Raw genomic sequence first — 57,671 nt, 5'->3', positions numbered from 1 at the left:
TGGTCACTTGACCTTCTTACTAGGTATCTCAGTCAGCATCGCGTTGATTGTGTTAGCCGTCCTTGATTTTGCTTATCAAAAATTTGATTTCGAGAAATCGATTCGGATGAGTAAACAAGATTTAAAGGATGAGCATAAGAATACAGAAGGCGATCCGCAAATCAAAGGGAAAATCAAACAGCAGCAACGCGAGATGGCGATGCGACGAATGATGCAAGAAATACCGAATGCTGACGTCGTCATTACGAATCCGACGCATTATGCGGTGGCGATTCAATATGATGACGGCAAACATGCAGCACCGATTGTCGTCGCAAAGGGAGTGGATGCTGTCGCATTCCGGATTCGGGAGAAGGCGACAGCAGCCGAGATTCCGATTATCGAAAATAGACCGCTCGCACGAGCATTATTCGCAAAATCAGAAATAGGGATGGCAGTGGATGAATCATTTTATCAGGCACTCGCTGAAACACTTGCCTTTGTCTATCAAATGAAACAAGCGAAATGAAAGGATGAAGCATCATGACCATTTCAACAAGAGATTTAACCGTCCTGCTAGGCGTCATTATGATCGTCTTCATGCTCGTCATTCCACTGCCAGGATTTTTACTCGATTTTTTAATCATCATTAATATCTTAATCGCATTGATGGTCCTTCTTGTCGCGATGAATGCCAAGGAAGCCCTTGAATTTTCTGTATTTCCGACGTTGTTACTGATCGTCACCTTGTTTCGATTGGCACTGAATGTCTCGACGACCCGCGCGATTCTTTCGAACGGGAACGGTGGAGAAGTCATTGAAGCATTCGGAAGTTTTGTTGTTGGCGGGAACGCCCTCGTTGGATTCGTCGTCTTCCTGATTCTCGTCTTGATTCAGTTCCTCGTCATCACAAAAGGATCGGAGCGGGTATCGGAAGTATCGGCACGTTTTACGCTCGACGCAATGCCGGGGAAACAGATGGCGATTGACGCCGATTTGAATTCAGGCATGATTGATGAATTACAGGCACGGACACGCCGACAAAAAATTCAATCGGAAGCCGATTTTTATGGGGCGATGGATGGTGCTTCAAAATTCGTCAAAGGAGACGCGATTGCCGGAATCATCATCGTCATCATCAATTTGATTTTCGGAATGATCATCGGAGTCGTCCAACAAGGTCTACCAATGATGGAGTCAATTAGTCTGTACACGTTACTGACGGTCGGAGACGGTTTGGTCAGTCAAATTCCTGCCCTCTTGATTTCAGTCGCGACCGGAATCATCGTCACGCGTTCGACTTCGGACGGTAACCTGGGAGAAGACATCATCGGTCAGCTTTCCCGGACGCCGTTGCTCGTCATGATCGGAGCAGGTGCGATTTTCTTACTTGGTTTGTTTACAGCAATTCCAGATTACGTGACGATTCCTGTCGCTGGAGGCGCGGCGTTTTTCGCCTGGCAGTTGACCCGGACGCCCAAAACAACAAAAGAAGAAGTGGCAGTCGAAGAGGCACCGTCAGAAAATCTCCGGTCGAGCGAGTCGGTCATTTCGTTGTTAAACGTCGATACAATCGAATTTGAATTCGGTTACGGATTGATTCCACTTGCTGACGAAGCGCAGGGCGGCGACTTGCTCGACCGTGTCGTCATGATCCGCCGACAGTTGGCACTTGAACTTGGGTTCGTCTTACCCACCGTACGAATACGAGATCATCTTCAACTCCCGCCGAACCATTACCGGATTAAGATTCGTGGCAGTGAGATGGCGACCGGTGAATTGTTACTTGACCATTACTTAGCGATGAGCCCTGGTGTCGATGATCCCGAGATTCAAGGGATTGAGACCGTAGAACCCGCCTTTGGCATGCCGGCACTCTGGATTGATGAACGGACGAGAAGTCGGGCGGAAATGTCCGGGTATACGGTCGTCGATCCCCCATCCGTCGTCGCGACACACTTGACGGAACTGCTTAAGAAACATGCAGCTGATTTATTGGGACGAGAAGAAACTAAACAGTTAGTCGATCATCTGAAAGAAACCCATCCGATTTTAGTCGACGAAGTGACACCACAACTCTTATCGATCGGTGAACTACAAAAAGTATTCGTTCAGTTGTTAAAAGAAAAAATTTCAATCCGGAACTTGCCGCTGATTTTTGAAACGTTGGCCGATTATGCAACAGTTACGAAAGACAGCGATCTGTTAGCGGAATACGTACGTCAGGCATTGGCACGACAAATCACAGAACAAGTGTTACAAGGTGAAGTGCTTCATGTCGTGACCGTATCAAGCGAGATGGAACTCGATATTCAATCGGCGATCCAAAAAACCGAGTTTGGTAACTACTTGGCGCTTGATCCTGACAAAGCAACACGATTCATCGAGTCCTTAAACGAGTTGACGACAGAATTCGAGCGTTATGGTGCTCAACCAATCATTTTAGCCTCACCGAGTATTCGGATGTTCGTTCGTCAATTGACGGAACGTTATTTCCCGGATGTACCTGTTCTGTCCTATAACGAGTTAATTCCGACAATCGAAGTCAAGAGTATTGGGGTGATCTAACAAATGATGGTAAAACGAATTATTGCGAATTCTGTCAGCGAAGCGATGGAACTAGTGAAACAAGATTTAGGGGAAGAAGCAATCATCTTAAATACCCGGCAGATCAAAGTCGGTGGGGTGTTTGGTTTATTTACACAAAAAAAAGTGGAACTTGTCGCGTCAGTGGAAGAACATCCTGTCGCTCCATCAAAAAAACAACCGTTTGCGAATCCTGAACCCGTGTCGGTCCCGCCAACTGCTCGTCTCCATGGCGGAGTCAATTCGGGAATGACGGAACAGGTCATTCCGACCGTCGTTTCCTTTGCGTCACGGCGCTTACCAGAAGCACTAGGACGATATGAAGTCTTGTTAGCGGAACCTGCTTTACAACGATGTGCGGAAGAGTTACATGACTTGATGTTGTCGACGTATTATAAAACGAATGATGTGACGCAGGTCGAACAAGGACTCGTTGAAGCAGTTGAAAAGGAAATTCAAGTTACGACAGCCACATCCCGTTTTGTCATGCTGACAGGACCAACCGGCGTCGGAAAGACGACGACGATCGCAAAACTCGCTGCCTATTACCGGTTAACGAAACAACAAACGGTCGGATTGATCACGACGGATACATACCGGATTTCGGCAATCGAACAATTACGTACTTACGCGGATATCATCGATATTCCACTACGCGTTGCATATGATTTAGAAGAATTCGAACAAGCTAAAACCGAACTCGCTGACTGTGACATCATTTTGATCGATACGGCGGGACGCAACTTCCTCGATGCCGGATATGTTGAACAGCTAAAAGCACGACATGATTTTTCCGATACCGATGTCTTCCTCGTCCTCAGCTTAACGTCGAAGTATCGTGACTTGGAACAAATCCGGCAACGTTTTGATCAAGTACCACTTAGTGGTTTTATCTTTACGAAAGCCGATGAGACAACTGAATTATGGTCGATTTATGGACTGACGATGGAAACACGAATCCCTGTGTTTTGTCTGACGACAGGTCAAGAAGTACCTGAAGACATCATCTGGCCGACAAGTCCAGAAATCTCCCGAATGATTGTAGAAAGAGGGTTACGATGATGCGAGAAGATCAGGCACGGGCGTTACGTTCAAAGGTAGCAGTTCGAGAGACTAAAACGATTGCCATCGTCAGTGGAAAAGGTGGCGTTGGAAAAACGAACGTGGCTGTCAATTTAGGAGTAGCACTATCGTTACAAGCTAAAAAAGTATTGATCATTGATTTAGATATCGGAATGGCGAACGTCGGAGTGTTATTGGGGAAGTCTTCTAAAACATCTTTGATGGATTGTGTCAAACAGCGTGAATCCTTGGCGCAAGCCGTCGTCGAAGCGACGCCTGAGTTACATTTCATTCATGGTGGGAGCGGATTCACGGAATTGATGGATCTGACCGATCATGATGTGCAATTCATGATGAGCGAGTTCCGGTTTTTTTACGAGTATGATTTCGTGTTACTCGATTTAGGTGCTGGTGCGACACATCAAACATTCGATTTCATCAGCAGTGCAGATGAGGCCTGGTTAGTCGTGACGCCAGAGCCGACGTCGATCATGGATGGCTATGCGTTCGTAAAGCTCGCCCATCATCATGCAAATGAACTTCCGATTGCCGTTGTCGTCAATCGGGCGATGAATGGTCAAGAAGCACTGGAGACATTCGATCGTTTACAACAGGTCAGTCAGAATTTTTTAGAGAAGTCGTTACGCTTCGTTGGTTTCTTGCCAGACGATCCAACCGTCATGAAGGCGGTCAAGGCACAGCGTCCATTTTATCTGTTTGACCGGACGAGTGATGTCAGTTGGCGACTCGATCATATTACGACAGCACTGACGGGACTTCAGGTACACGAACAGAAATTTTTAGACCGGTTACTGAGTCGTTTGACAAAACGGCGTAATCGCGTCCGCTAATCATGAAGGAGGACATGTTCCATGGATTTAAATGAATATTTAGGATTGTTTCTGGACGAGTCAATCGAACATCTGCAAGCCATCAACTCGAGTCTTTTGATTTTTGAACAGCGTCTGGATGATGAAGCCGTCATCGATCAGATTTTCCGTTCTGCCCATACATTAAAGGGAATGTCCGGTACGATGGGATACGATGCGATTGCCGATTTAACACATGAGATGGAAAGTGCGCTTGATCTTGTGCGTTCGAAAACACAGCCGGCGACACCCGATTTGATTGACGTCTTGTTTGTGGCCGCTGAACAACTCGAAACGATGGTCGAAGATATCAGTCAAGGGGGAACCGGGAAGCTTGATGTGGCGACGACGGTCGTCCGTTTAAAACAGTTTATTCAAAAAGATGGTGAAACCGACAAAGTAGCAGCGAATCCTGTTGTGTCGGTCATCAAAAACTTTGAATGCGACGTTTACTCGGAATCCGTTGTCCGTCAATCGATGGCTTCCGGTTATCAAGCGTATGTCATTACGGTTGAACTGTCAGCCGATGTGATTTTAAAGGCCGCACGTGTCTACATGGTCTTTGATCGTTTACAAAATCTGGGTGATGTCATTTTGTCAAACCCAACTTCTGATGAACTCGAGCAAGAACAGTTCGAGACAAGTTTTGATGTCTTGTTCGTGACGATGAAGTCGGAACAAGAAATTCAGGAGGGGATCAAAGCCGTATCTGAAGTTGCACAGGTTTTGATTCAACCATTCGAAGTACCCGTCGAGCCGGTTGCTGCAGCAGCGACGTTGCTTGAACCAACCGATAATCCGCTGAATAAAAAGCCAGTCGAAACAGTTGATGCTTCAGGAGAAGCTCAAACCCCGATTGCGGCAAAAACGATCCGTGTCAATCTAGAACGGATTGATCGATTGATGAACTTATTCGAAGAATTCATCATCGATCGTGGTCGTCTAGAGCGGATCGCGGCAGAAGTTGGTTCCTCTGATTTGACAGAGACGGTGGAACGGATTAAACGGGGGACAAATGAATTACAGTCATTGGTCCTGACATTACGGATGATGCCGATTGAACAAGTCTTCAACCGCTTTCCACGGATGGTTCGTTCGGTTTCGAAGGATGTCGGAAAAAACATCAAATTGCACATCACCGGGGCTGAGACAGAACTCGACCGGACGGTCATCGACGAGATTGGTGACCCGCTCGTCCACTTGATCCGGAATGCCGTTGATCACGGGATTGAAAGTAAGACAGACCGGATCCTAGCTGGAAAAGCCGTCGAAGGAAATCTGTCACTGCGTGCCTATCATTCTGGAAACCGGGTGTTCATCGAGATTGAAGATGACGGGGCTGGAATCAATCATGAACGCGTGACGAAAATTGCGCTTGAGAAAGGTTTGCTGACGGAAGAAGAGGCAGCTTTACTGACACCGGAAGAAGCAGCCATGTTGTTATTTGCCCCAGGATTTTCAACGGCGGAGACGGTAACCGATTTATCAGGACGTGGTGTCGGACTCGATGTCGTTAAATCAAAAATCGAATCCCTTGGTGGGGAAGTATTCGTCGAGACGAAACGTGGAGAAGGAACAATCTTTAGAATCAGCTTACCGCTGACGCTGTCGATTATTTCGGCTATGCTCGTTAAACTCGGTCAAGAAACGTACGCCATCCCATTGACGGCGATCATCGAAACAACGTCACTCAAACAAGAAGCGATCTTACAAGCGCACCGCGAAAAGGTCTTTGATTTCCGGGGACAACTTGTTCCGTTGATTTCATTGAACCAGGTATATGGTTTGCCGCAAGTAGAAGCAGATGCCTATTCTGTTGTCGTCGTAAGAAGTGGCGAAAAATTAGCCGGATTGATCGTCTCTGAATTGATCGGGCAACAAGAAATCGTCATGAAACCACTAGGCAGCTATCTCGAAGGGATCCGTGCGATTTCCGGTGCGACGATTCTAGGTGACGGTCAAGTGGCGTTAATCATCGATAGCAATGCATTGTTACGAAAGTGAGGGAATGAAGAATGGAACAAAAATGGGTTGTCTTTCAATTAGAAGAAAATGCATACGGAATTGATGTTCAATCTGTTCGTTCAATCGAACGTGTCATCCCGATTACACGGATTCCAAATGCCGCCTCTTATGTCAAAGGTGTGATTAATTTACGAGGTGTCGTGACACCCGTGATTGATTTACGGACACGTTTAGGGTTTGATTCGATTGAGGAAACAGAAGAAACACGAATCATCATTGCGACACTCGAACACGGAGATGCTGGTTTTATCGTCGATCGTGCAAATGAAGTCGTGGAAGCGACAGATGTCCGGATTGAACCATTGACGGATCAAAAACAAGAGGAGACGACGTATTTGACTGCGATTGCGAAAGGCGAAGAGCAGTTGTTCTCCTTGTTAGAACCAAATCGATTGTTTGAAGAGATCATCCATGCTTAATCGGATGGAACAAGATGTCTTTCGAGAAATCGGTAATATCGGAGCGGCCCATGCGGCGACGGCATTATCGACTCTTCTTGGACAACCGGTCGAAATCGAAGTACCGTCAGCAGACTTAGAGTCATTCTCAACAATCGTTGAGCGGGTAGGTGGCGCTGAAGCCTATACGGCGGGAGCACTCCTTCGTTTTTCTGGTGACATCAAGGCGTGTCTTCTGTTTTTAATGCCACTCGAAGATGCTGAAAAGCTAGTGTCGCAGTTACTACAACAGCCATTCCGGTTTTTTTCCGATGAACATGCGATGGGAGTGTCGGCCTGGGAAGAGATCGGGAACATCTTGATCGGCGCCTACGCCCGTTCGATTTCCGATTGGCTCGATCTATCCGTCCATGTGACAGTCCCGGCATCTGCTTTTGATATGGTCGGAGCGATTTTAGAAGTTGCCTTACTAGAGTCGACAAAATTTGGTAACATGGCAGTATACATCGATACACGGTTATCCAGTTCAGGAAACGATTTGAACGGTCATTTATTGTTGTTACCTGAAGAGGGTGCCTTTACCACTGTTTTTCAACGATTGGGTGTGGATATCGATGGATGAAGTCGTTCGGATTGGAATTGCAGAATATGCAGTTAGCCAAAAACCGATCATTCTTCGGACAGCCGGTTTAGGGTCTTGTGTCGGTGTGATCATTTACGATCAAGAACGTGGACTTTCCAGCATGGCGCATGTCATGTTACCTGACTCGGCGATCAGCCGAAACATTGCGCTTGAGATCGGAAAATTTGCGGATACAGCGGTTGTGGAGCTGGCACGTTCTCTTCGGCATAAAGGCGCCATCCGTCTACGAGCGAAAATTGCCGGTGGCGCACAGATGTTCCAGTTTAAATACGAACACGAATCAATGCGGATTGGTGAACGAAATATTGCAGCTGTAAGATTAGCTTTACGAAAAGCGAACGTCCCACTCGTTGCGGAAGACGTCGGTGGAACAAACGGTCGAACGATCGAATTCCATTCGCATTCTGGCCGATTAGTCATTCGGACAGTTAACGTCGGAACGCTGGAAATCTAGAGGAGGAATGGTCATGCGTGAGGAATTACAACAACTTTGGGATCAATGGCTATCGACGCGTGATGTAGCGGTAGCTGACCGGTTACTGCTGAATTATGAACCTCTTGTTCAATACCACGTTCAACGTCTCAGTGCGACACTTCCGAAAAGTGTCGATCGCGATGAATTAAAAAGTCTGGGTATGATGGGACTTTACGATGCCTTACAAAAATTTGATCAAAATCATAACAATAAATTCGACACGTATGCCGCGTTCCGGATTCGTGGAGCCATTCTTGATGGACTCCGAAAAATTGACTGGTTGCCACGTTCTTTACGGGAAAAATCAAAACGGGTCGAAGCGGCGGTCGAGATTTTAGAACAAAGCCTTCAACGGACACCGACGATTGATGAAGTGTCATCGATTGTCGAAATGAGTCCAGAAGAAGTAAAGACGGCGCTAGCAGAAAGCTACTTTGCCAATATTCTATCAATCGACGAAGCGGTCACGCTTCAGGACGAAGGAAAAGCGATGGCGGTTTCTTATCTTGATCCGGATGCTGCAACACCCGAAGATACGTTACTGATGCGTGAGTTGATTTCGAAGCTAGCAGAAGAAGTGGAACAGTTATCAGAAAAGGAACAGTATGTCGTGTCGCTGTTTTACTTTGAGGAACTGACGTTGACGGAAATCGGCGAAGTTCTGAATCTATCGACGTCACGCATTTCGCAAATACATTCAAAAGCACTCAAAAAACTGAAACAAGCGTTAGGAAGTGCGTATCTTTCTGATCGTGTCGCGATGTGAAAGGATTTATGATGACACTCTTTTATATTTTACTTGCTGCACTCATCTGTTATGGTTTGTTACTGTTATTTAAGCAACAGGCGCTACTTAAAGACCGGATTACGAATCTCGAGCGCCAAAAGCAAGAGACAGAAGAAATCTTGTTGCAGTTCATGCAACAGGTCAATGAGCTGACAGGAGCTGACGGTACGTCAGCTTCTTCAACACCTGAGCAAACGGGACGAACGGTTTCGCCGGAGACATCCGAACGCCTGGTGTTCCCGGTGCAAGAAGAATTGCAACCAGAACCCGTCGTTCGTGTACAAGAAGAACCCGTTTTCGATGTGAAACAACAACTCGAAAACGGTGCGGACTTAGATCAGTTAGCCCGTTCTTTAAATCGGGGAGCGGGAGAGGTCGCCTTGATCGCCAAACTTTCCAAGAAAACGAAGGTTGCCCGACGTTAAACTTTATGCTATATTAGTCTACGGTGTTAATTACGCACGCATGTATCGCCAGCTGCGGTGCCTTTAATAGGTTAGCTGGGACAACGATCATCGCGGAGGACATCCAAAACCCAAAAGGAGGAATTCATCATGGCAGTAATCTCGATGAAACAATTGTTAGAAGCTGGTGTACACTTCGGTCACCAAACACGCCGTTGGAACCCAAAAATGGCAAAATACATCTTCACAGAACGTAACGGAATCTACATCATTGACCTACAAAAAACGGTTAAAAAAGTAGACGAAGCGTACAACTTCATCCGTGAAGTAGCGTCTGAAGGCGGAAACGTTCTTTTCGTTGGTACGAAAAAACAAGCTCAAGACACTGTGAAAGAAGAAGCGATCCGTGCGGGTCAATACTTCATCAACGAACGTTGGTTGGGTGGAACACTCACGAACTTCTCAACAATCAAAAAACGGATTAACCGTTTAAAACAACTCGAAAAAATGGAAGAGAACGGTACGTTCGAAGTTCTTCCTAAAAAAGAAGTCATCATTCTTAAAAAAGAAATGACACGTCTTGAGAAATTCCTCGGCGGTATCAAAGATATGCCAGGCGTTCCAGATGCACTCTTCATCGTTGACCCACGCAAAGAGCGTATCGCGATTGCAGAAGCACATAAACTCAACATCCCAATCGTTGCGATCGTTGATACAAACTGTGATCCAGACGAAATCGACTACGTCATCCCAGCAAACGACGATGCGATCCGTGCAGTCAAATTGCTTACTGGTAAAATGGCTGACGCAATCCTCGAAGTTAAACAAGGCGAAGATAACGTAGCACCTGAAACTACTGAAGAAGTAGTAGCAGACGCTGAGTAATTCGTGATGCCAGGTGATAAAGGGAATTGACCTTTTATCACCTTTTTTTTGAAAATAAGGACGTTATAAGGAGGAATATCGAATGGCTATTACAGCAGCTATGGTAAAAGAACTTCGTGAAAAAACTGGTGCAGGGATGCTTGACTGCAAAAAAGCACTTGTCGAAGCAGACGGGGACATGAACGCAGCAATCGATTTCTTGCGTGAAAAAGGAATCGCGAAAGCAGCAGCTAAAGGCGACCGAATTGCAGCAGAAGGTTTGACAGCTGTCGCAGTCAACGGCAACAAAGCAGCACTCGTTGAAATCAACTCAGAAACAGACTTCGTTGCAAAAAACGAACGTTTCCAATCGCTCGTTCAAAATATTGCGGACGCAGTACTCCGTAACGGATCTGAAACGGCTGAAGCGGCACTTGCTTCTGAATACGAAGCGGGTAAAACAATCGAAACATACATCTCTGAAGAAGCATCGACAATCGGAGAAAAAATCTCTCTTCGTCGCGTAGCCCTCTTCGCTAAAGAAGACAACGCAGCATTCGGTTCTTACCTCCACATGGGTGGTCGTATCGGTTCTGTCGTCATCGTCGAAGGCACAACGGATGAAGCTGTCGCAAAAGACATCGCTATGCACATCGCTGCAGCGCGTCCACTTTACGTTGACCGTTCTTCAGTTACAGAAGAAGAAAAAGCGCGTGAAGAAAAAGTCTTGACGGAGCAAGCACTCAACGAAGGCAAACCTGCTAACATCGTTGAAAAAATGATTGTTGGACGCATGAACAAATTCTTCGAAGAAATTTGCCTCGTCGACCAGACGTTTGTTAAAGACCCAGACTTCAAAGTCGGTAAATATGTAGAATCAAAAGGCGGAAAAGTCGTCTCATTCGTACGCTTCGAAGTTGGAGAAGGTATGGAGAAACGTGAAGAAAACTTCGCTGAAGAAGTTATGAATCAACTTAAAAAATAAGAATCAGGATTTCCTGAGGACAAGAGAAGGAACACGTATGCTTCAATCCACTTTCGTGTGGAAGTGGGTCGTGTTCCTTTTTTACGGAATTTAGCAAGGGGGACATAGTCATGCAACCGAAATATAACCGGATTGTGTTAAAATTGAGCGGAGAAGCGCTCGCAGGAGATCAAGGGTTCGGAATCCATCCTGGTATTGTCAATTCAATTTCCAATCAGATCAAGGAATTGGTTGAATTGAACGTAGAAGTCGCTGTTGTCGTCGGCGCAGGGAATATCTGGCGCGGTAAAACAGGAGCAGAGCTTGGAATGGACCGGGCAAACGCGGATTATATGGGAATGCTTGCGACCGTCATGAACTCGCTCGCTTTACAAGATAGTTTGGAGTCGGTTGGCGTTGAAACACGTGTCCAAACGTCGATTGAAATGCGACAAGTTGCTGAACCGTACATCCGTCGTCGGGCGATGCGTCATCTTGAAAAAGGACGCGTTGTCATCTTTGCAGCCGGAACAGGGAATCCCTATTTCTCAACAGATACGACGGCAGCGCTTCGGGCGGCTGAAATTGAGGCAGACGTCATCTTGATGGCGAAAAACAATGTCGACGGCGTCTACTCGGCTGATCCGAACATCGATCCGGAAGCGAAGAAGTTCGAAACGTTATCTTACTTGGATGTCTTAAAAGATGGTCTTCAAGTCATGGATTCAACGGCGACGTCGCTTTGCATGGATAATGATATCCCGCTCATCGTCTTCTCGTTAATGGAAGAAGGAAACATCAAACGCGTTGTCATCGGTGATGAAATCGGGACACTCGTAAGGGGGAAATAATATGTCACAAGCAATCATGAAACAAGCAGAAGAACGGATGGAAAAAGCCCATCTGTCACTAAAAAAAGAGCTCGCGACGTTACGAGCAGGACGAGCAAACGTAGCGATCCTGGATCCCGTCCAAGTGGAGTATTACGGCTCACCTACACCATTGAACCAAGTGGCAAACGTCAACACGCCAGAAGCACGCTTGATTTTGATTACACCATGGGATAAGTCGATGGTGACTGAAATTGAAAAAGCAATCCAGCGGGCCGACTTGGGATTAGCTCCTTCTTCGGATGGAACAGTCATTCGGTTAGCCATTCCACCACTGACAGAAGACCGTCGGAAAGAACTCGTGAAACTTGTCAAAAAGTACACGGAAGAAGGAAAAGTGGCCCTTCGAAACATTCGTCGTGACACAAATGAACAATTGAAAAAGCAAGAAAAAGACGGAGCGTTGACTGAAGATGATCTTCGGGGATACACAGAAGACGTTCAGACGTTAACAGATAAATTCGTTAAGTTGCTTGATCAAACAGCGACGGATAAAGAACAAGAAATCATGGAAGTATGACGCGATACGTCGTCATGTTGGGGACTCTTTGTCACACGAAGAGTCCCTTTCTTCTTAAACTGAACGAGGGGAGGAAGAAATAAATGTTTCAATGGTTAAATCAGACCAAAGAAGTGATTGAACAACAAGTTCCTGAACACATTGCGATTATTATGGATGGAAACGGGCGTTGGGCAAAAAAACGAGGCCTTCCCCGCATCATGGGTCATCGCGAAGGCATGAAGTCCGTGCGAGAAGTCGTTCGTACCGCAAATGAATTAGGTGTTAAAAGTTTGACGCTATATGCCTTCTCAACTGAGAATTGGACACGTCCTGAAGAAGAAGTCAGTTTCTTGATGAAGCTACCGGCACAATTTTTAGAGTCAGATTTAAAAGACCTCAAGGAACGTAACGTCAAGGTCGAAGTAGCAGGTGAAATTTCACGCCTTCCGATTTATACACGAGAAGCGGTCCAACAAGCTAAAGCAGATACGGTCGATAATACAGGACTCCGATTGATTTTTGCCCTCAACTACGGAGGGCGGGATGAGATTGTACAAGTCATGCAAAAAATCGCTGAAAAAGTACAGGCTGGTTTGTTGCTTCCTGAAATGATTACGAATGACGTCATCGAACAAGAATTGATGACAGGATCGATGACAGATGTCGATCTCGTCATTCGAACGAGCGGTGAGCAACGCCTCTCGAACTTCTTATTGTGGCAGGCTGCCTATGCAGAATTTTATTTTACAGATGTCTTGTGGCCCGAGTTTCGGCGTGACCAGTTCCTCGAGGCGATTGAAGACTATAATCAACGGACACGCCGTTTTGGCGGAGTCTGACTAAACGAGGATACAGCTTATGAAAACACGAATCATTACGGGAATATGGGCAGGTGCCATCTTTTTAGGATTACTTTATCTAGGAGGACTCCCATTCCTTACATTTATGGCAGCTTTGACAGTGATTGGCTATACCGAACTGATCAAGATGCGACAGCTTTCGTTTAAATCGTTACCTGTTTTATTATTTGGCGCAGGAGCATTACTCCCATTTGTCGGTCTGTATGAGCAAGCGGAAAACCATTCGCTTTCACTTGGATTGTCTCCGTTAGCATGGGGCATGTTGATTGTGTTGATCAGTTTGTTTTGGACAGTATTTTCAAAAAACGTATTTACGTTTGATGATGTAGCCTTTCTTTTATTGACGGCGGTCTATGTCGGAGTCGGTTTTGCATCGTTTACGTATATCCGTCTCCTCGAGAACGGGCTGATCGTATCGTTGTTGATCATCTTGCTGATTTGGTTTACCGATTCTGGTGCCTACTTCGTCGGAAAAAGTCTAGGTAAAACGAAATTATGGCCAGCCATCAGTCCGAATAAAACGGTCGAAGGCGCAGTGGGTGGTATCGTTCTGGCGCTTATGTTAGGGGTGCTTTTTGAGTGGATCCATCCGACGGTCGGATTCGGAAAAGTCTTATTGTTGGCACTGATCGTTGCGGTCGTCGGTCAACTCGGAGATTTAGTCCAGTCGGCATACAAACGTCATTATGGGGTAAAAGATTCTGGTGCATTGTTACCTGGACATGGTGGAATTCTTGATCGATTTGATAGCATGATCATCGTGTTTAGTGTATTGATCGTACTTGGTATATTCGGTTAAGGGGGAAGAACGATGAAAAACGTCAGTATTATTGGTGGGACAGGTTCAATTGGGACACAAACATTAGATGTCATTGCCGCCAATCCCGATCGTTTTCAATTGGTCAGTTTTGCATTCGGTAAAAACGTTGAAGTCGCGTCACCATGGTTGAATCGATTGCGCCCAGCGTTAGTCGCAGTGCTGGATGAATCAGTTAAAATGGAGCTCGAGACGATGTTAACGTATACACCAACAATCGTTGTCGAAGAAGATGGATTGATTGCCGTTGCGACAGCGGAAGAAGCCGATATCGTCATTACGGCCGTTGTCGGAGCAGTCGGTCTTCGTCCGACCCTTGCCGCGATTGAAGCAGGAAAATCAATTGGACTGGCCAACAAAGAAACACTTGTCACGGCAGGGCACTTAGTGATGAAAAAAGCACGGGAAAAAGGAGTCGTGATTCTACCGGTCGACAGTGAACATGCGGCCATTTTTCAGTGCTTGAACGGGGAACGACGTGAAGATGTCCGTCAAATCATCTTGACCGCATCGGGCGGAAGTTTCCGAGACCAGACACGGGAAGAGTTGGCGAACGTGACCGTGGAACAGGCGCTGAACCATCCCAATTGGTCGATGGGGGCTAAAATTACGATTGATTCCGCGACGATGATGAACAAAGGGTTTGAAGTGATCGAGGCCCATTGGTTATTTGATGTATCGTATGAGGAAATCGATGTCGTCATCCACCGGGAGTCGATCATCCATTCGATGGTTGAATTTAATGATGGTGCGGTCATGGCGCAACTCGGGATGCCGGATATGCGTGAACCGATTCAATATGCCCTTACATATCCGTCCCGCCTTGAAATTCAAGGGGGAGAACGGTTAAACTTAAAACAAATCGGACGCCTGAATTTTGCTGAGGCTTCGTTTGATCGGTATCCCTTGCTTCGTCTTGCCTTTGAAGCAGGACGTGCTGGTGGATCGATGCCTTCAGTACTCAATGCTGCGAACGAACAAGCCGTGGACCGCTTTTTAAAAGGGGAAATCAGCTTTTTAGAAATCGAAGCGAGCGTCGAGGCGGCTCTTCAAGCACACGAGAAAGTCGAAGATCCGTCTTTAGAACAAATCCTTGAGGCGGACCGTTGGGCACGTGCGTTTGTCGCGTCACTCTCACTCGCTAACTAAGGATGGGATAGCAATGACGACCTTTATATCAATCGTATTGATGTTCGGTGTACTTGTTGCCGTACATGAATGGGGTCATCTCGTAATGGCGAAACGCGCCGGCATTCTCTGTCGGGAATTCGCCATCGGATTTGGATCAAAAATCTTTTCTTTTTTCAAAAATGAGACCTTGTACACGGTCCGTTTGTTGCCGATTGGCGGATATGTCAAGATGGCGGGGGAAGAGCCGGAATTCGTCGAAGTTAAGCCAGGTCAAACGATTGGTTTAGCACTTCATGAGGGGATCGTCGAAACGATTTATCTCGATCCTGCTCGTCCAGAGACGGATCAAGTCGTGACAGTTGAAAAAATCGATTTGTTGCACAAGCTAGAAATCGTCGCCTTACAAGATGAAGTGTCGACACGTTATCCTGTCTCGAAGACGGCATTTCTCGTCGAGGGACAAACGAATACGCAAATTGCGCCTTATGATCGGACGTTTGGATCAAAATCGGTGTTTAAACGGGTCTTAGCGATTGCAGCAGGTCCGGCGATGAACTTTGTGCTCGCTTTCGTCATTTTATTTGGACTCGCTTTATACAATGGTTCACCTACAGGCGAAAGTGTGATTGGGACGGTCCAAAAAGGATCACCTGCTGATCAAGCAGGGCTTGTCGAAGGAGACCGAATTCTGTCTGTCAACGGAGACCCAACCGGAAAATGGACGGATTTACGTGCCGGTTTCCAAGATCAAGCAGGAAAAGAAACGACGGTTGTATACGAACGGGATGGACAAGAACAAACAACGACGATTACACCAAAGATCCAACAACAAGGGGATCAAAAAGTTGGAATCATCGGTGTGACGAATGAAACGGAAAAATCGTTCGGAACGGCGTTGCAAACCGGTGTATCTGAAACATGGCGGATGTCGACGTTGATCGTCGGAGCGGTCGGAGACTTAGTGACCGGTGCCGTGGGTGTTGATCAATTGTCAGGACCGGTCGGTATCGTTAAAATGACCGATCAGGTTGCTGATAGTGGGTTTTCGATGTTATTGACATGGACAGCGTTACTTTCTGTTAACTTAGCCGTGTTCAACTTGTTGCCGTTACCGGCTTTAGATGGTGGACGCTTATTGTTCCTGTTCTTAGAGGCTGTGCGCGGAAAGCCTGTTGATCCACAAAAAGAAGGATTGGTTCATTTTGTTGGATTTGCCTTGTTGATGCTGCTGATGTTAGTCGTCACATGGAACGATATCCAGAAATTCTTTTAAATTATTAGTCAAAGGGGTTCACGACTCAAATGAAACAATCGAAACTATTTATGCCAACTTTGCGTGAAGTACCATCCGATGCAGAAGCCGTCAGTCATCAACTGCTGTTACGTGCGGGATTCATGCGCCAAAATGCAGCTGGAATCTATTCTTATCTTCCGCTTGCTAAACGTGTCCTCTCTAAAATTGAGACGATTGTCCGTCAAGAGATGGAAGCAGCTGGTGCGCAAGAACTATTGATGCCGGCCATTCAACCGGCAGAACTTTGGGAAGAAACAGGACGATGGGATATTTATGGTCCAGAACTGATGCGTCTGACGGATCGTCATGACCGCCGGTTTGCGCTTGGTGCCACGCACGAGGAATTGATTACCTCAATCGTTCGAGATGAGTTGAACTCGTATAAAAAATTACCAGTCAACCTGTTCCAGATTCAAATGAAATACCGCGATGAGCGTCGACCACGCTTCGGATTACTCCGTGGGCGCGAATTCATCATGAAAGATGCGTACTCTTTCCATGCAACACAAGAGAGTTTAGAAGAAGAATATCAAAACATGTTTGAAGCCTATACAAAGATCTTCACACGTGTTGGGCTCGAATTCCGTCCGGTCGTCGCAGACTCTGGCGCAATCGGCGGTAGCGGGACACACGAATTCCATGCGTTAGCCGCAATCGGGGAAGATACAATTGTTTATTCCGATCAATCAGACTATGCTGCCAACTTAGAGATGGCAGAATCAGTGGATCAGTACGCGAAACAAGAGAAATCACCGGCGGCGTTAGAAGAAGTACACACAGGTGATGCAAAAACGATTGAAGCCGTCAGTGCGGTGCTTGGATTACCGGAACAGGAGTCGATCAAAACCGTTGTCTTCAAAACGGAACAAGGTCTCGTCATGGCGCTCGTTCGCGGCGACCATGAAGTCAACGATATCAAACTGAAAAATTATCTCGGTGCCCTTGATATCATGATGGCAACGGATGAAGAAATCGAACAGGCCCTTCACTCGACACCAGGAACACTGGGACCGATTGGCGCCGAGATGAAAATCGTTGCGGATTACGCGATCCGTGCTCTGACGAATGTGGTCTGTGGTGCCAATAAAGCAGAAACACACTATATTCATGTGGATCCGAGTCGCGATTTCGAGGCAGAGTATACGGACTTACGATTTGTCGAAGAAGGAGACGTGTCGCCAGATGGAGCCGGACACGTCAAGTTTGCTCGAGGAATTGAAGTCGGACAAGTCTTTAAGCTCGGGACACGTTACTCAGAAGGCATGAACGCAACGTTCCTGGATGAGGGTGGAAAAGCACAACCGTTAATCATGGGTTGTTACGGGATTGGCGTTTCCCGGACGATGTCTGCTGTCGTCGAACAACATTATGACGAGCGAGGAATCGTTTGGCCTAAAGCGATCGCACCGTTTGATGTTCATTTGATTGCAGTCAATGGTAAAAATGCGGATCAAATGCAGGTCGCGGAAACCGTGTATCAAGAGTTGACGGCTGCTGGGTTCTCCGTTCTCTTCGACGATCGTAAGGAACGGGCTGGCGTGAAGTTTGCCGATGCAGACTTGATTGGTTTACCGGTCCGGATCAACGTCGGTAAAAAAGCACCGGAAGGTATCGTCGAACTGAAAGCACGTCGTGGCGGTGAAGCAGAAGAAATTCAGCAAACAAATCTTCTTGAGGCTGTTCGTTCGCTTTATGAAGGTTTACAATAAACAATGGGAACGGTCACTTTTCGTAAAGTGACTGTTTTCTTGTCTCACACCCATTCGCCCCTTGGGCAATCTGCAAGAGGAGGAGGAGTGGCTGTCATGGTGTGGAGCTATAACGACAGCACAAATGCGAGTGGATACACAACAACGCATGTCGCTCTTGATGAGCGATCTAGAATTACCGACCGGCATCGTGGAAGAATTTTTTACCGATGCCTCTCTTGAAAAATTACGGGTTCAGAAGGCGACTTCGACATGGACCTTCCATATCCAAATTGCACGTGTCTTACCCCAAAACGTCTATCAGATGTTTTATAGCCGTTTGAAAAGTCGTTACCAACAGTTTGCGGAAGTGAAGTTGTTTTTAGAGTCAAAAGAGCGGCCTGACAACAAACTATTTATTGATTATTGGCCGTATATCGTTGAAGACTTGGCCGATGCCTCGTCGGCGATGCGGAGCCATCTCAGTCGGGTGTTGCCTGAGTACCGCGACAATAAACTATTCATCCCGGTTCGGAGTGAACCAGAAGCCGGGTTCTTAAAAAATGATTTATGTGGCGAGATGCAACTGTTGTACGGTGCGTACGGGTTTCCGAAGTTCCTTTGTGAGCCCGTCGTCCAAATGGATCAGACACAACAAGAACAGTTGCGCAATCAAGTGAAGCAAGAAGATATCGAAGAAGCCAAGCGGATGCTTGAATTACAATTCAAACGTGAACAGTCACGGGATGATGACGAGGGTCCGGTCGATATTCGTATCGGAAAACCGATTCAAGACGAAGTTGTTCCGATCAAGACGATTCAAGATGAGGAACGACGGATTGCGATTCGTGGTCTCGTCTTTGCGGCTGAAAGCCGTGAACTCCGAAGTGGAAAAACCATCTTTACCTTTAAGCTGACCGACTACACGGATTCATTAGTCGTCAAAATGTTTGCACGGGACGAAACGGACGTCAAGATCTTGTCGGCCATTAAAAAAGGTATGTGGATTCAAGTCGCAGGTCGTGTAGAATTTGATACGTTCTTGCGTGATTTGTGTATGATGATTGCTCAACTGTCCGAAGTGAAAATGGAGTTGCCTGCTGATCCATGGGCGGGCGAGAAGCGTGTCGAACTACATGCGCATTCTCAAATGAGTCAGATGGATGCCGTCATGAATGTCACGAAATATGTCGAACGTGCGGCAACCTGGGGACATCCTGCTGTCGCCATCACGGACCATGCCGGTGCTCAAAGTTTTCCGGATGCCTATTATGCCGGTAAAAAAAATGATATCAAGATTTTGTACGGAATTGAAGCGAACGTCGTCAATGATGGGGTGCAAGTCGCGTATCATCCGGTCGATCAGGAATTAGAGAAAGCGACGTTCGTCGTGTTTGACGTCGAGACGACCGGCCTTTCTGCGATGTACAACAAAATCATCGAGCTCGCGGCGGTCAAAATTTACGATGGGGATATCATTGATAAGTTCGAAGCGTTTGCGGACCCGAAACATCTGTTGTCAGCGACGACAATCGATTTGACCGGCATCACAGATGAGATGGTCCGGGGCAAACCGGATCCGGAACAAGTCGTCAAAGAGTTCATGGACTGGGCGGGGGAGTCAATTCTCGTTGCCCACAATGCCTCATTTGATATTGGTTTCTTAAATGCGACGTTACGTTCTGGTAGTCATGAAGAGTCCGTCTTACCTGTCATCGATACGCTCGAACTGGCACGTGTCTTGATGCCAAGCCTGAAAAATCACCGCTTAAATACGTTAGCCAAACGGTTTGACATTGAATTGACGCAACATCACCGGGCGATTTATGATGCGGAAGCGACCGGGTATTTGATGCTGAAGTTGCTTCAGATGGCGGATGAGATGTTTAACATGAAAACCCACCTCTCGCTGAACCGGGAAATGGGGAAGGATATTTCACGGGCTCGTCCGTACCATGCAACGGTCTATGCCAAAAACCGAACCGGGCTTAAAAACCTCTATCGTCTGATTTCACTGGCGCATACGAAACACGTCCACCGGGTCGTCCGCACTCCTCGTTCACAACTTGTTGCTCATCGCGACGGATTGATCATCGGTTCTGCTTGTGACAATGGAGAAGTATTTGATGCAGCACTCAACAAATCAGATGACGATTTAGCGAAGGTGATGCGTTTTTATGATTTTATCGAAATACAGCCTCCAGCAATGTATGGACATCTGATTGAACGGGAAATCGTTCAAAATGAGTTGGAATTACGTGAATTCATTAAAAAAGTCATTCGCGTGGCAGAAGAAAATGACATCTTACCGGTCGCGACAGGGAATGTCCATTACTTGGACAAACATGATGCGACGTACCGGGAAGTGTTGATTCGGACGCAAGGTGGTGCCAACATGTTGAACATGCGGAAGCAGTTACCACCTGCCCATTTCCGGACGACACAAGAAATGATGCAGGACTTTAAATTTTTAGGACCGGAACTTTCGGAACGACTGGTCATTACGAACAGTCAACAGATCGCGGACTGGTTTGAAAACATTGATATCATTCCGAAAGATTTATTTACACCGAAAATCGAGGGGGCAGACGAGGAAGTCCGGACACTCTCTTACAACATGGCACATCAGATTTATGGAGAAGTGTTGCCGGAAATCGTCGAAGCACGACTCGAAAAAGAATTGAAGTCGATCATCGGTCACGGCTTTGCCGTCATCTATCTGATTTCTCATAAACTGGTTAAGAAATCACTCGATGATGGGTATCTCGTCGGGTCCCGTGGATCGGTTGGGTCCAGTCTGGTCGCGACGATGACGGAGATTACGGAAGTCAATCCACTACCGCCGCATTATGTCTGTCCGAACTGTAAGGAATCAGAATTCTTTGATGATGGATCTGTCGGTTCAGGATTTGATTTACCAGATAAATCGTGTAAGACGTGTGACATTCCGTTAACAAAAGACGGACATGATATTCCGTTTGAGACGTTCCTTGGATTTAAAGGCGATAAAGTACCTGATATTGATTTAAACTTTAGCGGGGAATACCAACCGAAAGCTCACGCATACACAAAAGTCTTGTTCGGGGCTGACTACGTCTACCGAGCAGGAACAATCGGAACGATTGCTGAGAAAACCGCCTATGGTTACGTCAAAGGGTATCAATCAGAAAATGACTTGAATTACCGGAACGCGGAAGTCGATCGGCTCGTCAGTGGTGTGACCGGTGTCAAACGGACGACAGGACAACATCCGGGTGGGATCATTGTCGTGCCGGATTATATGGACATTTATGATATCAGTCCGATTCAATTTCCGGCTGATGATATGGGGTCTGAGTGGAAAACGACCCACTTTGATTTCCACTCGATTCATGACAACTTACTAAAACTCGATATCCTCGGTCATGACGATCCGACGATGATTCGGATGTTACAAGACTTGTCCGGACGAGATCCCAAAACGATTCCTGTCGATGATGCAGAAGTCATGAAAATCTTTAGTTCGACAGAATCGATTGGTGTGACGCCGGAACAGATCGACTCGAAGACAGGAACGCTTGGGATTCCGGAGTTTGGGACGAAATTCGTCCGACAGATGCTCGAAGAAACCAAACCGACGACATTCTCAGAACTTGTTCAGATTTCTGGTCTGTCGCACGGGACCGATGTCTGGCTCGGGAACGCCAGTGAATTGATTTATAATGGAACGTGTGAGCTGAAGGACGTCATCGGTTGTCGAGATGATATCATGGTCTACCTGATTTATGCCGGTCTGGAACCGTCGCTCGCCTTCAAAATCATGGAGTCCGTCCGAAAAGGGAAAGGTCTTTCGATTGAGATGGAAGAAGCGATGATTGAGAACAACGTCCCACTGTGGTACATCGACTCGTGTAAAAAAATCAAATACATGTTCCCGAAAGCGCACGCCGCGGCCTATGTCCTAATGGCAGTGCGGATCGCTTATTATAAAGTGCATCATCCGATGTATTACTATGCATCTTATTTCACGGTCCGTGCGGGTGATTTTGATATCGGAGCGATGAATAAAGGATCGGCTGCTATTCGAAAGGTATTACAAGACATTAAAGATAAAGGTTTTGAAGCAACGGCGAAGGATAAAGGGCTCTATACGGTGCTTGAGATTGCCCTCGAAATGATTGAACGTGGTTTTACATTCAATAAAGTCGACTTATACAAATCCAGTGCGACAGAGTTCTTAATCGATGGGGACACGTTGTTGCCACCGTTCGACGCCGTGACCGGTCTTGGGACGAATGCGGCGAAACAAATCGTCGAAGCCCGAAAAGGGGGAGAGTTCCTATCGAAAGAAGATCTGCAAAAACGAGCGAAATTATCGAAGACGATTATTGAAACGCTGGATAATCTCGGTTGTCTAGAAGGTCTTCCGGATGAGAACCAACTCTCGTTATTTGACCTCTAAAGCCTTGCGGATGCTTGCTTAAGACGGTGCATTATGCTATATTGAGTGAGGAAATGTTTTTTATACTACGACTTGGAAGGAGTAGGGGGACCTGCTCCTTTCTTGTTTGTTTTTTGAAGGAGGATGAAGATGACGAACGTAACTGAGAAGGTCGAACTGCTCGCAAAACCGATCGTAGAACGAGAGGGGATGGAGCTTGTCGACGTCGAATTCGTCAAAGAGGGGGCGGATTGGTTCCTACGTGTCTCCATCGATAAGGAAGGTGGCGTTGACCTGGAAGATTGTGTCAACATCAATGAAAAGTTGTCGGAAGCGTTGAACCAAGACGATCCGATTGATGAACCCTACTATTTAGATGTTGCCAGTCCAGGTGCTGAACGACCACTTAAAAAAACTGAGGATTTCGAAAAGGCGATTGGAAAACATGTCTATATCAAGACCCATGACCCGGTCAAGGATGCCACAGAATTCGAAGGGACTTTACTGACGTATTCGGATGAGCTACTTGAAATCGAAGTTCGTGTGAAGACACGCAAATTGAAAATTGAAATACCGGTGAACAAGATCGCGATGGCGCGGCTTGCGGTAGTGTTCTAAGGAAAGGAAGAGAACGATGGGACCACAGTTACTCGAAGCAATCGAACAAATCGCAAAAGAAAAAGAGATTGATAAAAATATCATCATCGATGCGTTAGAACAAGCATTGATTTCCGCTTACCGTCGCAACTTTGGAAAAGAGTCGGAGGCAGTTAAGGTTGAGTTTGACCAAAAAACAGGAGATATTCGTGTTTTTGCCCTCAAAGAAGTGGTCGAACGGTTAACACAACCGGAAGAACAACTGTCACTCGAGGAAGCACACGAAATCGATCCAACCTATGAACTCGGGGATTTCCATAAGGTCGAGGTCACGCCTGGTGATTTTGGTCGTGTTGCTGCTCAGACGGCAAAACAAATCGTGACACAAAAGATGCGAGAAGCAGAACGGGAACGGATTTATAATCACTTTGCTGACCGCGAAGATGAGATCATGACGGGGATGGTCGAACGTCAGGACGCCCGTAATCTCTACGTCAACCTCGAGGGAATCGAAGCGGTCTTGACGACACATGAACAGATGCCAAACGAACGATTTGGAATCCGGGAATACATCAAAGTCTATGTCACGAAAGTCGATCCGATGGTCAAAGGATCAGGCGCTTCGATCCTTGTTTCGCGGACACATCCAGGGTTGCTGAAACGTCTCTTTGAAATTGAAGTACCCGAAATCGCGAGTGGTGAAGTCGAAGTGAAGTCAGTCGCACGTGAAGCGGGTGACCGTTCGAAGATTGCCGTTGCTTCCGATGAAATTGATCCAGTTGGTGCATGTGTGGGTCAAAAAGGAGCACGTGTTCAGCGTATCGTCAACGAGTTGAACGGTGAGAAAATCGATATCGTCCGTTATTCCGATGATCCAAAAGAATATGTAGCGAACGCCTTAAGCCCAGCGCAAGTCGTGGCGGTATATGTCAATGAACCAGCGAAAGCAACGATTGTTGTCGTTCCTGACTTCCAATTGTCACTCGCCATCGGGAAACGTGGTCAAAATGCCCGTCTCGCAGCGAAATTGACAGGTTGGAAGATTGATATCAAGAGTGAATCCGAAGCAGAGTCAATGGGGCTGAAAGATGTCTTCTTGAAAGCAGAGCCTGTAACAGAAGCAGTTGACATGGAAACGGTCCAAGTCGAAGGCGAGGAATAATTCGTGCAAAAAAAGGTACCATTACGTAAATGTGTCATCACACAAGAAATGCGTCCTAAAAAAGAACTAATTCGGGTCGTTCGAACACCTGATAGTGAGGTTGTCGTCGATCTTAATGGTAAAATGAATGGGCGAGGAGCCTATTTGACAAAGGACGTCACTGTCATTGCGACAGCAAAAAAGAAACGCACACTCGATCATCATCTGAAAGTCAAAACGACGGATGCGTTATATGATCAATTGCTTGCGATCGCGGGAGGTACACATGAGTAAATGGGAATCGCTCCTTGGTCTCGCGAACCGAGCGCGGAAAGTGACGACTGGAGAAGAACTCGTACTGAAAGAAGTACGGGGAGGACAAGCCAAACTTGTCCTCTTAGCAGCAGATGCGGGGGCTGCCACGCGTAAGAAAGTAACAGATAAGTGTACAAGTTATCGTGTCCCGTATATCGAAGTTGCGGACCGAAATATCCTTGGGCATGCACTTGGAAAAGATGCGCGTGTCGTCGTGTCAGTCAACGAAGCCGGATTTGCGAAAAAGCTAACTGAACTCCTCTCGAACGATTAACTGGAGGTGGATCTTTTGGGTAAACGTGTATACGAATTCGCGAAAGAACAGAACGTAACGAGTAAGCAGGTCATCGCCCAGCTCGAAAAGCTGGAAAAACCAGTCAAGAACCATATGGCGGTCTTAGATGAACAGACAGTACAGCAACTCGACAAAGTATTTAATCCCGAGAAACATCGGGTCCAAAAAACGGAGGCTCCAAAACAAGTGAAATCAGACAATAAACCGAACAGACCAGGAACAACTAACAAACCAGCAGGGAACCAATCACGCAATACGAAAGGCGGACGTCCAGAATTCGGTAACCGCAACAACCGTGGTGGCAAACGCCGTCCGCAGAAAAAGGCAGAACCACGTAAATTAGAAGTAGCAGACCCGAATTCAAAATCAAGTCAACGAAAAGCGGCACGTCGTGCGCAAGAAGAAGCAATGGCAAACGTCGTTCAATACGCTGACAACTTAACAGTGGGTGAACTTGCTGAAAAAATGGACAAAAAACCAAACGAACTCATCATGAAATTGATGGGAATGGGTGTCATGGCGACAATCAACCAGGATCTCGATGATGAGACGGTCGAATTGTTAGCATCTGACTTCGGTTTTGAAGTCGAGAAGACAGTCCAAGTCGATGAGACGGAATTTGATGCATATGAGTTGAACTTAGAAGATTATACGTTGTCAGAGCGTCCACCGGTCGTTACGATCATGGGACACGTCGACCACGGTAAAACAACATTGCTTGACTCGATTCGGAACACAAAAGTTACTGCAGGTGAAGCCGGCGGAATCACGCAACATATCGGTGCTTACCAAGTTGAAATCGATGGAAAGAAAATCACATTCCTCGATACACCAGGTCACGCCGCCTTTACGACAATGCGTGCGCGTGGTGCAGATGTCACGGATATCGCGATCATCGTCGTCGCAGCAGATGACGGTGTCATGCCGCAAACAGAAGAAGCCATCAGTCATGCGAAGGCAGCTGGTGTTCCGATCATCGTTGCTGTCAACAAGATGGACAAAGAAGGCGCAAATCCGGACCGTGTCAAACAAGAGTTGACAGAGTTTGGTCTTGTCGCAGAGGATTGGGGCGGCGATACGATTTTCGTACCGGTTTCAGCTTTAAAAGGTGACGGAATCGACGAATTGTTAGAAATGATTCTTCTTGTTTCAGAAGTCCAAGAATATCAGTCAACACCAGAGATGCATGGTCGTGGTACAGTCATCGAGGCTAAACTCGATAAAGGTCGTGGACCTGTTGCGACGTTACTCGTGCAACACGGAACACTTCGTGTCGGAGACCCGATTGTTGTCGGTCATACGTTCGGTCGGATCCGGGCAATGGTGAGCGATATCGGTCGTCGTGTCAAAGAAGTGGGACCATCGACGCCAATCGAAATCACAGGGTTAAACGATGTGCCAAAAGCGGGTGATCAATTCATCGCCTTTGAAGATGAGAAAAAAGCGCGTCAAATCGGTGAAGCACGTTATCAACGTGAAATCGAGGCGCAACGTCGTGACTCGGCAAAAGTCAGTCTCGAAGATCTTTTTGATCGCATCAAAGAGGGTGAAGTCAAGGACCTCAACATCATCATCAAGGGGGATGTTCAAGGTTCAGTCGAGGCTCTTGCTGGTTCACTCAAGAAAATCGATGTCGAAGGCGTTAAAATCAACATCGTTCACTCCGGTGTCGGTGCGATTACCGAAGGAGACGTCATCCTTGCTTCAGCAGCAAACGCCATCATCATCGGTTTCAACGTTCGTCCGGATGGTAATGCAAAATCAATGGCCGATCAAGAGAAAGTCGAGATTCGTCTTCACCGGATCATCTACAATGCCATTGAAGAAATTGAACAAGCGATGAAAGGATTACTTGATCCAGAATTCATCGAGAAAATCATCGGTCAAGCAGAAGTGCGCGACGTCATCAAAGTTTCGAAAGTCGGAACGATTGCTGGTGGTTATGTCACGGAAGGTAAGTTGACACGTGCAGCAGGCGTTCGTGTAGTTCGTGACAGCATCGTTATTTTCGAAGGGAAGCTCGATACGTTACGTCGTTTCAAAGACGATGTGAAAGAAGTCGCAACAGGTTACGAATGTGGAATCAAGATTGAACGTTACGATGATATCAAGGTTGATGACGTCATCGAAGCATTCGTCATGGAAGAAGTAAAACGGAAGTAACAGAACGGATCAGAATCCGAACTGGAGGGATTACAAATGAGTGTACGCTCGAATCGTGTAGCAGAACAAGTACGGAAAGAAATTACGCAAATGTTGATTAAAGATGTCAACGATCCACGTGTCAAGCCGATCACCGTCACAGGTGTCGAGGTGACAGGGGACTTGCAACAAGCAACGATCTTTTATTCAGTGCTCGGAGATGAAACGGTGCGGGAAGAAGCACGGGTCGGACTTGAAAAATCAAAAGGGTTCATGCGCAAAGAAATCGGATCACGGATCCGTTTACGTAAGACACCTGAACTGTTATTTGAGATTGACACATCAGTCGAGTACGGATCACGGATTGACGAGTTGCTCCGGAACTTGAACAAGGATTAACAAGACAAGGGCAGCCACAGGTGTGGTTGCCCTTTTTGAGGAGGAATTTTAATGGAACCCATCGGAGTATTACCGTTAGATAAACCGGCAGGCATGACAAGCCACGACTGTGTCTTTCGACTGCGTCGCCTTTTTCAAACTAAAAAAGTGGGACATACGGGTACACTTGATCCAGAAGTGACGGGAGTCTTACCCATTTGTTTAGGCCGAGCGACGAAGCTTGCGCGTTTCATTACGGATGAAGGAAAAACATATGCGGCAGAAGTGACGATTGGTTACGCGACGACGACAGAAGATGCACACGGGGAGACAGTGCACGAGACACCTGTCATATCGGATTCGATTTCTGATCAAATGATTGATGAAGTGTTGGAACAATTGACGGGGCAGATTCAGCAGACACCCCCTTATTATTCTGCCGTCAAAGTGAACGGAAAAAAACTATACGAATATGCGCGAAAAGGAATTGAAGTGGAACGACCGACACGGATCGTCCAAATCGATGCGTTGGAGCGGACTTCTGAAGTGACATTTGAGGACGGTCTCTGTCGTTTTCGGATTGAGATTGCGTGTGGAAAAGGTACCTACATTCGAACGTTGGCAGTAGAGATCGGTGAACGCTTAGGATACGCTGCACATATGAGTGATCTGCGCCGAACAAGCTCGGGTGCGATGTCTGAAGTGGATGCAGTCACGCTAGCGACGTTAGAAGCGTGTGAGACGATCGAAGAGCGGATGCAGTATGTCCTACCGATTGAACAGGTGATCCAAAAATGGCCACGTCTGACTGTCGACGCTGAAACGGCAGCCCGTGTATTAAACGGTGCCAAGCTGCCAAGCATTCCGGTCGAATTTGAACGATTTACTGTCTATAATGAAGAAGGCGTCCCTTTAGCGATCTATCGGCTTGATCCTGAAATCAGTATGGGACGTGTTGAAGTCATGTTACAAATCGATTAAGATCGGAGAGATCAGGAATGGACATCATTCACTTAACATATCCAGAACGACCGGTAGAAGATCCAGCCGTCATCGCACTTGGATTTTTTGATGGCGTACATCTTGGACACCAACGTGTCTTACAAGTAGCACTGGAAAAAGGACGTCAATTGAACGTACCAGTAGCTGTCATGACGTTTGATCCTCATCCGAAACAGGTGCTTGGACAGGGAACAGAACAGGTTCGCTATATTACACCGCTTGACCGGAAACTGGAGAAGATGGCGCAACTTGGAATTGATCGGGTCTATGTCATCGAATTTACCATTACGTTTTCTGAATTATCCCCACAAGATTTTGTCGATCATTATTTGATTGCGGCAGGAGCCTGCCATATCGTAGCAGGTTTTGATTATTCGTACGGTCGATTTGGTGTAGGGAAAATGGAGACGCTCGATTTTCATAGTCGGGGACGATTTGATCATACGACGGTCTCCGAACATCAAGCGGACAAGGAAAAGGTGAGTTCGACCCGGATTCGGCATTTGTTAGCGAGCGGGGCTGTCTCGGAGGCGGCTACGTTATTAGGTGAGCCATACCAAACGAAAGGGATCGTCATCCATGGTGATGCCCGTGGTAGGCAGATTGGTTTTCCGACAGCGAACATCCGACCTGAATTTTCGTATGTCATTCCGAAATTAGGGGTATATGCGACGTTTGTCCATTTAGAAGATGGGCGGAAATATCCGGCGATGACGAATATCGGACGGCGTCCGACATTTTATGAAACAGGGGACGTCAGCATCGAAACCCACCTCTTACAGTTCGATGAAGATTTATACGGACAAGAACTGAAGCTGGAGTGGATGGCGTACTTACGAGACGAACGTGCATTTGACGGCATCGATAGTTTGAAGACACAGCTGGCACAGGATAAAATCAATGCATTACAGGCATTAACCGTTTGACAGACCGGCAGTGGTTCGTTATGATGAGTCAGTACGAATACGTACAGCCGGTTGGCTTGGCATCAGGTCTCACCATCCGATGCTCGGCAATACGGTCATTCAAAAGATGGAGGTGGAGTGACAATGGCACTCACTAAAGAACGTAAAAATGAAATTATCGAAGCTTATGCTACGAAACAAGGCGATACTGGTTCGCCGGAAGTACAAGTTGCTGTTTTAACTGAACAGATCACAACTTTAAACGATCACTTACGTACACACAAAAAGGATCACCACTCACGTCGTGGTCTCTTGAAAATGGTTGGTCGTCGCCGTAACTTGCTCACATACCTTCGTAACAAGGATGTTTCACGTTACCGTTCATTGATCGAGCGTCTTGGTCTTCGTCGCTAATCTGAACAGATCAACAAGAAGTAGGAGCATCGTCTCCTGCTTCTTTTTTTTGCCGATTCATGGACATTTGACGCAAGAACATCCATAATTAGATTTGAATGAAAAAACGGATAGAAGTGAGAGGGGATTTGTGCATGTCACAAACAAAACAGACGTTTTCGACCGAACTCGGTGGACGTCCTTTAACAATTGAAATCGGTCAACTGGCCAAACAAGCGAACGGAGCAGCTTTGATCCGTTATGGTGAGACAGCAGTTCTTGCGACGGTCGTTGCGTCAAAACAACCAAAAGACTTGGATTTCTTCCCATTAACAGTGAACTATGAAGAAAAATTATATGCAGCAGGTAAGATTCCTGGTGGTTTCTTAAAACGTGAAGGACGTCCAGGTGAAAACGCGATTTTGACGTCACGTTTGATCGACCGTCCGATTCGTCCATTGTTCCCAGACGGTTTCCGTCATGACATTCAAGTTGCGACGACGGTCTTATCGTCAGACGAAGATAACTCACCGGAAGTAGCCGCGATGATCGGGGCATCGATTGCCCTGTCGATTTCAGACATTCCATTTGATGGTCCGATTGCAGGTGTCACGATTGGTCGTGTCGATGGTGCATTCATCATCAATCCGTCATTAAGTCAAGCGGCTGCAAGTGATATCGACCTTCAAGTAGCAGGAACAAAACACGCGGTCAACATGGTTGAAGCGGGTGCAAAAGAAGTATCGGAAGAAGCGATGCTCGAAGCGATCCTCCTCGGACATGATGTCATCAAGACATTGATTGCGTTCCAAGAAGAAATCGTCGCAGCAGTCGGCAAAGAAAAATTCGCCTATACGGTGTCTTCATTTGACGAGACGCTTGTCTCTCGCCTGAAAACAGAAGCACTTGCAGAAGTGACGGCAGCGGTTCAAGTCGAAGAAAAACAAGCACGTGATCTCGCGATCAACGAAGTCATTTCGAAATACATCGATCAGTATGCAGCAGATGATTCCATCACGGAAGCACAATTAGCAGAAGTTTCAGGTGTCTTGAATAAATTCGTCAAAACAGAAGTCCGTCGATTGATCACAGAAGATAAAGTCCGTCCAGATGGACGAGGACTTGCTGAGATTCGTCCACTCGATTCAGAAATCGGATTGTTGCCACGTGCACACGGTTCAGGTCTGTTCACACGTGGTCAAACACAAGTCTTGTCTGTCGCAACACTAGGTGTCGCAGGCGATGCTCAAATCATCGATGGTCTCGGGGTGAAAGCTGAAAAACGATTCATGCATCATTACAACTTCCCACCGTTCTCAGTCGGAGAAGCACGTCCGATGCGTGCACCGGGCCGCCGGGAAATCGGACACGGAGCTCTTGGTGAGCGCGCTTTGTTACCTGTTTTACCGTCAGAAACAGATTTCCCGTATACGATCCGCCTGGTATCAGAAGTACTTGAATCAAACGGATCGTCTTCACAGGCATCGATCTGTGGATCGATTCTTGCGATGATGGATGCCGGTGTCCCTCTTAAAGCACCAGTTGCAGGTATCGCGATGGGCTTGATCAAAGAAGGCGAAAACTACTCCATCTTAACCGATATCCAAGGAATGGAAGACCATCTCGGCGATATGGACTTTAAAGTGGCTGGTACAAAAGATGGTGTTACCGCTCTTCAAATGGATATGAAGATTGGTGGTATCACGCGTCAAATCCTTGAAGAGGCACTAGAACAAGCACGTCTCGGTCGTTTACACATCTTGGAACACATGAATTCAGTGATTGCTGAACCACGTGTCGAGTTGTCTAAATATGCACCAAAAATCGTCACACTCAAAATCAATCCGGATAAAATCCGTGATGTGATTGGACCCGGCGGTAAAGTCATCAATAGCATCATCGATGAGACAGGGGTTAAGATCGATATCGATCAAGACGGAACCGTCTTCATCGCATCAACGGATCAAGACGGCATCAATCGTGCGCGTCAGTTGATTGAAGACATCGTTCGTGAAGTCGTCATCGGTGAAGAATTTGACGGAACGGTTCGCCGCGTCGAAAAATTCGGAGCGTTCGTCGAATTGTTTAAAGGAAAAGATGCCCTTGTGCATATCTCGGAACTAGCGCTTGAGCGTGTCGGCCAAACCGAAGATGTCGTCAAACTAGGCGACAAATTGAAAGTCCGCGTCACGGAAGTTGATGACAAAGGTCGTGTCAATGCTTCGCATAAAGTACTTCTTGTTGAAGGTATGAATGCTGAAGATCGTGCCGCATATGATGAAAAGAAAAAAACAGAGCGTGACAACCGCCCGCCGCGTCGGGATACTGGATCTCGCCCACCACGTGACGGACAACGTCCACCACGTCGTAACTAATGAAAACAAGGTGGCTCAACGGTGCGGAACGTGCATCGAGAGCCACCTTGTTTCATATTTGAAGGAGGAATAGACCATGGTCGAACAACTTACATTAGCAAATGGCGTTCGTATCGTCAGTGAACGGATCCCGAATACACGGAGTGTCGCAACCGGTATCTTCATTAAAGCCGGCTCACGAACGGAAACAAAAGAAGAACACGGCATCAGCCATTTAATCGAACATATGATGTTTAAAGGGACAAACCAGCTATCGGCAAAAGAAATCGCCGTTTATTTTGATCGCTTGGGTGGTAATATAAATGCATTCACGAGTAAGGATCAGACGTGTTATTACGTCAAGACGTTAGATGAACATGCGGTTGCGGCATTTGATGTCTTAGCAGACATGTTTTTAGAGTCGACATTCGACGAAGAAGAACTCGAAAAAGAAAAGCGGGTCGTGATTGAAGAAATAAAAATGTATGAAGATACCCCTGATGATTTGGTGCATGAATTGTTAGCGATTGCTGCTTATGGGGAGGACGTCATGGCACGACCGATTCTTGGAACAGAAGAAAGTGTCAAAAGCCTCAGCCGTCAAATGATTTTGGATTATGTCAAGGAGGCCTATGCGCCTGACCAAATCGTCATCTCAATCGCCGGTCATGTAACGGACGAACTGATCGCACAGGTCAAAACACGTTTTAGTCGCATCGAACCAAGTGAGACGACACGACAAATCCAAGAGCCGGCATTACAAAGTGAGTCCTTACGTAAGGAAAAAGATACGGAACAGGTCCATGTCTGTTATAATTTCCGTGCGATTCATTCCGCCGACGATCGGTTACCGACTTTAGCATTGTTGAATAATGCGTTTGGGGCAACGATGTCGAGCCGCCTGTTCCAATCGATTCGGGAAGATCGGGGATTAGCGTATTCTGTCTTTTCGTACTATACGACGTTTGATGACCATGGGACCTTTACGATTTATGTCGGAACATCAAAAGAGACGCTTGAAGAAGTGGAAACCGTCCTCGCGTCTGAAATCCATCACTTGCTCGCACATGGTTTGACGGTAAAAGAACTTGAGGATGGGATTGAACAATTAAAAGGTTCGTTGATTTTAGGAAATGAGAGTACATCGAGTCATATGAACCGTAATGCTCGGAACGAACTCCATTTAGGAACACATCCGACTTTAGAAGAAGTGTTAGAAGAAGTAGAACGGATTACACCGGAAAACGTGCAGGAAATGATTGCCCATATCTTTAGTGAACCACCGGCAAAAGCTTACATCCTACCGGAAATTGATGAGTGAGACCTTGAAACCAAGCGGGGCTTCCCCTACACTGAAATAGCATGTAACTGAAAAACAAGTTGTTGAGAAAGAAGGAATACCCTTGAACTTAGCTGAATTAATCGAAGTCATTCAGACTCAAAAAACCGAGCGGATGGTAGAGGCGGACGTGACCGCGTTAACAACCGATTCACGAGATGTGAAGCCAGGTACGTTGTTTGTCGCAATCAAAGGATATACAGTGGATGGACACGATTATGCACAACAAGCCGAAGCGCAGGGGGCCGTCGCAATCGTCTCAGAACGCCTGCTCGATGTGACAATTCCTGTTATTCTTGTCCGAAGTACGACACGAGCGATGGCAGAACTTGCCGGTAAATTTTATGATTATCCTTCAGAAAAAATGCGGATGATTGGCATCACCGGAACAAACGGAAAAACGACGACGACGACCATCGTTCGTGATGTTCTGGCGCAATTAGGACGGAAAACGGGCATCATCGGAACGGTCGAAGTGAAAATCGGGGATCGGGTCGTCCCGAGCCGCAATACGACACCACAAAGTTCAGAATTGCAGGCTTTTTTCCATCAGATGCAGCAAGAGGGTGTTGAAGACGTCATCATGGAAGTGTCCTCCCATGGGTTGGAACTGGGACGTGTGACGGGAACAGACTTCGATGTGGCCGGTTTCACGAATCTGACACACGATCATCTGGATTTCCATAAGACGTTTGAAAATTATGCGCGAGCAAAAGGATTACTGTTTGCCCAACTCGGTCAACGGTTATCGGATAAAAAAGTAGCCGTCTTGAATGCAGATGATGAAACCAGTCATTTGTTTGAAATGATGACGGGGGCTCGTGTCATGACGTATGGGATTGAGCAGCCCGCAGACTTGCAAGCGAAAAACATTACACAAACGCTACAGGAAACGACGTTCACGATGGTCTATCAGGAACAAGCCGTCGAATTGACAGTGCAATTCATCGGTCGATTCAACGTCTATAACTTATTACTCGCAACAGGAATTCTCCTTTCGATCGGCTACAGTCTCCCTGAGATTTCGAATGCGATCACTCAGATCCAGCCGGCTAAAGGACGGATGCAACGGTTACCGATTGACGGTTACAACATCTATGTCGATTATGCGCATACCCCTGATGGAATCGAACAATGCCTCAAGGCGTTAGTGGACGTTCCGAAAGAAAACATCATCTTTTTGATTGGTACGGGTGGCAATCGAGATGTGACGAAACGACCGATGATGGGACAACTGGCTTCGACTTACGCAGGAACGGTCGTCATTACGACGGATGATCCTCGTTTTGAATCGTATGAGTCGATTACATCCGGTATCGCATCCGGTATGCTCCACGATCAATTCGTTGAAATCGGAGACCGGGAAGAAGCCGTTCGCTACGCAGCGAGTCTCGCTCGACCGGACAACATCGTCATCCTGGCAGGAAAAGGGCATGAAAAATATCAAATCATTGGGGAGGAAAAAACACCCCTCGACGAAGAACAACTCGTCAAAGAGATGATACGCCAATTGGAGGAAAAGAAGTGACTTACCAACAACTAGACATCGAACAGAAGCAGTTTGAAGACTTTGTAAAAACACACCCTAAAGGAGATTTGTTGCAATTACCCGCCTGGGGATCCGTTAAAGCGGCAACCGGTTGGACACATGAGCGGATCGCTGTCGGAACGGCAGACGGACAACTTGTGGGCGTCGCACTGTTATTATTTAAAAAAGTTCCGAAGTTGCCGTTTACGTTATGTTACGCACCACGCGGCTTTGTCGTCGATTATAGCGATCAGGAAGCGCTCACGGCATTACGGGATGTTGCGATCCGGGTCGCCAAGCAACGGAAGGCGATTGCGATCAAACTGGATCCAAACGTCGATCGGACAGAGGATCCGACATTAGTACAAGAGATGCATTCACTTGGTTTTAAACACAATGGATTTGGAGGCGGGTTTGATTATGCGCAACCCCGCTTTACGATGGAAACGAGTCTCGAAGGAACAGAAAAAGAGATTTTTGATCGATTCCATTCGAAGTTCCGTTATAACGTTCGTTTAGCGGAGCGAAAAGGAATCATCTGTTATGAAGCTTCGCGCGATGAATTAAAAACCTTTGCGAAACTGATGGTCGAAACGGGGGAACGTGATGGTTTCTCCATCCGTGGTCTCGATTATTTTGAAAACTTATATGACCATCTGCATCCGACGGGCGATGCGGCACTATTTTTGACGAAACTGGACGTCGTCCGGGCCCTCGAAAATACGGAAGCGGCATTACTTCAAGCCGATAAAGAATTAACAAAGATTCATCGACAACTGGAAAAAGAGACGGTTGAGAAAAAAATCACGAGTCTAAACAACCGGTTAGAACAGACGACGGCTCAGATTGAAAAAGCAGAGAAGTCCAAGACGGAATTATTGACGATTGCTGCAAAACATCCTGATGGCGTGATTTTGTCTGGTGGATTATTGACACTTGCGGGTCGCCGGTCATATTACCTCTATGGGGCTTCGTCAAACGAATATCGGGAATTCATGCCGAATCATCTGATGCAGTGGACGATGATGCGTCATGCGAAGGCACATGGGGCTCTATCGTACGACTTTGGTGGTGTGAGTGGCTCGACAGATCCAGATGATCATTATGCAGGGTTGTACGCCTTTAAATCAGGGTGGGGGAGCGAAATGATTGAAAAGGTCGGTGAGTTTGATTACGTCTTAAACAAACCGTTATACGTGTTACTTGAAACAGGATTGCCGATCCTTCAAAAAATTCGGAAGAAGTTACGCCGTTAATGAAGCGGGGAACACTATTCGTCTGGATCTTGTTCCTGCTCGCTACGTTTGCGATTGGGTTATTTCTTGCTGCTTCGACCAATCGAATGCCAAGTATTCTGATCGATCAGCCGGAACTCGGGATTGAAAGTTGTCCACGAGATCGGGCAGGGGAAGATCGCCTCATTAACGCGAGTGCTAAAAACTTAAAGGGGCTGCATCCAGCCGTTCGGGCAGGAGCAGAGGACTTGATTCGGGTAAGTCATTCTTGTTACAACATCGACATCCGGATTACCCAAGGATATCGGACAAACAAACAGCAGGATGTGTTGTATGAACAAGGAAGATCCCGTGCGGGGGACGTTGTCACAAACGCGCGTGGTGGAGAATCGATGCACAATTATGGTCTTGCGATTGATTTTGTCCAGATGGTTGATGGAGACATCTCTTATGACCTGGAGTATGACGGGAACCAGTCCGGAAAAAGTGACTGGCGTGAAGTAGCAGCGGTCGGGAAAGCGCTTGGTTTTGAGTGGGGTGGCGATTGGAAACGATTCGTCGATTATCCGCATTTTGAGATGACATTCGGATACTCTCTTGACGAACTTCAAGACGATGAACGACCGAGTAGACAAGAAAAAGCCAATCGGACGGAAGAAATCGAGACACTTTTAAACCCATAAACAGACATCGTGTGGACCTGTTGATTGGTCACACGATGTTTTTTTTCGTTTTAATGGTGACTGTTGTTGGCAGAATGGCAAAGTTCGGCTAGAATAGTGATAGTGATAAGTGGACGGCTCACGAAAAGTGAATACAAATAGGAGGTCATATTGTGTCAAAGAAAAAGACGGAAAAAGTAAGCGTCTTTGCTCTTGGTGGAGCCGGTGAAATCGGTAAGAACATGTACGTCGTCGAACTCGACGAGGACATCTTCGTAATCGATGCCGGATTAATGTTCCCAGGAGACGAGATGCTTGGAATCGACAAAGTCATTCCAGACATCAGTTATTTAAAAGAAAACAAAGAACGCATTCAAGGGATTTTCATTACCCACGGTCATGAAGACCATATCGGTGCGCTCAGTTACGTCTTACGTGACTTAAAAGTACCGGTCTACGGGACACGTTTGACACTTGGGTTGATTGAAATCAAATTAAAAGAAGCCGGTTTATTGAAGAAGGCAGATCTTCGTCCAATTGATGCCAAGACGAAATTAACCGTAGCGGGTCATTTCATTACCTTCTTCCGTGTGAACCATTCGATTCCGGATGCAGTCGGGGTATGTATCCAGACATCACAAGGCGCAATCGTGCATACAGGTGACTTTAAGTTTGATTACACACCTGTCGATGGGAAACAAGCCGACTTCGGGAAAATCGCAGCCATCGGTCAACGTGGGGTGTTATGTCTCTTATCCGACTCAACGAATGCCGAGCGTCCGGGGATGTCCGGATCAGAATCGACAGTCGGTTCTGAGTTAAATGATGTCATTTACGAAGCACCAGGTCGTGTCATCGTTGCATCGTTTGCGTCAAACGTCCATCGCTTGCAACAAGTGTTTGCTGCGGCTGAAGTCAACAATCGTAAAGTCGCTGTTGTTGGCCGAAGTATGGTCAACATCGTAGAAGTTGCCCAACGGTTAAACTACTTACGGTTTAAGCAAAAAACATTAGTCGAATTGTCGGAAATCAATCGCCTGGATGACAACCAAGTCGTGATTCTGACGACCGGTTCGCAAGGTGAACCGATGGCAGCCCTCACACGAATGGCACGTAATGCGCACAAACAAGTCAACATTCGTCTAAATGATACGGTTGTCGTCGCGGCGTCGCCGATTCCCGGAAATGAGAAGTCGGTCTCGAAAACCATCGATTTGTTATTCCGTGCGGGAGCCAACGTCATTTACAACCAACGGAAGGTTCACGTCTCAGGTCATGGTCACGCAGAAGATTTGAAATTGATGCTGAACTTGATCAAACCGAAGTTCTTCATCCCGATTCACGGTGAATTTCGGATGCAAAAAGCACATAGCCGCTTAGCACAAACGGTTGGTGTCAATGCGAATAACATTTTCATCATCGAAAATGGGGATGTCGTTGAGTTTGAGAAGCGCAAAGCACGGATGTCGCGTAAAGTGAATGCCGGAAACGTCTTGATTGATGGAATCGGTGTCGGCGATGTTGGAAATATCGTCTTACGTGATCGTCGTCTCTTATCACAAGATGGGGTCGTACTTTGTGTCATCACGATCAGCCGTAAGAATAAAACGATTGTCTCAGGACCAGAAATCATCTCACGCGGATTTGTTTATATGCGTGAGTCAGAAGATATGATCAATGAAGCAAACCGGATTGTTGCGAAACAATTGCAAGGGAAATTGACAGGGGAGCTGGATTGGACAGAAATGAAGTCCTTGATTCGTGATAAGTTGAGTTCTTATCTATACGAGCAGACGAAACGTCGTCCAATGATCTTACCGATCATCATGGAAATTTAACAAAAAGAGCGACTCAGGAAGGCCGATCACTGGTCAGCTGAGTCGTTTTTTTATCAGGAGGGAATCGACAGATGGCAACAACCAAAAAGGGACCTGCCCGGAATACGCCGGCTCGAAAACGACCACCGGCGAAGAAGCGACCATCGACAAAAAAACAACGTCAACCGATTCAATATCGTACATATGCAGCGATCATTGCGGTCCTTTCATTGCTTGCGTACGTATTGGCGCTTGGGAGATTTGGCCGTGTCGGTGAAGTACTTGCTCAATTCGCAACGGATCAAGTGGGACAGTTCGGTTCGCTCCTATATGGATTGATTGGTGGAACATTATTATTAGTACTGTCTAATCAACCACGTTTCGCCAAGTGGGCATGGTCATTTTTGATGCTTGGGAGTTTGATTTTTATTGATCTTATGCTTGGACAACCGCGTGGGACGATCAATGCCTGGCTTTACCAAGGGTCGTCTTACTATATCTCAAGTTTCGGGGCCTTTATGATTGGGTTATTATTAATCATGAGTGGCATACATTTGCTGCACCCTTCCTTTTTTAGTGAGCTTGCATCTGGCATCAAAGAGCGGGTTCAAGAATTCCGTCAACGAGAACGGACGACCCCTACTCAACGAGAGCGTCGTACGCGAATAAAGCAGGAAGAAACAACACCCGAGCCAAAAATGACACGACCGCTTGATCAAAAGAAGCGGTTGAAAGAAATCGAACCCCCTGCGGAAGAAGTACCGGTCAATATCCAGGATGTTCCGATCATCGGGTTTGCAGATCATGTCGAACCGCAGGCAAAGGAAACACAAGGACCGTTGACGATGACGGAAACACCAGATGGGTATCAATTGCCCTCATTGGATTTATTAGCAGAGCCGGTCACAAAAGATTTGTCAGGTGAGAATAAACGCTTAAAAGACAATGCGACGAAACTGATTGCGACATTAAAATCGTTTGGAATCGGAGCAAAAGTCCTGAAAATCCATTTAGGTCCAAGTGTCACCAAATACGAGATTGAACCGGATCAAGGCATCAAACTCAGTCGGATTACGGGACTTGCAGACGACTTGGCACTTGCGCTTGCGGCAAAGGATATCCGAATCGAAGCTCCGATCCCTGGGAAGGCGGCTGTCGGAATCGAAGTACCGAACCGGGAAGTCGCCATGGTCTCACTCCGTGAAGTGTTAGGGGCCGAAAGTGTCCAGGCAGACCCTGACCGTCTGCTTGTCGCGTTAGGTCGAAGTATCTCAGGGGAAACGGTCACAGCCAAACTCAACAAGATGCCTCACGTCTTAGTAGCTGGATCAACCGGCTCCGGGAAATCCGTTTGTATCAATGGCATGATTGTCTCGATTTTAATGCGGGCCCGCCCCGATGAAGTACGCTTGATGATGATTGATCCGAAGATGGTGGAATTAAATGTCTACAACGGCATTCCCCACTTGTTGGCGCCTGTTGTGACCGATCCGAAAAAGGCAGCCCAAGCGTTGAAACAAGTCGTTTCGGAAATGGAACGTCGCTATGAAATCTTCAGTCAAAACGGGGCGCGGAATATCGAAGGATACAACGCCTTGATTGACAAGATGAATGCGGAAGAAAAAGTCCATCAACGCCTTCCTTACATCGTCGTCATCGTGGATGAGCTGGCGGACTTGATGATGGTCGCTTCGAACGAGGTGGAAGATGCCATCATGCGCCTCGCCCAAATGGCACGAGCGGCAGGGATTCATATGGTCATCGCGACACAACGCCCAAGTGTTGACATCATCACAGGTGTCATCAAAGCCAACATCCCTTCCCGGATTGCGTTTAGCGTGTCGAGCGGAACCGACTCGCGAACGATCCTTGATACGAGTGGAGCCGATAAACTACTTGGACGGGGAGATATGTTGTTACTTGGAAATGGGATGAATAAACCCGTCCGTGTCCAAGGCGCTTTCTTGTCGGACGAAGAGGTGGAGACAATCGTCAATCATGTCATTTCGCAACAAAAAGCCCAGTACGTCGAAGCGATGATTCCAAAAGACGTGCCGGAAGGAGAGAACGAAGTCGATGATCCGTTATATGATGAAGTGGTTCAGTTCGTCTTGACGCAAGAGACGGCCTCGACATCGATGATTCAACGGAAATATCGAATCGGCTACAACCGTGCGGCACGATTGATTGATGCGCTGGAAGGAAATGGTTTGATTGGTCCGTCAGAAGGTTCAAAACCACGACGGGTCATTGGACATTAAGTTGAGCAATGACAAAGCGATTCTCGCTTTGTCATTTCAGATCGTAGACAAACCCTCATTTCAACGTTGAAATGAGGGTTTGTCTTATGTAGTCGTAAAAAGTGATGTTGAAAACAAGGATTCCCACCGGAATCCCATGACCAGTTCGCCAATTTTTTGAGGTTCAGGGCACTAAAAGTAAGCATCGCTTGTAGCGTTGTTTTTTTCAGACCACGATATCGGGCCCAACGCATGCCATGCTTTTCTTTTGCATCTGCGAAGACACGTTCGATGGTCTCCTGTCGTTTTCGATACAATGCCCGGTTCACAGAAGTATGCCGCAAATGCTCCACCTCATCCATTGCTTCCTGCCAGATATGGCGTAGGATCATTTTTTTATTCTCTTGGCTCTTCGTGCACTGTGAAAGAAAAGAGCACGACGCACAGATCGTTGGGTCAGAGACGTATTCCCGATGCCCCTCTCGATTGGTCGTCCGATAACGAAGAACTTGATTGTCGGGACACAAATAACAGTCATAGTATTCGTCGTAATAGAAGTCTTTCGTTTTGAACATTCCCTTCACCCCTCTGGGGCGTGTATAAGGAAAAACCGGTAAGATGTTTCGTTGAAGGAGATGATGTGCGAGCTGGACTGTCTTGTAAGCAGAATCGGCTACGACGGCGAAGGGCTGATTGAAATGATGAGTGACGGATTCAAGAAGAGGTTCAAGCATTTTACTATCATGTACATTTCCAGGTGTGAGGATCAATCCAAGTACGAATCCGTTTCGATCACAAGCTGTATGACAAGAATAAGCGAATAGTCGTTCACGTTCCCCCTTCACGTAGTAACCACTCTCGGGATCTGTTGTACTTTCCTTGATTTCGCGTGTTTCAAGACGGCTCTCCTTGGGGGCGAAGGGCTTTTTTCCATGCAGTACCCGATCCTCGTTGACTTCCAGGTCGAGTTCTTCTTTATACTGTTGGATAGCGCGACGGACAATCTTTTTCTTCTTGAACTTCCGTTTATTTGCGTTCGCCTTGATGTGTGTGGAATCCATGAATAGGACCGAAGGGTCCACGAACCCAGCTTCGACACTTTGTGAGAGGATACGATAAAAGATGGTTTCGAACACATCCGTGTCCTGAAACCGCCGGACGTAATTTTTTCCGAAAGTAGAGAAATGAGGCACTTTCTCATCCAGTCCGATTCCGAGAAACCACCGATATGCGACGTTCGTCTCAATCTCCTTGATGGTCCGACGCATCGATGGAATACCAAACAAGTATTGGAGAAGCGCCATCTTAATCAATAAAACAGGATCGATACTGGGTCTTCCGTTATTTTCACAATACAGTTTCTCTACTAAAGGATAGATGAATTCAAAGTCCATGACCTGATCTACTTTTCGAACGAGATGGTCCTGCGGGACCAATTGTTCCAATGTGATGGTGATGTTCTCAGAACGATGATGTTGGCCTCTTTTTCCCATCATAAGAATTCCTCCTCTTTCGAATATCTATGCTAGTTGTATACCCGGAAGCGTGAAAGAAAAAGCGTTTGTTCGCTCGAAATCGCTTCCTAGGGAAAAACAAGCAGGAGCGACCCAGCAGCGAAGTGATGCGGCGCGATGCTTGTCCCAGGAAAACGATTCGAAGCGAACAAAAAAAGCGGTTCTTCCCGATTAAGAGAAAAACCACTACTTTGTCATTTTTGTGGCGTTTGAAGAAAAAATCAAAATGTAAACCGTTTTCACAAAAATAGTTGTCAGACGTCTGTTGATTTTATGAAAAATCTTTGTCATACTCAGTCATATGAGTTGGCGTACCCCATGAAGGTACGTGAGCGACTTTTTCACAAATAGATAATGAAAGCGCTCACATAAAAAGGAAGAGGAGATGGCTATGATGAAAAAGCAGTATGCCTTTGTATCCGCGATGACAGTCGCAACAGTCAGTTTAGTAGCATGTGGAGGTTCTGAAGAGAATACTTCAACGAAAAAAGAACAGTTTTCCGTCGCAATGGTTGCGGATAAAGGGGGAATCGATGATAAGTCGTTTAACCAATCGGCATGGGAAGGTCTTCAAGCGTACGGAAAAGAAAATAAGCTGACACAAAATGACGGATACTCGTATCTCCAGTCTAAATCACAGCAGGATTATCAACCAAATCTGTCACGTCTCGCACGTGGGGGAGAAAATCTCGTGTTCGGAATCGGTAATACGTTTAATGAAGACATCAAGACGGTTGCCGATCAATTCAAAGATACTCAATTTGCGATTATTGACAATGTTGTTTCCGGGAAAAATGTCACTTCCATCACATTTAAAGAAAATGAAGGTGCCTATTTGGCAGGGATCGTTGCAGCGATGGAAACAAAAACGGACCATATCGGTTTTGTTGGTGGGATGAAGATGGATGTCATCGAACGTTTCCGGGCGGGGTTTGAAGCCGGTGCAAAATCAGTGAATCCAAAAATTAAAGTCGATGTTCAGTATGCAGAAGACTTTGCAGCACCTGAAAAAGGACAAGCGATCGCCGCTGGAATGTTTGGAAAAGGTGCTGACATCATTTTCCCGGCAGCAGGGGGTACCGGGAACGGTGTCTTCACCGAAGCGAAAAACCGAAAGAAAAATGGAGAAGATGTATCAGTGATTGGTGTCGATCGTGATCAAAAAGAAGAAGGGATGCCTGAAGACGTGACGTTAACTTCTGTCATCAAACGCGTGGATCGTGCCGTTCAAGATACAGCAAACGCGGCGAAAGATGGAAAACTTAAAGGTGGAGAAACGATTCGTTACGGTTTAAAAGAGCAAGGGGTTGACTTGGTCGAGTCAGATAAATTGTCGAAACAAACAGTAGAAAAGCTCGAACAAGCAAAAAAAGCGGTCATTGAAGGGAAAACAGTCGTTCCTGAACAATAAGCGATGGAACAGAGTGGGGCATTCTTAGGTAGAATGCCCTATTTTCTTCCAAACGAAAGTGCGTTATGAAAAGGGTTACAAAAGCGCCAGAAGTCAGACTTCTAACCTGTTACAAAATGATTGCAGGATTGAGTCCGGCATCATATACTTATCTTGGCTGGAGTTCTCATACGTCAGAAGTCTGAGCACTGGTTACAACTAGATAGAGGATGGAGATGCGTCATGTCGATTAAATTAGATCATCGTTTGCTTTATTTACGTGTGATTGAAAAAATCAAGTCCGACATCGATGACGGCGTTTACAAGGAAGGCGAGAAACTACCTTCAGAGTTTGAACTTTCAAAGCAACTTGGCGTTAGTCGAGCGACTCTTCGAGAGGCTTTACGAATTCTTGAAGATGAGAACATCGTCATCCGTAAACACGGTGTCGGTACGTTTATCAATGCAAGACCACCATTTACTTCCGGAATCGAAGAACTCTACAGTGTCACGGAGATGATTGCACGCGCTGGTATGATTCCGACGTCCGAAGTATTGTCATCAGAAATGGTGCCACCAACCGAACGGGACCGGGAACGTTTTCAACTGGGTCCGGATGAACTGGTATATCGAATCGAACGAATCCGACTTGCAGGAGATGTTCCTGTCGTCTATTGCGTCGATAAGATTCCAAGCCATTATATTAAAAATGAAGAACAGTTCACGTCCTCGACGTCACTGTTTGACGCATTAGAAAAAGAACTAGGACGTCGTGTCACTCATGCGGTTACGCATATCGAGCCGCGGATTGATCCGAAAATCGCTGAACAATTACATACGGACCAACCGCTACTCGTATTGCGGCAAACGCATTATGATGAACTCGATCGATCCGTTCTTTATTCAGCGAACTATTTCCGTGCGGATAAGTTTGATTTCCATGTCATCCGTAAACGTGTCTAACCACTCGTTTTAGGAGTTTTACTGAAAGCGCTTTCCACCTACCTACGTAACGCTCCTCATCACCAGCCTCAGGTGCTTGACGTAGTCAGGAACTTTGTATGACCATATTCGAAAGGGGATTATTTCAGATGAAAAAGAAGTCACTTCTCGCACTAGCAGCAACAGGTTTAGCAATGAGTTCGGTACTCGCAGCATGTGGTGGTAACGACGATTCAAAAGATTCAAGCGGCGGTAACGAAAAAGAGGGCTTCAAAGTAGGTATGGTTACAGATACAGGCGGTGTTGATGATAAATCGTTTAACCAATCAGCGTGGGAAGGGATTCAAAAATTCGGTAAAGACAATGACTTAAAAGAAGGTACAGGCTACAAGTACCTCCAGTCAGCGAAACAATCGGATTATCAACCAAACCTTCAACAATTGGCACGTGCAAAATATGATTTGATCCTCGGTATCGGATTCTTGATGGCTGAAGATATCGGTAAAGTAGCGGATCAGTTCAAAGATAACAACTTTGCGCTTGTCGATATGGTTGTCGACAAACCAAATGTCGCTTCAATCGTCTTCAAAGAAAACGAAGGATCATTCCTCGTTGGTGTCGTCGCCGGTCTGACGACGAAATCAGATAAAGTCGGATTCGTTGGTGGCGTGAACTCTGACTTGATCAAAAAGTTCGAAAACGGATTTAAAGCCGGTGTCAAGGCGGTTAACCCGGACGCAGACATCGAAATTCAATATGCAGAAGATTTCAATGCTGCTGAAAAAGGACAAGCAATCGCTTCAGGCATGTACGGCAAAAAAGTTGACGTCATCTATCACGCTGCTGGTGGAACAGGTCAAGGTGTCTTCACAGAAGCGAAAAACCGTAAGAAAAACGGTGAAGATGTTTGGGTAATCGGTGTTGACCGTGACCAAGTCGAAGAAGGTATGCCAGAAAACGTCACGTTGACGTCGATGGTCAAACGTGTTGATACAGCAGTTGAGCAAGTGTCAAAAGATACGAAGGACGGCAACTTCCCAGCAGGTGAAGTCGTAGAGTTTGGCTTGAAAGATGGCGGTGTCGATATCGCTCCTTCACAAGACAACATTGCGAAAGACGTCTTGACAAAAGTTGAAGACTACAAAAAACAAATCATCGATGGCAAGATCACAGTTCCAGGAACTGACGATGAATTTAAAGAATACGAAGCATCACTGAAATAAACTGGAAGCGGGGGTCGCTAGTACTGCGACCTCCCCTTTTAAACTAAACATGGGAGTGGATTTTCTTGGAATACGTCATTGAGATGCTAAACATACGAAAAGAGTTTGGCACTTTCGTCGCAAATGATAACATCACGCTCCAGCTTCGGAAAGGTGAGATTCACGCTTTACTTGGTGAAAACGGTGCCGGAAAATCGACGCTGATGAACGTCTTATTTGGTTTGTATCAGCCTGAGGCTGGAGAGATTCGTGTACGTGGTGAAAAAGTGAATATTACGAGTCCGAACGTCGCGAATGATCTTGGAATCGGCATGGTGCACCAACACTTCATGCTCGTTCAAAATTTCACGGTGACGGAAAACATCATCTTGGGTGCGGAACCCAAAGTCGGTATTAAGATCGACCGAGCAAAGGCTCGGGAAAAAGTACGTCAAATCTCGGAACAATACGGCCTTGCCGTCGATCCGGATGCAAAAATTGAAGATATTTCCGTTGGTATGCAACAGCGTGTCGAAATTTTGAAAACCCTTTACCGTGGCGCTGATATTCTAATCTTCGATGAGCCGTCAGCTGTTTTGACACCACAAGAAATCAAAGAATTGATTCAAATCATGAATCGACTGATTGCGGAAGGGAAATCGATCATCTTGATTACCCACAAGCTGAAAGAAATCATGGAAGTAGCTGATCGTTGTACGACGATTCGTCGCGGAAAATATATCGGCACAGTGGATATCGATGAAACGATGACCCAATCAAGATTAGCTGAGATGATGGTAGGGCGTGAAGTAAACTTTAATGCGGAGTATTCCAAGGCAAATCCACAAGAACTTGTGCTCGATATTAAGAATTTGGTCGTAAAAGACAGCCGAGGCATCAAGTCAGTCGATGGATTGAACCTAGATATTCGTGCTGGTGAAATCGTCGGAATCGCTGGAATTGATGGAAATGGACAAACAGAGCTGATTGAAGCTATTACAGGACTTCGTAAAGCAGATAGCGGTGAAATTTTCCTCAATAACAAGTCAATCAAAAACTTGAAACCACGAAAAGTAACAGAATCCGGTGTGGGACACATTCCACAGGATCGACATAAACATGGTCTTGTGTTGGATTATTCAATCGGGCATAACATGGTGTTACAAACGTACTACAAACAACCGTATTCGAAAGCAGGTATCATGAACTACGGTCAGGTCATGGAAAAAGCAAAAACCTTAATCGAGAAGTTCGACGTCCGAACTCCAAGTCCGGAAACATTTGCTCGTGCCTTATCGGGTGGAAATCAGCAAAAAGCGATCATTGCCCGAGAGGTTGACCGTTCACCTGACTTACTGATTGCAGCACAGCCAACGCGTGGACTAGATGTCGGAGCGATTGAATTCATTCATGAACAATTGGTTCTTGAACGGGAAAAAGGCCGGGCTGTTCTGTTGATTTCGTTTGAACTAGAAGAAATTCTTCAAGTTTCAGATCGAATTGCGGTTCTTTATGAAGGTCGAACGGTTGCCTTCCTCGATCCAAAAGAGACAAACGAGATCGAACTAGGATTCTTGATGGCTGGCGGTAAGAAAGAGGAGGTCGGTCGTTCATGAAACTCGAACGTTTTTACGGAATCTTGATTCCGATTCTTTCCATCATTTTAGGGATGGTCGTAGGTGCGATCGTCATGCTGGCTGGTGGGTACAATCCGATTGACGGATTTGATCAATTATTTTACGGTATTTTTGGTGAACCATATAGCATCGGTGAAACCTTGCGTGCTGCTGCTCCGTTGATCTTTGCCGGACTTGCCGTTGCGTTTGCCTTCCGGACAGGTTTATTTAACATCGGGGTTGAAGGACAAGTTTTGGTCGGTTGGATGGTTGCGGTTTGGATCGGGATCGAGTTTGATCTCCCGACCGCGATTCATCTGCCGCTCGCTCTAATCGGAGCAGGACTCGCCGGGGCACTTTGGGCCTCGATTCCGGGTATTTTAAAAGCACGTTTTCATGTTCACGAAGTCATTACGTCGATCATGATGAACTATATCGCCCTTTATGTAACCAATGATATCTTACGTCATGTCATCGGAATTGAAAACGAGCGGACAGAGTCAGTGAAAGAGACGGCTTCTTTGGCGTCACCTTTCTTACAAGAACTGACGGACTTCTCACGTCTTCATAATGGGATTTTCATTGCCGTACTAGCAGCGCTCGTCTTCTGGTTCATCCTTTGGAAAACGACACTCGGCTACGAATTACGTGCTGTTGGATTTAACAAGAGTGCAGCAGAGTATGCCGGTATGGGTGTCAACAAGAACATCGTCCTCTCATTCGTCATCTCAGGTGTGTTCGCAGGTCTTGCTGGTGCGATGGAAGGATTAGGGACGTTCCAGAACATGACGTTGAATGCCTCGTTCACGGGCGTAGGATTTGACGGGATTGCGGTTGCCTTACTGGGTGCGAACAATCCAATCGGTGTCGTTCTTGCCGCCTTACTGTTTGCTGGTCTGAATATCGGTGGTCTTTCAATGCAACAGATTGGCATACCACCTGAGTTAATTAAAATCATCATTGCGTTTATCATCATCTTTGTCGCTTCTGGTTATGCCATCCGTCTCTTAATTGAGAAGTTTACGGTCAAAAAAACAGAAGACAAAAAAGTGAAAGGAGCCGATAAATAATGGGCTTTCTAGAAGTACTTTATATTGTCGTACCAATTGCGCTTGCCTATTCGGCTCCATTAATTATTGCAGCACTTGGTGGAATCTTCAGTGAACGTTCAGGTGTCGTCAACATTGCCCTTGAAGGATTGATGGTCATGGGTGCGTTCTCAGGAATCGTTTCCGCTTTGACGTTGTCAAAAATGGGATTAGGTGCAGCAAGTCCTTGGCTTGCGATGTTAATTGCGATCGTCATCGGAGCAGTCTTCTCCTTGTTCCTTGCGATTCCAGCGATTCTTTTCCGTGCCGATCAGACGGTTCTTGGAGTAGCGATCAACATGTTAGCGGTCGGTCTGGCGATTTTCCTTGTCCGTGCCTTTTATGGTAAAGGACAAACGGATTCGATTCCAAACCGGATTTCGAAAGAAAACGTGCCATTCTTATCGGATATTCCAGTCCTTAAAATGTTTTTTGCAAACGTTTATTACACATCGTATATTGCGATCGCGTTAGCGTTCGTCGCTTGGTATGTCATCTTTAAGACACCGTTTGGCCTTCGTCTTCGTTCAGTCGGGGAGCACCCGATGGCGGCGGATACGATGGGAATCAATGTCACGAAAATGCGTTTCATCGGTGTCATGATTTCCGGTGGATTCGGTGGACTCGCCGGTGCAGTTTATGCGACGTCCATTTCATTGAACTTTAGTGTGACGACGATTCTTGGACAAGGATTCTTAGCGATTGCCGCGATGATCTTTGGGAAATGGAATCCACTCGGAGCGATGGGAGCTGCCCTATTCTTCGGTTTCGCGCAGGCGATTTCGATTATCGGACAACAGTTACCACTACTCGATCAAATTCCACAAGTCTATTTGTTGATTGCACCATACTTGCTGACGATTCTCGCACTTGCTGGTGTTGTTGGACGAGCCGATGCACCAAAAGCTGTCGGTGTACCCTACATCAAAGGGAAACGTTAAAGTTAGTTTTACAAGATCATCAAGCCACAGTTTTTTTGTGGCTTGATGATCTTTTTCATTTAAACGAAAAAACGATACAACCTGTACAGGTCGTATCGTCAGAGTAGACGTTTATTCGTATTTGAGGGCATCGCCTTCAAATGATTCATCTGCTACTTTAATCGAATCCGTTGGGCATCCTTCAAAAGCATCAATCATATCATCAAACAATGCTTCTGGAATTTCAGCAGTTCCCTTGTTATCATCTAAAATAACGTATGCCAATCCCTCATCGTCATAATCGTAAATATCAGGGGCAGCTGCGCCGCAAGCACCACATGCGATACATGTGTCTTTATCAACAATTGTAAATTTAGCCATTAGTCATTCTCCTCTCTATTCGAAAACATTGGAAACCAACTACTGTTCTCATCTATAAGTTATTGTATCGGACTCATGCACGCTTTTCAATGAAGAAGAGGTAGAAGTATGTGGAGAACTGATTTGGTGAAAGGAAATTGTAGGATTAGTTCTTGTTCATTTTTATTCAAAATGGCGAATTTGTAAGTAGAACTGTAAAATAAAAGTGAATGCACGAAATGTATTTCGATCAAGTAGAAACAAGGTCGGAAGAGCTGTTACTGACTCTAAGAAGGGAGGCTTCATATGGAGCAGACGGTGTTACGACAAGTTGTGATGGAAGCAATCATTCGGTTACGAAACGAACGGACGGATCGGAGTCTATTTCATGTTTTTCAAGGAAAACGATCAGCGACTTCTTTACAGGATGCTCATTTTTATGGATTAGAGTCCGTTTTTGGAATGCTCCCTCTAAAAAAAGAACGGTTTGAACAAGTATTACGAGAACTGGAACAGGCTGGCTGGATTAGGCAGGAACAGTTGTTAATCGTAACTGAATCTGGGAAACGTCAAGTCAGCAACCCGTTTTTATTAGACGAGTTGGGGGGGGAACTGCGCGGATATCCGATTTTATTATGGAAACGAGTCAGTTTGTTGATCCAAACAATCATTTGCCTGGAGCAACAGACTTTTTTTGTCCCCGTCCAACAGGATAGTGGCGTAAAGGAATGGGTTCGAAAACAAGTGAAGCAATTACCAAAACGAGCGATCTGGATGAGGGGAATTCATCAGGAGCTAGAAGTAGCCTTCAGTCAGCTGACGGAACGGGAAGCGACCCTCATCAGTTATCGCCTGTCCGGACAAAAAACAGGATTATCGTTTCCTCAACTCAGTGAACGGTTAGGGACGGATCTGCTTTCACTCCAATTGGAATTCGTGATGGCGTGGCGAAAATGTTTACGTGTATTACCAGAGGCCGGTCTGATTTTATCCTTAGGTGCGGATATCGATCAGTCAAGGATGACCCAGTCAGCAAAAAAAACGTGGGAAATGCTTAAACAAGGGTATACGGTTCAAGAAATTGCGGAACGACGTCGGTTGAAAAAAAGTACGATGGAAGATCATTTAGTGGAAATGGCGATGTATGCTCCGATTTTCCCGATCGATCAGTTTTTATCCGTTGAGGCATACGAAGAAGTAGTGATAGTATCCGATCGTTTGGAAACATTCTCTTTGAAGCGCATCAAACAAGAATTGACACAGGAAATCGATTATTTTCAAATCCGCGTCGCATTAGCAAGGAAGGTGGTCAATCGATGATGGAAAAAATATTAAAAAAGGTTTTTCGATACGATCATTTTCGTGCTGGTCAACAACCCATCATTGAGGCCGTTCTTGCGGGCCAGGATACGGTTGCGATTTTGCCGACTGGCGGGGGGAAATCAGTGTGTTATCAGTTACCGTCGTATCTGCAGCCGGATGGTTTGACATTGATTTTGTCGCCCCTTCTTTCATTGATTGAGGATCAAGTCATGCAAATCAAAAGTCGTGGCGAACGAGCTGTCGCCAAGTTGACGTCGCTTGAGACTCGGGAACAAAAAGAACACATCCTGCACCATCTCGACCGGTTACGTTATTTATACTTGTCACCTGAACAGTTAGTGGTTCCACAAATCAAACGGCGTTTGGCTGAAGTTAAGATCAATCTATTCGTCGTCGATGAAGCACATTGTATCTCGCAGTGGGGACATGAGTTCAGGACGGACTATGCGAAATTAGGCCATGTCCGGCAGCAACTGGGGAATCCGCCGTGTTTGGCCTTGACGGCAACGGCCACACATCAAGTGGAACAAGACATCATAGAAGGACTGGCGTTGCGTCAGCCGACACGAATCCGTCATTCGGTCAATCGTCCGGAAATTCAGCTGATTGTCAAACAGACTGAACAAGCGGATAAAGATCTTGTATTAGAAGAACAGTTAAAAATGGTCGAGCGACCTTGCGTCATCTATACGACGACACGTAAAGAGGCAGAACGCATCGCAAAACTCGTTACGAATGCTGTTTATTACCATGCGGGTCTTGAAGCGGAAGATCGCCAATTGATTCAACAACAATTTCTACATGATGAAATTGACTGCCTCGTTTGTACAAGTGCCTTCGGAATGGGGGTCAATAAAGCGAATGTCCGGACGGTCATTCATTATACGATGCCGGCGACGATTGAAGCTTACATGCAAGAAATCGGACGAGCTGGTCGAGATGGTCAACCATCGACAGCCATCTTGTTGTACGCACCGGGTGACCAGCGTCTGCAACAGTTTTTAGTAGAAAAACAGTATGCACCGTCTTTATGGATTGATCAAGTGGCACGGGGACGTGTCCAGAATGAGTCATTTGAAATAATCGAACGACGTTTTGGTTTAAATGCGGATGATCCGGCGTATCGTTTGCTAAAAACGCAACTGATGGACGGGAAAACGCGTGCCGAGATCATCGACTGGCAAGAAAACCGAAAAAAAATACGTTTACGTGAACTTATGCAAATGATAAATTATATTCAAAATACGTTGTGTCGCCGAAGCTTCATCTTAAACCATTTTGGTGAAGACCCCATTATTCAGGACCGGTGTTGTGACAACTGCGGTACGCTTACGCTAGTCGGACCCATCAGTCATGTCGAGCAAGACCAACTGAACTGGAGACGCCGATTAGAAGAAGTCTTTTTTTCATCCCACCATTCAGTGTAAACTAACAGTATTCCTTATTTTTTAGAAAAGGTGATGAAATTGAGTAAACACGATCAACGAAAAAATCGGCAAGAAGAACAACGGACGACCTTCCCTCCCCGTTCATCAAGAATCGAGCATGTTCGTAACGAACGCTTCAAACAACCATTTGCTAAAAATCGACTTGCAATCACACTGACGGTTCTGATGATTACGATCATCATCGCCTTTGTCTCCATCGGTTTCATGATGTAAGTGCACATTGTGAACGGAGTTTTTTTTCCTTTACGGGTATACTAAAAGGAAGAAGAAAGGAGGCACGGTGCATGGATCGTGGGAAATACAATATCAAAGCAGTTGCTGCATTGGTGGGACTCAATCCGACGACCATTCGTGCTTGGGAACGGCGGTATCAAGTTCTAGATCCAGATCGGAGTGAATCGGGTCATCGTATTTATAGTGATAATGATGTCGCCAAGTTGCGCTGGATCGTCGATAAACAAAAAGAGGGGCTGTCCGTTTCAAAAGCCATTCAATTATATGAAATGCCAGTAAACCGAACGGAAGTCCCAATGGATTACGGAATCGAACTACGTGATCAACTGTTCGAGGCGCTGACGAATTTCGAAGAACGGCATGCCCATGATATCATGAACAAAGCCTTTTCCATGTTTAGCTTTGATAAAGTGATTCAAGACATCGTGGGTCCTTTGTTACATGAAATCGGGACGAAGTGGGAACAAGGGACGATTACGATTGCTCATGAACATTTTGCGACAGCTTTCTTACGGGCTCGTCTCTCTACCTTATCCCTTCAAATGCCGATCAATCCTTTTTTGCCGCGAATCTTATGTGTATGCGCACCGGAGGAGGAACACGAACTCGGCTTGCTCTTTTTTACACTCTTTTTACGGCAGTCCGGATTTGATGTCATTTTTCTTGGCGCAGGAATTCCGGTGCCGGATCTCGTGACAGTGACCAAACAATTGACACCTCGGGCAGTTGTCCTATCCTGTACGGTTTCGGACCATTTAGACGATTTGGATGAAGCAATCGCTGAAATTCAAATCAACGTCCCGCAAACGGAGATTGGTTTAGGTGGCTACGCTGTCGACCAACATCCAGAAAAATACGGGGATCTGTTACTTGGATCGGATGATAGTGCCTGGAAAAGTTGGTTAAGTCGACTCACCCCGACAACTGGTGTATAGTGTGTGACATATCGAACGGAGAGCTTCTGTACTCTGCCGAGTGACTGGAGGAGTCTAAGATGAGGTTTGAACAATTTAAACAAGGGCATTTGCGGGTCTTCGTGTCAAAACAAGAATTAGCGGTGCATGACGTGCGACCAGAAACGTTAGCTGTCGGAAAAGGGCAGGCCTTACTACGAAACTTATTAGAAGAAGCAGAGTCTAATTACGGCTTTCATGCTGTCGGGACGCTTGACTTTTTTGTGACGTTTTTCCCAAACGATGGAATGTTGGTGGATGTCCGGCGCGATGGCGTCATGCCGGAAGAAACATTTGAAGAATTTGATCAAGTGGAGATTCGGATGACGGTTGATATCGTCCATCATGTCTTGTATCAACTTGACAAGTTCGAAGACGTCATCCAGGCTAGCCATGGTCTGGTTCGTCATATCAAGCAAACAGAAACGGGTGGAGCACTCTATTTCTTTGAAGGACGTTATTATCTGTACTTCCAGGAACAAATGAAACAAAAGGTCGAGCAAACCATGACGACGATTTTATCAGAATATGGAACACCAAGTCCGAAAAGTCCCCTTATCATGGCAGAATACGGGAAGGTGATTATGTCAGAAGACGCAATCACGACTATAACAACAACATTTACACCTTGACGTCTGGCACTGATTTTAATCGTGATACCGTCATTGTGTATATAAAAAGTCACTTCACCGAATGGATTCGGGAAGTGACTTTTTATGTGCCTGGACGACCATTGCGACCATTTTGTGTTTTTTCGAATAAAAAGTGGTGGTATGATAAGCATTGAACGTAAGATGAAGGAGTGAACATAATGAAAGTGGCAGTATTGTTTGGCGGAATCTCTGGTGAACGTGAAGTTTCATTAAATAGCGGGAAGTCCGTAATTGAGGCACTAGAAAGCAAAGGGCACGATGTCATAGCCGTCGATTTTCACCCAGAGCGTGCGGAAGACATCTTGAATCTAAGAGTAGAAGTGGCTGTCATCGCACTTCATGGTAAGTTTGGTGAGGACGGTCGTGTTCAAGCGTTACTTGAGATGGCGGGAATTCCGTATACAGGATCTGGTGTGTTGGCTTCAGCACTAGCGATGGACAAAGCACGTTCGAAAGTTCATTTCGAAAAAGCGGGCATCCGGATCGCACGTGATGTATTGATTGAGCGTGGTGACGATATTGAGCAGAAAATCGCTTCGTGGAACGGTCAGTTCCCATGTGTCGTCAAACCAGCACAAGAAGGATCCTCAAATGGCTTGACGATCGCCATGGATGAACAGATGCTTCGTCAAGGAATTGACCTTGCATTTACGGCGGATGAAGCAGTTTTGATTGAACAATTCATCAAGGGTCGTGAAGTGACCGTCCCTGTGCTCGGTACTAAGGGGGAAGAAAAAGCCTTGCCGGTCATCGAAATCATTCCGAAAAATGAATTTTATGATTATGAATCGAAATATGCAATCGGTGGATCGGAACATATTTGTCCGGCACAATTTGACGAAGCGACGACGCAGACGTTACAAGACTGGGCGGTTCTTGCGCATCAAGTACTCGGTTGTGCAGGCTATTCGCGGACGGACTTCCTTGTGCCGGAATCAGGACAACCTGTGATTTTAGAAACGAATACGTTGCCCGGCATGACGGCAACAAGTTTATTCCCAGACGGTGCACGTGCTGTTGGGATCGACTATCCAGAACTCGTGGAGACGTTTATTGAACTGGCAATTTCTCGGCACCAGAGCGGGACTGAGAACAAAAAATAATAGAAATGAAGTAGATGATAGAAAGCGCTTACAAATATAGTGAGAACCCCTTTCATTACGGCTCGGAAAAAGGTATACTTTATCCGAACAAGGAAACGGCATAGGGGATGCCACTTATGGGGAGGAACGTTGGAATGATCACTGACCAACAACACGCAAATCATCGCAAGAATGTACTCGAGGCAACACAGGAAATCGTCAAGGAAGCACTTGAAAAACTTGGTTATCCAGACGAGATGTACGAACTATTAAAAGAACCACTTCGGATGTTGACGGTTCGGATTCCGGTTCGGATGGATGACGGATCGACTAAAATCTTTACGGGTTACCGGGCGCAACACAATGATGCCGTCGGTCCAACAAAGGGTGGAATCCGTTTTCATCCAAACGTAACAGAAGTCGAAGTCAAAGCATTGTCTGTCTGGATGAGTTTAAAAGCAGGAATCGTCGATTTACCGTATGGTGGTGGTAAGGGTGGTATCATTTGTGATCCACGTGAGATGAGTTTCCGTGAGATTGAACGATTGAGTCGTGGATACGTCCGGGCAATCAGTCAAATCGTTGGTCCAACAAAAGATATTCCGGCACCAGATGTCTTTACGAACTCACAAATCATGGCTTGGATGATGGATGAATATAGCCGCATTGATGAATTCAATTCGCCAGGCTTCATCACAGGGAAACCACTTGTCCTTGGGGGTTCACATGGTCGAGAGACAGCGACAGCAAAAGGTGTCGCAATCATGATCCGAGAAGCAGCAGCGAAAAAAGGAATCACGCTAGAAGGGGCACGCGTCGTCGTGCAAGGATTCGGGAACGCGGGTAGCTTCTTATCAAAGTTCATGCATGATCTAGGTGCAAAAGTCATTGGCATCAGTGATGCGTATGGAGCGTTACATGATCCGAATGGTTTAGACATTCCATATCTACTCGATCGCCGTGACTCATTTGGGACGGTTACGACGCTCTTTAAGAATACGATTTCGAATAAAGAATTGTTAGAACTCGAATGTGATATTCTTGTCCCGGCTGCCATCGAAAATCAAATTACAGAAGACAATGCCCATGACATCAAAGCAAGTATCGTCGTTGAAGCGGCGAACGGACCTACGACCAATGAAGCGACAAAGATTCTAGCGGAACGGGACATCTTGATTGTCCCAGACGTGCTCGCATCGAGTGGTGGCGTGACCGTTTCATACTTCGAATGGGTACAAAATAATCAAGGGTACTATTGGACCGAGGAAGAAGTCCATGAAAAGTTAGAAAAAGTACTCGTGAATTCCTTTAATCAAGTCTATCAAACCGCTCAGACCCGCAATGTAGATATGCGACTAGCTGCTTATATGGTAGGTGTTCGCAAAATGGCGGAAGCGTCACGTTTCCGTGGTTGGGTCTAACTTCATCGCAGCTCACTTCGTTTAGGAGTGGGCTTTTTTTATGGGTTATTTCTTTCTTCGACTAGAAAGATTTGCTAAGATGGTAAAAAAGCAAGTGGAAGAGGCGAAAGAAATATGTTGGATTGTATCATTATCGGTGCAGGCCCTTGTGGGTTATCGGCTGCGATCGAAATGCAAGATCGTGGCCTATCCGTTGAAGTGATCGAAAAAGGAAACATCGTAGAGGCCATCTATCAATACCCGACCCATCAAACCTTTTTTTCGAGTAGTGAAAAACTAGAAATCGGTGGAGTTCCTTTTATCAATAAAGAATTAAAGCCAAGACGTCAAGATGCGCTCGTCTATTACCGTGAAGTCGTCCGGCGTAAAGGGATTACCATTCGACCATTTGAGACGGTTCAACAGATTCACCGAATCGAAGAGGGCTTCGAAGTGATTTCGTTACGTGGCGAACAAACGATGGCGCGAACGGCACACGCAGTTGTTCTTGCGACCGGCTACTATGGGCTACCGAATAAGATGGA

Annotated in this window: 52 protein-coding genes (2 of these 52 cut by a window edge); 50 read left to right on the top strand and 2 right to left on the bottom strand. The window is 46.2% G+C overall.

Annotation, left to right across the window (positions count from 1 at the left end):
- The 36 genes from flhB to P404_RS19085 all read left to right on the top strand — a co-directional run.
- Positions 1–508, top strand: partial view of a flagellar biosynthesis protein FlhB gene (flhB, locus tag P404_RS0101940; RefSeq protein WP_014970671.1) — the 3' portion only. It extends 584 nt beyond the left edge of the window; only the last 508 of its 1,092 coding nucleotides appear in the window; its start codon lies off the left edge, out of view; the stop codon is at positions 506–508.
- Between the two features lie 14 nt (positions 509–522).
- On the top strand, positions 523–2,547 hold the full coding sequence (flhA, locus tag P404_RS0101935) for a flagellar biosynthesis protein FlhA (RefSeq protein ID WP_014970670.1): 2,025 nt from the start codon (positions 523–525) through the stop codon (positions 2,545–2,547).
- Between the two features lie 6 nt (positions 2,548–2,553).
- On the top strand, positions 2,554–3,627 hold the full coding sequence (locus P404_RS0101930) for a flagellar biosynthesis protein FlhF (protein ID WP_236624243.1): 1,074 nt from the start codon (positions 2,554–2,556) through the stop codon (positions 3,625–3,627).
- The gene (locus P404_RS0101925; RefSeq protein WP_026829861.1) at positions 3,624–4,478 is read left to right on the top strand and encodes a MinD/ParA family protein; all 855 of its coding nucleotides are present in this window, start codon (positions 3,624–3,626) and stop codon (positions 4,476–4,478) included. Before P404_RS0101930 ends, P404_RS0101925 begins: the two co-directional genes overlap by 4 nt.
- 21 nt (positions 4,479–4,499) lie before the next feature.
- Positions 4,500–6,500, top strand: coding sequence for a chemotaxis protein CheA (locus P404_RS0101920; RefSeq protein WP_014970667.1), 2,001 nt, complete (start codon positions 4,500–4,502; stop codon positions 6,498–6,500).
- A gap of 11 nt (positions 6,501–6,511) precedes the next feature.
- Complete coding sequence (locus tag P404_RS0101915; protein ID WP_014970666.1) at positions 6,512–6,940, top strand: chemotaxis protein CheW; 429 nt, start codon at positions 6,512–6,514, stop codon at positions 6,938–6,940.
- Positions 6,933–7,541, top strand: coding sequence for a chemotaxis protein CheC (locus P404_RS0101910; protein WP_014970665.1), 609 nt, complete (start codon positions 6,933–6,935; stop codon positions 7,539–7,541). Before P404_RS0101915 ends, P404_RS0101910 begins: the two co-directional genes overlap by 8 nt.
- Positions 7,534–8,016, top strand: coding sequence for a chemotaxis protein CheD (locus tag P404_RS0101905; RefSeq protein ID WP_014970664.1), 483 nt, complete (start codon positions 7,534–7,536; stop codon positions 8,014–8,016). The genes P404_RS0101910 and P404_RS0101905 overlap by 8 nt, the downstream gene beginning before the upstream one ends.
- Before the next feature lie 13 nt (positions 8,017–8,029).
- A complete protein-coding gene (locus P404_RS0101900; RefSeq protein WP_014970663.1) occupies positions 8,030–8,803 on the top strand; it encodes a FliA/WhiG family RNA polymerase sigma factor in 774 nt (257 codons plus the stop codon).
- Positions 8,804–8,814: 11 nt separating this feature from the next.
- Complete coding sequence (locus P404_RS0101895; protein ID WP_214773195.1) at positions 8,815–9,249, top strand: hypothetical protein; 435 nt, start codon at positions 8,815–8,817, stop codon at positions 9,247–9,249.
- 129 nt (positions 9,250–9,378) lie between these two features.
- On the top strand, positions 9,379–10,113 hold the full coding sequence (rpsB, locus tag P404_RS0101890) for a 30S ribosomal protein S2 (protein ID WP_012370721.1): 735 nt from the start codon (positions 9,379–9,381) through the stop codon (positions 10,111–10,113).
- 82 nt (positions 10,114–10,195) lie between these two features.
- Entirely contained in the window at positions 10,196–11,077 is an 882-nt protein-coding gene (gene tsf / locus P404_RS0101885) for a translation elongation factor Ts (RefSeq protein WP_014970661.1), read from the top strand.
- 110 nt (positions 11,078–11,187) lie between these two features.
- On the top strand, positions 11,188–11,907 hold the full coding sequence (gene pyrH / locus P404_RS0101880) for a UMP kinase (protein WP_014970660.1): 720 nt from the start codon (positions 11,188–11,190) through the stop codon (positions 11,905–11,907).
- Position 11,908: 1 nt separating this feature from the next.
- Complete coding sequence (gene frr, locus P404_RS0101875) at positions 11,909–12,466, top strand: ribosome recycling factor (RefSeq protein WP_014970659.1); 558 nt, start codon at positions 11,909–11,911, stop codon at positions 12,464–12,466.
- Between the two features lie 83 nt (positions 12,467–12,549).
- Positions 12,550–13,287: an isoprenyl transferase gene (locus P404_RS0101870; protein ID WP_026829859.1), complete on the top strand. Its 738-nt coding sequence runs from the start codon at positions 12,550–12,552 to the stop codon at positions 13,285–13,287.
- A 19-nt stretch (positions 13,288–13,306) separates the two neighbouring features.
- Positions 13,307–14,107 (top strand): phosphatidate cytidylyltransferase, encoded by an 801-nt coding sequence (locus tag P404_RS0101865; RefSeq protein ID WP_026829858.1) that lies wholly within the window; start codon positions 13,307–13,309, stop codon positions 14,105–14,107.
- Between the two features lie 12 nt (positions 14,108–14,119).
- Positions 14,120–15,274 (top strand): 1-deoxy-D-xylulose-5-phosphate reductoisomerase, encoded by a 1,155-nt coding sequence (locus P404_RS0101860; protein ID WP_026829857.1) that lies wholly within the window; start codon positions 14,120–14,122, stop codon positions 15,272–15,274.
- A 13-nt stretch (positions 15,275–15,287) separates the two neighbouring features.
- Complete coding sequence (gene rseP / locus P404_RS0101855; protein ID WP_026829856.1) at positions 15,288–16,529, top strand: RIP metalloprotease RseP; 1,242 nt, start codon at positions 15,288–15,290, stop codon at positions 16,527–16,529.
- Between the two features lie 29 nt (positions 16,530–16,558).
- Complete coding sequence (locus tag P404_RS0101850) at positions 16,559–18,259, top strand: proline--tRNA ligase (protein ID WP_026829855.1); 1,701 nt, start codon at positions 16,559–16,561, stop codon at positions 18,257–18,259.
- Between the two features lie 124 nt (positions 18,260–18,383).
- Positions 18,384–22,679 (top strand): PolC-type DNA polymerase III, encoded by a 4,296-nt coding sequence (locus P404_RS0101845; RefSeq protein ID WP_201770333.1) that lies wholly within the window; start codon positions 18,384–18,386, stop codon positions 22,677–22,679.
- Positions 22,680–22,808: 129 nt separating this feature from the next.
- The gene (gene rimP / locus P404_RS0101840) at positions 22,809–23,276 is read left to right on the top strand and encodes a ribosome maturation factor RimP (RefSeq protein ID WP_014970652.1); all 468 of its coding nucleotides are present in this window, start codon (positions 22,809–22,811) and stop codon (positions 23,274–23,276) included.
- A gap of 16 nt (positions 23,277–23,292) precedes the next feature.
- On the top strand, positions 23,293–24,417 hold the full coding sequence (nusA, locus tag P404_RS0101835; RefSeq protein ID WP_014970651.1) for a transcription termination factor NusA: 1,125 nt from the start codon (positions 23,293–23,295) through the stop codon (positions 24,415–24,417).
- Between the two features lie 3 nt (positions 24,418–24,420).
- Positions 24,421–24,690, top strand: coding sequence for an RNase P modulator RnpM (gene rnpM, locus P404_RS0101830; protein WP_014970650.1), 270 nt, complete (start codon positions 24,421–24,423; stop codon positions 24,688–24,690).
- Positions 24,683–24,985 (top strand): YlxQ family RNA-binding protein, encoded by a 303-nt coding sequence (locus tag P404_RS0101825; protein ID WP_014970649.1) that lies wholly within the window; start codon positions 24,683–24,685, stop codon positions 24,983–24,985. Before rnpM ends, P404_RS0101825 begins: the two co-directional genes overlap by 8 nt.
- A 15-nt stretch (positions 24,986–25,000) precedes the next feature.
- Positions 25,001–27,169: a translation initiation factor IF-2 gene (gene infB / locus P404_RS0101820; protein ID WP_014970648.1), complete on the top strand. Its 2,169-nt coding sequence runs from the start codon at positions 25,001–25,003 to the stop codon at positions 27,167–27,169.
- 36 nt (positions 27,170–27,205) lie between these two features.
- Positions 27,206–27,547 carry a 30S ribosome-binding factor RbfA gene (gene rbfA, locus P404_RS0101815; protein ID WP_014970647.1) on the top strand — a complete coding sequence of 114 codons (342 nt, stop codon included), beginning with the start codon at positions 27,206–27,208 and terminating at the stop codon, positions 27,545–27,547.
- A 51-nt stretch (positions 27,548–27,598) separates the two neighbouring features.
- Positions 27,599–28,507 (top strand): tRNA pseudouridine(55) synthase TruB, encoded by a 909-nt coding sequence (truB, locus tag P404_RS0101810; protein WP_014970646.1) that lies wholly within the window; start codon positions 27,599–27,601, stop codon positions 28,505–28,507.
- Between the two features lie 17 nt (positions 28,508–28,524).
- A complete protein-coding gene (locus P404_RS0101805; RefSeq protein WP_026829853.1) occupies positions 28,525–29,454 on the top strand; it encodes a bifunctional riboflavin kinase/FAD synthetase in 930 nt (309 codons plus the stop codon).
- A 123-nt stretch (positions 29,455–29,577) separates the two neighbouring features.
- Entirely contained in the window at positions 29,578–29,847 is a 270-nt protein-coding gene (rpsO, locus tag P404_RS0101800) for a 30S ribosomal protein S15 (protein WP_012370703.1), read from the top strand.
- Between the two features lie 134 nt (positions 29,848–29,981).
- Positions 29,982–32,201, top strand: a complete 2,220-nt coding sequence (pnp, locus tag P404_RS0101795) for a polyribonucleotide nucleotidyltransferase (protein WP_026829852.1) — start codon at positions 29,982–29,984, stop codon at positions 32,199–32,201.
- A 76-nt stretch (positions 32,202–32,277) separates the two neighbouring features.
- Positions 32,278–33,501: a M16 family metallopeptidase gene (locus P404_RS0101790; RefSeq protein WP_014970643.1), complete on the top strand. Its 1,224-nt coding sequence runs from the start codon at positions 32,278–32,280 to the stop codon at positions 33,499–33,501.
- A gap of 82 nt (positions 33,502–33,583) precedes the next feature.
- Complete coding sequence (locus P404_RS0101785; protein WP_014970642.1) at positions 33,584–35,047, top strand: UDP-N-acetylmuramoyl-L-alanyl-D-glutamate--2,6-diaminopimelate ligase; 1,464 nt, start codon at positions 33,584–33,586, stop codon at positions 35,045–35,047.
- Positions 35,044–36,303, top strand: a complete 1,260-nt coding sequence (locus P404_RS0101780) for a lipid II:glycine glycyltransferase FemX (protein WP_014970641.1) — start codon at positions 35,044–35,046, stop codon at positions 36,301–36,303. The genes P404_RS0101785 and P404_RS0101780 overlap by 4 nt, the downstream gene beginning before the upstream one ends.
- Entirely contained in the window at positions 36,303–36,965 is a 663-nt protein-coding gene (locus P404_RS0101775; RefSeq protein ID WP_014970640.1) for a M15 family metallopeptidase, read from the top strand. Before P404_RS0101780 ends, P404_RS0101775 begins: the two co-directional genes overlap by 1 nt.
- Before the next feature lie 152 nt (positions 36,966–37,117).
- Positions 37,118–38,782 carry a ribonuclease J gene (locus tag P404_RS0101770; protein ID WP_014970639.1) on the top strand — a complete coding sequence of 555 codons (1,665 nt, stop codon included), beginning with the start codon at positions 37,118–37,120 and terminating at the stop codon, positions 38,780–38,782.
- Between the two features lie 71 nt (positions 38,783–38,853).
- Positions 38,854–41,022, top strand: coding sequence for a DNA translocase FtsK (locus P404_RS19085; protein ID WP_026829851.1), 2,169 nt, complete (start codon positions 38,854–38,856; stop codon positions 41,020–41,022).
- On the opposite strand, the gene P404_RS17275 is transcribed toward P404_RS19085, so the two are convergent.
- Positions 41,019–42,497, bottom strand: coding sequence for an IS1182 family transposase (locus tag P404_RS17275; protein ID WP_236624241.1), 1,479 nt, complete (start codon positions 42,495–42,497; stop codon positions 41,019–41,021). The two genes, P404_RS19085 and P404_RS17275, sit on opposite strands and share 4 nt — an antisense overlap.
- 412 nt (positions 42,498–42,909) lie before the next feature.
- On the opposite strand from P404_RS17275, the gene P404_RS0101755 reads away from it, so the two are divergent.
- From P404_RS0101755 to P404_RS0101730, 6 genes are all read left to right on the top strand, one after another.
- A complete protein-coding gene (locus tag P404_RS0101755; RefSeq protein WP_026829850.1) occupies positions 42,910–43,926 on the top strand; it encodes a BMP family lipoprotein in 1,017 nt (338 codons plus the stop codon).
- A gap of 222 nt (positions 43,927–44,148) precedes the next feature.
- Positions 44,149–44,868 carry a GntR family transcriptional regulator gene (locus P404_RS0101750; RefSeq protein ID WP_014970636.1) on the top strand — a complete coding sequence of 240 codons (720 nt, stop codon included), beginning with the start codon at positions 44,149–44,151 and terminating at the stop codon, positions 44,866–44,868.
- A 128-nt stretch (positions 44,869–44,996) separates the two neighbouring features.
- Positions 44,997–46,070 carry a BMP family lipoprotein gene (locus tag P404_RS0101745; protein ID WP_014970635.1) on the top strand — a complete coding sequence of 358 codons (1,074 nt, stop codon included), beginning with the start codon at positions 44,997–44,999 and terminating at the stop codon, positions 46,068–46,070.
- A 65-nt stretch (positions 46,071–46,135) separates the two neighbouring features.
- Positions 46,136–47,665 (top strand): ABC transporter ATP-binding protein, encoded by a 1,530-nt coding sequence (locus tag P404_RS0101740; protein ID WP_014970634.1) that lies wholly within the window; start codon positions 46,136–46,138, stop codon positions 47,663–47,665.
- A complete protein-coding gene (locus tag P404_RS0101735; RefSeq protein WP_014970633.1) occupies positions 47,662–48,735 on the top strand; it encodes an ABC transporter permease in 1,074 nt (357 codons plus the stop codon). Before P404_RS0101740 ends, P404_RS0101735 begins: the two co-directional genes overlap by 4 nt.
- Positions 48,735–49,694 carry an ABC transporter permease gene (locus P404_RS0101730; RefSeq protein WP_014970632.1) on the top strand — a complete coding sequence of 320 codons (960 nt, stop codon included), beginning with the start codon at positions 48,735–48,737 and terminating at the stop codon, positions 49,692–49,694. The genes P404_RS0101735 and P404_RS0101730 overlap by 1 nt, the downstream gene beginning before the upstream one ends.
- A gap of 111 nt (positions 49,695–49,805) precedes the next feature.
- Here P404_RS0101730 and P404_RS0101725 read toward each other — a convergent pair whose 3' ends face one another.
- Positions 49,806–50,054 (bottom strand): ferredoxin, encoded by a 249-nt coding sequence (locus tag P404_RS0101725; RefSeq protein WP_012370689.1) that lies wholly within the window; start codon positions 50,052–50,054, stop codon positions 49,806–49,808.
- Between the two features lie 285 nt (positions 50,055–50,339).
- Here P404_RS0101725 and P404_RS0101720 point away from each other — a divergent pair, with 285 nt between their 5' ends.
- From P404_RS0101720 to P404_RS0101685, 8 genes are all read left to right on the top strand, one after another.
- On the top strand, positions 50,340–51,353 hold the full coding sequence (locus P404_RS0101720) for a YpbB family protein (protein WP_026829849.1): 1,014 nt from the start codon (positions 50,340–50,342) through the stop codon (positions 51,351–51,353).
- Complete coding sequence (locus P404_RS0101715) at positions 51,350–52,783, top strand: RecQ family ATP-dependent DNA helicase (protein ID WP_026829848.1); 1,434 nt, start codon at positions 51,350–51,352, stop codon at positions 52,781–52,783. The genes P404_RS0101720 and P404_RS0101715 overlap by 4 nt, the downstream gene beginning before the upstream one ends.
- A 33-nt stretch (positions 52,784–52,816) precedes the next feature.
- Positions 52,817–53,017 (top strand): hypothetical protein, encoded by a 201-nt coding sequence (locus P404_RS0101710; RefSeq protein ID WP_209548317.1) that lies wholly within the window; start codon positions 52,817–52,819, stop codon positions 53,015–53,017.
- A 71-nt stretch (positions 53,018–53,088) separates the two neighbouring features.
- Positions 53,089–53,973, top strand: coding sequence for a MerR family transcriptional regulator (locus tag P404_RS0101705; RefSeq protein ID WP_014970627.1), 885 nt, complete (start codon positions 53,089–53,091; stop codon positions 53,971–53,973).
- 59 nt (positions 53,974–54,032) lie between these two features.
- Positions 54,033–54,623 carry an adaptor protein MecA gene (locus P404_RS0101700; protein ID WP_014970626.1) on the top strand — a complete coding sequence of 197 codons (591 nt, stop codon included), beginning with the start codon at positions 54,033–54,035 and terminating at the stop codon, positions 54,621–54,623.
- A gap of 179 nt (positions 54,624–54,802) precedes the next feature.
- Positions 54,803–55,747, top strand: coding sequence for a D-alanine--D-alanine ligase (locus P404_RS0101695; RefSeq protein WP_014970625.1), 945 nt, complete (start codon positions 54,803–54,805; stop codon positions 55,745–55,747).
- A 134-nt stretch (positions 55,748–55,881) separates the two neighbouring features.
- Positions 55,882–57,147: a Glu/Leu/Phe/Val family dehydrogenase gene (locus tag P404_RS0101690; RefSeq protein WP_014970624.1), complete on the top strand. Its 1,266-nt coding sequence runs from the start codon at positions 55,882–55,884 to the stop codon at positions 57,145–57,147.
- A gap of 114 nt (positions 57,148–57,261) precedes the next feature.
- On the top strand, positions 57,262–57,671 hold the 5' end (the start) of the coding sequence (locus tag P404_RS0101685) for a YpdA family putative bacillithiol disulfide reductase (RefSeq protein WP_026829847.1). The gene runs 580 nt beyond the window's last position; the window shows 410 of its 990 coding nt (coding positions 1–410); the start codon lies at positions 57,262–57,264; the stop codon falls past the right edge of the window.

The sequence above is a fragment of the Exiguobacterium antarcticum DSM 14480 genome, assembly GCF_000685865.1.
Classification (GTDB): domain Bacteria; phylum Bacillota; class Bacilli; order Exiguobacteriales; family Exiguobacteriaceae; genus Exiguobacterium_A; species Exiguobacterium_A antarcticum.
The sequence above is the reverse complement of the archived record's forward strand: the minus strand, read 5'-3'. Positions and strand labels throughout refer to the sequence as shown.

Bases quoted from the DNA above. Each gene is read 5' to 3' on its own strand.
- flhA (WP_014970670.1), top strand. From the start codon at position 523: ATGACCATTTCAACAAGAGATTTAACCGTCCTGCTAGGCGTCATTATG.
- P404_RS0101930 (WP_236624243.1), top strand. From the start codon at position 2,554: ATGGTAAAACGAATTATTGCGAATTCTGTCAGCGAAGCGATGGAACTA.
- P404_RS0101925 (WP_026829861.1), top strand. From the start codon at position 3,624: ATGATGCGAGAAGATCAGGCACGGGCGTTACGTTCAAAGGTAGCAGTT.
- P404_RS0101920 (WP_014970667.1), top strand. From the start codon at position 4,500: ATGGATTTAAATGAATATTTAGGATTGTTTCTGGACGAGTCAATCGAA.
- P404_RS0101915 (WP_014970666.1), top strand. From the start codon at position 6,512: ATGGAACAAAAATGGGTTGTCTTTCAATTAGAAGAAAATGCATACGGA.
- P404_RS0101910 (WP_014970665.1), top strand. From the start codon at position 6,933: ATGCTTAATCGGATGGAACAAGATGTCTTTCGAGAAATCGGTAATATC.
- P404_RS0101905 (WP_014970664.1), top strand. From the start codon at position 7,534: ATGGATGAAGTCGTTCGGATTGGAATTGCAGAATATGCAGTTAGCCAA.
- P404_RS0101900 (WP_014970663.1), top strand. From the start codon at position 8,030: ATGCGTGAGGAATTACAACAACTTTGGGATCAATGGCTATCGACGCGT.
- P404_RS0101895 (WP_214773195.1), top strand. From the start codon at position 8,815: ATGACACTCTTTTATATTTTACTTGCTGCACTCATCTGTTATGGTTTG.
- rpsB (WP_012370721.1), top strand. From the start codon at position 9,379: ATGGCAGTAATCTCGATGAAACAATTGTTAGAAGCTGGTGTACACTTC.
- tsf (WP_014970661.1), top strand. From the start codon at position 10,196: ATGGCTATTACAGCAGCTATGGTAAAAGAACTTCGTGAAAAAACTGGT.
- pyrH (WP_014970660.1), top strand. From the start codon at position 11,188: ATGCAACCGAAATATAACCGGATTGTGTTAAAATTGAGCGGAGAAGCG.
- frr (WP_014970659.1), top strand. From the start codon at position 11,909: ATGTCACAAGCAATCATGAAACAAGCAGAAGAACGGATGGAAAAAGCC.
- P404_RS0101870 (WP_026829859.1), top strand. From the start codon at position 12,550: ATGTTTCAATGGTTAAATCAGACCAAAGAAGTGATTGAACAACAAGTT.
- P404_RS0101865 (WP_026829858.1), top strand. From the start codon at position 13,307: ATGAAAACACGAATCATTACGGGAATATGGGCAGGTGCCATCTTTTTA.
- P404_RS0101860 (WP_026829857.1), top strand. From the start codon at position 14,120: ATGAAAAACGTCAGTATTATTGGTGGGACAGGTTCAATTGGGACACAA.
- rseP (WP_026829856.1), top strand. From the start codon at position 15,288: ATGACGACCTTTATATCAATCGTATTGATGTTCGGTGTACTTGTTGCC.
- P404_RS0101850 (WP_026829855.1), top strand. From the start codon at position 16,559: ATGAAACAATCGAAACTATTTATGCCAACTTTGCGTGAAGTACCATCC.
- P404_RS0101845 (WP_201770333.1), top strand. From the start codon at position 18,384: ATGCGAGTGGATACACAACAACGCATGTCGCTCTTGATGAGCGATCTA.
- rimP (WP_014970652.1), top strand. From the start codon at position 22,809: ATGACGAACGTAACTGAGAAGGTCGAACTGCTCGCAAAACCGATCGTA.
- nusA (WP_014970651.1), top strand. From the start codon at position 23,293: ATGGGACCACAGTTACTCGAAGCAATCGAACAAATCGCAAAAGAAAAA.
- P404_RS0101825 (WP_014970649.1), top strand. From the start codon at position 24,683: ATGAGTAAATGGGAATCGCTCCTTGGTCTCGCGAACCGAGCGCGGAAA.
- rbfA (WP_014970647.1), top strand. From the start codon at position 27,206: ATGAGTGTACGCTCGAATCGTGTAGCAGAACAAGTACGGAAAGAAATT.
- truB (WP_014970646.1), top strand. From the start codon at position 27,599: ATGGAACCCATCGGAGTATTACCGTTAGATAAACCGGCAGGCATGACA.
- P404_RS0101805 (WP_026829853.1), top strand. From the start codon at position 28,525: ATGGACATCATTCACTTAACATATCCAGAACGACCGGTAGAAGATCCA.
- rpsO (WP_012370703.1), top strand. From the start codon at position 29,578: ATGGCACTCACTAAAGAACGTAAAAATGAAATTATCGAAGCTTATGCT.
- pnp (WP_026829852.1), top strand. From the start codon at position 29,982: ATGTCACAAACAAAACAGACGTTTTCGACCGAACTCGGTGGACGTCCT.
- P404_RS0101790 (WP_014970643.1), top strand. From the start codon at position 32,278: ATGGTCGAACAACTTACATTAGCAAATGGCGTTCGTATCGTCAGTGAA.
- P404_RS0101775 (WP_014970640.1), top strand. From the start codon at position 36,303: ATGAAGCGGGGAACACTATTCGTCTGGATCTTGTTCCTGCTCGCTACG.
- P404_RS19085 (WP_026829851.1), top strand. From the start codon at position 38,854: ATGGCAACAACCAAAAAGGGACCTGCCCGGAATACGCCGGCTCGAAAA.
- P404_RS17275 (WP_236624241.1), bottom strand. From the start codon at position 42,497: ATGATGGGAAAAAGAGGCCAACATCATCGTTCTGAGAACATCACCATC.
- P404_RS0101755 (WP_026829850.1), top strand. From the start codon at position 42,910: ATGAAAAAGCAGTATGCCTTTGTATCCGCGATGACAGTCGCAACAGTC.
- P404_RS0101750 (WP_014970636.1), top strand. From the start codon at position 44,149: ATGTCGATTAAATTAGATCATCGTTTGCTTTATTTACGTGTGATTGAA.
- P404_RS0101745 (WP_014970635.1), top strand. From the start codon at position 44,997: ATGAAAAAGAAGTCACTTCTCGCACTAGCAGCAACAGGTTTAGCAATG.
- P404_RS0101735 (WP_014970633.1), top strand. From the start codon at position 47,662: ATGAAACTCGAACGTTTTTACGGAATCTTGATTCCGATTCTTTCCATC.
- P404_RS0101730 (WP_014970632.1), top strand. From the start codon at position 48,735: ATGGGCTTTCTAGAAGTACTTTATATTGTCGTACCAATTGCGCTTGCC.
- P404_RS0101725 (WP_012370689.1), bottom strand. From the start codon at position 50,054: ATGGCTAAATTTACAATTGTTGATAAAGACACATGTATCGCATGTGGT.
- P404_RS0101720 (WP_026829849.1), top strand. From the start codon at position 50,340: ATGGAGCAGACGGTGTTACGACAAGTTGTGATGGAAGCAATCATTCGG.
- P404_RS0101715 (WP_026829848.1), top strand. From the start codon at position 51,350: ATGATGGAAAAAATATTAAAAAAGGTTTTTCGATACGATCATTTTCGT.
- P404_RS0101710 (WP_209548317.1), top strand. From the start codon at position 52,817: ATGAAATTGAGTAAACACGATCAACGAAAAAATCGGCAAGAAGAACAA.
- P404_RS0101705 (WP_014970627.1), top strand. From the start codon at position 53,089: ATGGATCGTGGGAAATACAATATCAAAGCAGTTGCTGCATTGGTGGGA.
- P404_RS0101700 (WP_014970626.1), top strand. From the start codon at position 54,033: ATGAGGTTTGAACAATTTAAACAAGGGCATTTGCGGGTCTTCGTGTCA.
- P404_RS0101695 (WP_014970625.1), top strand. From the start codon at position 54,803: ATGAAAGTGGCAGTATTGTTTGGCGGAATCTCTGGTGAACGTGAAGTT.
- P404_RS0101690 (WP_014970624.1), top strand. From the start codon at position 55,882: ATGATCACTGACCAACAACACGCAAATCATCGCAAGAATGTACTCGAG.